The sequence below is a fragment of the Lelliottia nimipressuralis genome (assembly GCF_041464075.1).
In the GTDB taxonomy this organism is placed as follows: domain Bacteria; phylum Pseudomonadota; class Gammaproteobacteria; order Enterobacterales; family Enterobacteriaceae; genus Enterobacter; species Enterobacter nimipressuralis.
Map to the genome: position 1 here is coordinate 4,237,050 of NZ_CP167172.1, position 57,106 is coordinate 4,294,155.

At 56.6% G+C, this 57,106-nt stretch carries 54 protein-coding genes (2 of these 54 only partly in view); 22 read left to right on the forward strand and 32 right to left on the reverse strand.

The annotated features are described in order from the left end of the window. Together kefB and kefG are read right to left on the reverse strand one after the other, a co-directional pair. Nucleotides 1-1,734: the 5' portion of a glutathione-regulated potassium-efflux system protein KefB gene (kefB, locus tag ACB496_RS20410; RefSeq protein WP_107702728.1), read on the reverse strand. 72 nt of this gene lie to the left of the window's left edge; only the first 1,734 of its 1,806 coding nucleotides appear in the window; it begins with the start codon at nt 1,732-1,734; its stop codon lies off the left edge, out of view. After that, a complete protein-coding gene (gene kefG, locus ACB496_RS20415; protein ID WP_100778638.1) occupies nt 1,734-2,288 on the reverse strand; it encodes a glutathione-regulated potassium-efflux system ancillary protein KefG in 555 nt (184 codons plus the stop codon). The genes kefB and kefG overlap by 1 nt, the downstream gene beginning before the upstream one ends. Nucleotides 2,289-2,409: 121 nt before the next feature. On the opposite strand from kefG, the gene ACB496_RS20420 reads away from it, so the two are divergent. Next, a complete protein-coding gene (locus ACB496_RS20420; RefSeq protein WP_100778637.1) occupies nt 2,410-4,314 on the forward strand; it encodes an ABC transporter ATP-binding protein in 1,905 nt (634 codons plus the stop codon). Nucleotides 4,315-4,329: 15 nt separating this feature from the next. Next, entirely contained in the window at nt 4,330-5,262 is a 933-nt protein-coding gene (locus ACB496_RS20425; RefSeq protein ID WP_371973509.1) for a LysR family transcriptional regulator, read from the forward strand. Nucleotides 5,263-5,341: 79 nt separating this feature from the next. On the opposite strand, the gene mdcH is transcribed toward ACB496_RS20425, so the two are convergent. The 8 genes from mdcH to mdcA all read right to left on the reverse strand — a co-directional run bounded on the left by mdcH (nt 5,342) and on the right by mdcA (nt 12,392). Further along, nucleotides 5,342-6,238, reverse strand: a complete 897-nt coding sequence (gene mdcH, locus ACB496_RS20430) for a malonate decarboxylase subunit epsilon (RefSeq protein WP_371973511.1) — start codon at nt 6,236-6,238, stop codon at nt 5,342-5,344. Continuing rightward, complete coding sequence (locus ACB496_RS20435) at nt 6,235-6,855, reverse strand: malonate decarboxylase holo-ACP synthase (RefSeq protein ID WP_371973513.1); 621 nt, start codon at nt 6,853-6,855, stop codon at nt 6,235-6,237. The genes mdcH and ACB496_RS20435 overlap by 4 nt, the downstream gene beginning before the upstream one ends. A gap of 2 nt (nt 6,856-6,857) precedes the next feature. Further along, complete coding sequence (locus ACB496_RS20440; RefSeq protein ID WP_100778633.1) at nt 6,858-7,817, reverse strand: AEC family transporter; 960 nt, start codon at nt 7,815-7,817, stop codon at nt 6,858-6,860. Between the two features lie 127 nt (nt 7,818-7,944). Beyond that, entirely contained in the window at nt 7,945-8,745 is an 801-nt protein-coding gene (mdcE, locus tag ACB496_RS20445) for a biotin-independent malonate decarboxylase subunit gamma (protein ID WP_371975265.1), read from the reverse strand. Then, nucleotides 8,745-9,578, reverse strand: a complete 834-nt coding sequence (locus tag ACB496_RS20450; RefSeq protein WP_371973515.1) for a biotin-independent malonate decarboxylase subunit beta — start codon at nt 9,576-9,578, stop codon at nt 8,745-8,747. Before ACB496_RS20450 ends, mdcE begins: the two co-directional genes overlap by 1 nt. Further along, on the reverse strand, nt 9,571-9,870 hold the full coding sequence (gene mdcC, locus ACB496_RS20455) for a malonate decarboxylase acyl carrier protein (protein WP_100778631.1): 300 nt from the start codon (nt 9,868-9,870) through the stop codon (nt 9,571-9,573). Before mdcC ends, ACB496_RS20450 begins: the two co-directional genes overlap by 8 nt. A 9-nt stretch (nt 9,871-9,879) precedes the next feature. Then, a complete protein-coding gene (locus tag ACB496_RS20460; RefSeq protein ID WP_371973517.1) occupies nt 9,880-10,737 on the reverse strand; it encodes a triphosphoribosyl-dephospho-CoA synthase in 858 nt (285 codons plus the stop codon). Beyond that, nucleotides 10,737-12,392 carry a malonate decarboxylase subunit alpha gene (gene mdcA / locus ACB496_RS20465; protein WP_100778629.1) on the reverse strand — a complete coding sequence of 552 codons (1,656 nt, stop codon included), beginning with the start codon at nt 12,390-12,392 and terminating at the stop codon, nt 10,737-10,739. Before mdcA ends, ACB496_RS20460 begins: the two co-directional genes overlap by 1 nt. Before the next feature lie 279 nt (nt 12,393-12,671). Between mdcA and ACB496_RS20470 the strand changes: the two genes are divergently transcribed. From ACB496_RS20470 to ACB496_RS20480, 3 genes are read left to right on the forward strand one after another with little or no spacing between them, the layout of a single operon-like run. After that, the gene (locus ACB496_RS20470; RefSeq protein ID WP_100778628.1) at nt 12,672-13,694 is read left to right on the forward strand and encodes a hydrolase; all 1,023 of its coding nucleotides are present in this window, start codon (nt 12,672-12,674) and stop codon (nt 13,692-13,694) included. Beyond that, nucleotides 13,691-13,909, forward strand: coding sequence for a YheU family protein (locus ACB496_RS20475; RefSeq protein ID WP_095283693.1), 219 nt, complete (start codon nt 13,691-13,693; stop codon nt 13,907-13,909). The genes ACB496_RS20470 and ACB496_RS20475 overlap by 4 nt, the downstream gene beginning before the upstream one ends. 30 nt (nt 13,910-13,939) lie before the next feature. After that, on the forward strand, nt 13,940-14,809 hold the full coding sequence (locus ACB496_RS20480; RefSeq protein ID WP_100778627.1) for a phosphoribulokinase: 870 nt from the start codon (nt 13,940-13,942) through the stop codon (nt 14,807-14,809). A gap of 83 nt (nt 14,810-14,892) precedes the next feature. Here ACB496_RS20480 and ACB496_RS20485 read toward each other — a convergent pair whose 3' ends face one another. Next, complete coding sequence (locus ACB496_RS20485; protein WP_100780801.1) at nt 14,893-15,297, reverse strand: OsmC family protein; 405 nt, start codon at nt 15,295-15,297, stop codon at nt 14,893-14,895. A 306-nt stretch (nt 15,298-15,603) separates the two neighbouring features. On the opposite strand from ACB496_RS20485, the gene crp reads away from it, so the two are divergent. Both crp and ACB496_RS20495 read left to right on the forward strand, forming a co-directional pair. Continuing rightward, nucleotides 15,604-16,236: a cAMP-activated global transcriptional regulator CRP gene (crp, locus tag ACB496_RS20490; RefSeq protein WP_000242758.1), complete on the forward strand. Its 633-nt coding sequence runs from the start codon at nt 15,604-15,606 to the stop codon at nt 16,234-16,236. A gap of 58 nt (nt 16,237-16,294) precedes the next feature. Continuing rightward, the gene (locus tag ACB496_RS20495; RefSeq protein ID WP_100778626.1) at nt 16,295-18,382 is read left to right on the forward strand and encodes a YccS/YhfK family putative transporter; all 2,088 of its coding nucleotides are present in this window, start codon (nt 16,295-16,297) and stop codon (nt 18,380-18,382) included. 45 nt (nt 18,383-18,427) lie between these two features. Here ACB496_RS20495 and ACB496_RS20500 read toward each other — a convergent pair whose 3' ends face one another. From ACB496_RS20500 to ppiA, 5 genes are all read right to left on the reverse strand, one after another. Next, nucleotides 18,428-19,648 (reverse strand): aspartate aminotransferase family protein, encoded by a 1,221-nt coding sequence (locus ACB496_RS20500; RefSeq protein WP_371973540.1) that lies wholly within the window; start codon nt 19,646-19,648, stop codon nt 18,428-18,430. A gap of 86 nt (nt 19,649-19,734) precedes the next feature. Beyond that, the gene (gene pabA, locus ACB496_RS20505; RefSeq protein ID WP_371973542.1) at nt 19,735-20,298 is read right to left on the reverse strand and encodes an aminodeoxychorismate synthase component 2; all 564 of its coding nucleotides are present in this window, start codon (nt 20,296-20,298) and stop codon (nt 19,735-19,737) included. A 32-nt stretch (nt 20,299-20,330) separates the two neighbouring features. Then, nucleotides 20,331-20,933, reverse strand: a complete 603-nt coding sequence (locus ACB496_RS20510) for a putative adenosine monophosphate-protein transferase Fic (RefSeq protein ID WP_107702718.1) — start codon at nt 20,931-20,933, stop codon at nt 20,331-20,333. Next, entirely contained in the window at nt 20,923-21,090 is a 168-nt protein-coding gene (locus ACB496_RS20515) for a YhfG family protein (RefSeq protein ID WP_100778622.1), read from the reverse strand. The genes ACB496_RS20510 and ACB496_RS20515 overlap by 11 nt, the downstream gene beginning before the upstream one ends. Nucleotides 21,091-21,196: 106 nt before the next feature. After that, the gene (gene ppiA, locus ACB496_RS20520) at nt 21,197-21,769 is read right to left on the reverse strand and encodes a peptidylprolyl isomerase A (protein ID WP_095283699.1); all 573 of its coding nucleotides are present in this window, start codon (nt 21,767-21,769) and stop codon (nt 21,197-21,199) included. Nucleotides 21,770-22,045: 276 nt separating this feature from the next. On the opposite strand from ppiA, the gene tsgA reads away from it, so the two are divergent. Continuing rightward, nucleotides 22,046-23,230 carry an MFS transporter TsgA gene (tsgA, locus tag ACB496_RS20525; protein WP_102105346.1) on the forward strand — a complete coding sequence of 395 codons (1,185 nt, stop codon included), beginning with the start codon at nt 22,046-22,048 and terminating at the stop codon, nt 23,228-23,230. A gap of 3 nt (nt 23,231-23,233) precedes the next feature. Here the strand turns inward: tsgA and ACB496_RS20530 are convergent, their stop codons facing one another. Then, complete coding sequence (locus ACB496_RS20530; protein ID WP_129034795.1) at nt 23,234-24,550, reverse strand: cytosine deaminase; 1,317 nt, start codon at nt 24,548-24,550, stop codon at nt 23,234-23,236. A 240-nt stretch (nt 24,551-24,790) separates the two neighbouring features. Between ACB496_RS20530 and nirB the strand changes: the two genes are divergently transcribed. The 4 genes from nirB to ACB496_RS20550 all read left to right on the forward strand — a co-directional run bounded on the left by nirB (nt 24,791) and on the right by ACB496_RS20550 (nt 29,511). Next, entirely contained in the window at nt 24,791-27,334 is a 2,544-nt protein-coding gene (gene nirB, locus ACB496_RS20535) for a nitrite reductase large subunit NirB (protein ID WP_371973545.1), read from the forward strand. Beyond that, the gene (nirD, locus tag ACB496_RS20540) at nt 27,331-27,657 is read left to right on the forward strand and encodes a nitrite reductase small subunit NirD (RefSeq protein WP_371973547.1); all 327 of its coding nucleotides are present in this window, start codon (nt 27,331-27,333) and stop codon (nt 27,655-27,657) included. The genes nirB and nirD overlap by 4 nt, the downstream gene beginning before the upstream one ends. Nucleotides 27,658-27,809: 152 nt before the next feature. After that, on the forward strand, nt 27,810-29,183 hold the full coding sequence (gene cysG / locus ACB496_RS20545) for a siroheme synthase CysG (RefSeq protein WP_371973549.1): 1,374 nt from the start codon (nt 27,810-27,812) through the stop codon (nt 29,181-29,183). A gap of 154 nt (nt 29,184-29,337) precedes the next feature. Next, nucleotides 29,338-29,511: a YhfL family protein gene (locus ACB496_RS20550; RefSeq protein ID WP_371973551.1), complete on the forward strand. Its 174-nt coding sequence runs from the start codon at nt 29,338-29,340 to the stop codon at nt 29,509-29,511. Between the two features lie 118 nt (nt 29,512-29,629). On the opposite strand, the gene trpS is transcribed toward ACB496_RS20550, so the two are convergent. From trpS to ACB496_RS20610, 12 genes are all read right to left on the reverse strand, one after another. After that, nucleotides 29,630-30,634, reverse strand: coding sequence for a tryptophan--tRNA ligase (trpS, locus tag ACB496_RS20555; RefSeq protein WP_100778615.1), 1,005 nt, complete (start codon nt 30,632-30,634; stop codon nt 29,630-29,632). Beyond that, nucleotides 30,627-31,388 carry a phosphoglycolate phosphatase gene (gene gph / locus ACB496_RS20560; RefSeq protein ID WP_100778614.1) on the reverse strand — a complete coding sequence of 254 codons (762 nt, stop codon included), beginning with the start codon at nt 31,386-31,388 and terminating at the stop codon, nt 30,627-30,629. The genes trpS and gph overlap by 8 nt, the downstream gene beginning before the upstream one ends. After that, nucleotides 31,381-32,058, reverse strand: a complete 678-nt coding sequence (gene rpe, locus ACB496_RS20565) for a ribulose-phosphate 3-epimerase (protein WP_371973553.1) — start codon at nt 32,056-32,058, stop codon at nt 31,381-31,383. Before rpe ends, gph begins: the two co-directional genes overlap by 8 nt. Before the next feature lie 41 nt (nt 32,059-32,099). After that, nucleotides 32,100-32,915, reverse strand: a complete 816-nt coding sequence (gene dam / locus ACB496_RS20570) for an adenine-specific DNA-methyltransferase (RefSeq protein WP_371973555.1) — start codon at nt 32,913-32,915, stop codon at nt 32,100-32,102. 67 nt (nt 32,916-32,982) lie between these two features. Continuing rightward, nucleotides 32,983-34,263 carry a cell division protein DamX gene (gene damX, locus ACB496_RS20575; protein WP_371973557.1) on the reverse strand — a complete coding sequence of 427 codons (1,281 nt, stop codon included), beginning with the start codon at nt 34,261-34,263 and terminating at the stop codon, nt 32,983-32,985. A 92-nt stretch (nt 34,264-34,355) separates the two neighbouring features. Beyond that, a complete protein-coding gene (gene aroB, locus ACB496_RS20580; protein ID WP_100778610.1) occupies nt 34,356-35,444 on the reverse strand; it encodes a 3-dehydroquinate synthase in 1,089 nt (362 codons plus the stop codon). 57 nt (nt 35,445-35,501) lie between these two features. Next, a complete protein-coding gene (gene aroK, locus ACB496_RS20585) occupies nt 35,502-36,023 on the reverse strand; it encodes a shikimate kinase AroK (protein WP_010436374.1) in 522 nt (173 codons plus the stop codon). A 297-nt stretch (nt 36,024-36,320) separates the two neighbouring features. Further along, complete coding sequence (gene hofQ / locus ACB496_RS20590; RefSeq protein ID WP_371973559.1) at nt 36,321-37,562, reverse strand: DNA uptake porin HofQ; 1,242 nt, start codon at nt 37,560-37,562, stop codon at nt 36,321-36,323. Then, nucleotides 37,471-37,875 carry a HofP DNA utilization family protein gene (locus ACB496_RS20595; protein ID WP_371973561.1) on the reverse strand — a complete coding sequence of 135 codons (405 nt, stop codon included), beginning with the start codon at nt 37,873-37,875 and terminating at the stop codon, nt 37,471-37,473. Before ACB496_RS20595 ends, hofQ begins: the two co-directional genes overlap by 92 nt. After that, on the reverse strand, nt 37,865-38,326 hold the full coding sequence (locus ACB496_RS20600; protein ID WP_371973563.1) for a hypothetical protein: 462 nt from the start codon (nt 38,324-38,326) through the stop codon (nt 37,865-37,867). Before ACB496_RS20600 ends, ACB496_RS20595 begins: the two co-directional genes overlap by 11 nt. Before the next feature lie 3 nt (nt 38,327-38,329). After that, complete coding sequence (locus ACB496_RS20605) at nt 38,330-38,848, reverse strand: PilN domain-containing protein (protein WP_371973565.1); 519 nt, start codon at nt 38,846-38,848, stop codon at nt 38,330-38,332. Beyond that, a complete protein-coding gene (locus tag ACB496_RS20610) occupies nt 38,845-39,627 on the reverse strand; it encodes a DNA utilization protein HofM (protein ID WP_371973567.1) in 783 nt (260 codons plus the stop codon). Before ACB496_RS20610 ends, ACB496_RS20605 begins: the two co-directional genes overlap by 4 nt. A 119-nt stretch (nt 39,628-39,746) precedes the next feature. Between ACB496_RS20610 and mrcA the strand changes: the two genes are divergently transcribed. After that, a complete protein-coding gene (mrcA, locus tag ACB496_RS20615; protein WP_371973569.1) occupies nt 39,747-42,299 on the forward strand; it encodes a peptidoglycan glycosyltransferase/peptidoglycan DD-transpeptidase MrcA in 2,553 nt (850 codons plus the stop codon). 90 nt (nt 42,300-42,389) lie between these two features. Here the strand turns inward: mrcA and nudE are convergent, their stop codons facing one another. Then, on the reverse strand, nt 42,390-42,950 hold the full coding sequence (nudE, locus tag ACB496_RS20620) for an ADP compounds hydrolase NudE (RefSeq protein ID WP_100778602.1): 561 nt from the start codon (nt 42,948-42,950) through the stop codon (nt 42,390-42,392). A gap of 321 nt (nt 42,951-43,271) precedes the next feature. On the opposite strand from nudE, the gene ACB496_RS20625 reads away from it, so the two are divergent. From ACB496_RS20625 to pckA, 5 genes are all read left to right on the forward strand, one after another. Beyond that, nucleotides 43,272-45,410, forward strand: coding sequence for an intracellular growth attenuator family protein (locus ACB496_RS20625; protein ID WP_100778601.1), 2,139 nt, complete (start codon nt 43,272-43,274; stop codon nt 45,408-45,410). A 64-nt stretch (nt 45,411-45,474) separates the two neighbouring features. Beyond that, nucleotides 45,475-46,158 carry a GMP/IMP nucleotidase gene (gene yrfG, locus ACB496_RS20630; protein WP_100778600.1) on the forward strand — a complete coding sequence of 228 codons (684 nt, stop codon included), beginning with the start codon at nt 45,475-45,477 and terminating at the stop codon, nt 46,156-46,158. Beyond that, nucleotides 46,155-46,556 (forward strand): ribosome-associated heat shock protein Hsp15, encoded by a 402-nt coding sequence (gene hslR, locus ACB496_RS20635; protein ID WP_100778599.1) that lies wholly within the window; start codon nt 46,155-46,157, stop codon nt 46,554-46,556. Before yrfG ends, hslR begins: the two co-directional genes overlap by 4 nt. Before the next feature lie 23 nt (nt 46,557-46,579). Beyond that, nucleotides 46,580-47,458 (forward strand): Hsp33 family molecular chaperone HslO, encoded by an 879-nt coding sequence (gene hslO, locus ACB496_RS20640; protein ID WP_100778598.1) that lies wholly within the window; start codon nt 46,580-46,582, stop codon nt 47,456-47,458. A gap of 331 nt (nt 47,459-47,789) precedes the next feature. Beyond that, complete coding sequence (gene pckA / locus ACB496_RS20645) at nt 47,790-49,409, forward strand: phosphoenolpyruvate carboxykinase (ATP) (RefSeq protein ID WP_371973572.1); 1,620 nt, start codon at nt 47,790-47,792, stop codon at nt 49,407-49,409. Between the two features lie 89 nt (nt 49,410-49,498). Here pckA and envZ read toward each other — a convergent pair whose 3' ends face one another. Together envZ and ompR are read right to left on the reverse strand one after the other, a co-directional pair. After that, complete coding sequence (gene envZ, locus ACB496_RS20650) at nt 49,499-50,845, reverse strand: two-component system sensor histidine kinase EnvZ (RefSeq protein ID WP_100778596.1); 1,347 nt, start codon at nt 50,843-50,845, stop codon at nt 49,499-49,501. Beyond that, nucleotides 50,842-51,561 (reverse strand): two-component system response regulator OmpR, encoded by a 720-nt coding sequence (ompR, locus tag ACB496_RS20655; protein ID WP_001157751.1) that lies wholly within the window; start codon nt 51,559-51,561, stop codon nt 50,842-50,844. Before ompR ends, envZ begins: the two co-directional genes overlap by 4 nt. 232 nt (nt 51,562-51,793) lie before the next feature. On the opposite strand from ompR, the gene greB reads away from it, so the two are divergent. The 4 genes from greB to feoB form a co-directional block, all read left to right on the forward strand. Then, the gene (greB, locus tag ACB496_RS20660; RefSeq protein WP_100778595.1) at nt 51,794-52,267 is read left to right on the forward strand and encodes a transcription elongation factor GreB; all 474 of its coding nucleotides are present in this window, start codon (nt 51,794-51,796) and stop codon (nt 52,265-52,267) included. Nucleotides 52,268-52,353: 86 nt separating this feature from the next. After that, nucleotides 52,354-54,681 carry a Tex family protein gene (locus ACB496_RS20665; protein ID WP_100778594.1) on the forward strand — a complete coding sequence of 776 codons (2,328 nt, stop codon included), beginning with the start codon at nt 52,354-52,356 and terminating at the stop codon, nt 54,679-54,681. Between the two features lie 342 nt (nt 54,682-55,023). Next, nucleotides 55,024-55,251: a ferrous iron transporter A gene (gene feoA, locus ACB496_RS20670; RefSeq protein WP_100778593.1), complete on the forward strand. Its 228-nt coding sequence runs from the start codon at nt 55,024-55,026 to the stop codon at nt 55,249-55,251. A gap of 30 nt (nt 55,252-55,281) precedes the next feature. Continuing rightward, a protein-coding gene (feoB, locus tag ACB496_RS20675; RefSeq protein ID WP_129034781.1) for a Fe(2+) transporter permease subunit FeoB crosses the window boundary here: on the forward strand, nt 55,282-57,106 show its 5' portion. 494 nt of this gene lie beyond the right edge of the window; 1,825 of the gene's 2,319 nt are visible here — the first part of the coding sequence; its start codon is at nt 55,282-55,284; its stop codon lies off the right edge, out of view.

Here is a 57,106-nt window from a genome sequence, read left to right on the forward strand (position 1 = left end):
CTCACGGCGAGCTTCTCGCACGCGGGAGATTTGCGCCGTATCGCTATGGACGGGCATTAACTCGCGCAGCATACGCATATCAAGCCTGCGGAAATGCAGCTGGGCGCGCAGCGCCTGGTGCGGATGCATCCCCAGCGAAACCAGCGTCTTACGGCCTAGCTCAAGGGCGCTGGAAAACGTCTCACGCGAGAAGTTTTTCACCCCCGCCTGTAACAGCTCATGGGCTTCCACGCGCCCTCTGGCACGCGCCAGAATATGCAGATGCGGGAAATGCTGCTGACACAGCTCCACCAGCTTCATCGTATCTTCCGGTTCATTACAGGTGATGACGATCGACTCTGCGGCCTCGGCACCTGCTGAACGCAGCAACTCAAGCTGCGTCGCATCGCCGTAATAGACTTTATAACCGTATTTGCGCATCAGATTTACTGCGCTGATATCACGCTCCAGCACCGTAATACGCATCTCATTGGCCATCAGCAAACGGCCAATGACCTGCCCAAAACGGCCAAACCCCACCACAATTACCTGTGGTTTATCATCTTCCACCCATGGTGTTTCCGCTTCGTCTTCCGGCGGATTAAAGCGGCGCGACAGGGATTTATCAATCAGCTTCATCAGCAGCGGCGTGGTCATCATCGACAGGGTGACCGTCACCAGCAGCAGCGCCATCTGATCATCCTGAAATAAACGCTGGGACGATGCTGTGGAGAAGAGCACAAATGCGAACTCTCCCCCCTGACTTAGCACGCCCGCGAACTGCATGCGCTCAGAACTTCGGAGGCCGTAAATCCGCGCCAGGGCGTAAAGCACGCCGGTTTTCACCGCCACCAGCACCGCGACGCTGATCACCACCCACAGCAGATGGGTGTAGAGCACGCCAAGGTTGAGCGCCATGCCTACAGAGATAAAGAACAGCCCTAACAGCAGCCCCTTAAAGGGATCGATGGCAATCTCCAGCTCGTGACGATATTCACTCTCTGCCAGCAGGACGCCCGCTATAAATGTCCCCAGCGCCATCGACAGCCCCAGCGCATCCATAAACAGCGCGGAACCCAACACCAGCAGCAGCGTCGCCGCGGTAAATACTTCCCGCACGCCAGACGCCGCAATAAAGCGAAACACCGGACGCAGCAGGTAACGCCCGCCAATCAGCATGCCTGCAAACGCCAGCACCTTCATGCCAACTTTCATCCAGTCGAAATGATCGTCGCCAGATCCGGCGAGCAGCGGCACCAGCGCTAACGCAGGGATCACCGCTAAATCCTGAAACAGCAAAACGGAAAAACCGAGCTGTCCCGACTCGTTGCGATTCATCCCCTTATCGCGCATCAGCTGCAGCGCCATCGCCGTCGAAGACATCGCCAGACCAATCCCGCCGATCACCGCCGCCTGCCACTTGAACTCGGTCAACATCAGTAATCCAGCGAGGATCACCGCGCTGAACAGCACCTGTGCGGCACCCACGCCAAAAATCGAGCGCCGCAGGTGCCAGAGCTTCGCCGGATTCAGCTCCAGCCCAATGATAAACATCAGGAAGACCACACCCAGCTCAGAGAAGTGGAGGATTTCATCCACGTCGCTTATAAATCCAAGCCCCCACGGGCCTATTGCGATACCTGCCAGCAGATAGCCCAGTACCGCGCCGATACCCAGCCGGGAGGCCAGCGGCACGGCCACAACCGCCGCGAAGAGGAACAACACACCAGCCAGTAACAGATCAGAACCTTCCATCAGCGGCCTCCTGTCAGAATCGGTGAGGCCAGCCAGTCGCCATAGGCTTTGGCATGATTCGCCAGCTCTTTTGAGGGCTGGCGGCGCGCCCAATAGACCACAATCGGGCTCATCCACTGCATACGGCACATGGCCGCTGTCAATTCAAAAGGGCGCAGAATATCGCTCATGGGATAGCGGTTTAGCCCGTCGTGACGGTAGGCGCTCTCGGGTTCACCGGTCGTGATGACACTCCGCCAGTACTTTCCCGCCAGCTGGTTTCCCCCTGGTCCACTGGAAAAGCCGCGGGTCAATACCCGGTCCAGCCACTCTTTCAGCAACGCCGGACAGCTGTAGGTATAGAGCGGATGCTGGAACACAATCACATCATGCTGACGCAACAGTTCCTGTTCGTGTGGAATATCAATAAAAAAATCAGGATAGTGCGCGTACAGGTCGTGCACCGTCACATTGCTGAGTTGTCGAGCCGGTTTGAGCAAAACCCGGTTAGCGACCGAGTCCTGTGATTCCGGATGGGCATACAGCAGCAGCACTTTTGCTGTCTGGGACATCATTCCCCTCCCGGGTCGTCATCATTGCCATTTTGGGCTAACATGGCACTCCCGCGTCAGGCGCGGTACAACATTTAACTCCATTATAATGACAACTTAACATAGTCGGAACACACGGCGCTCTATGATTGTTTTCTCCTCGTTACAAATTCGTCGCGGCGTACGCGTCCTGCTGGACAACGCTACAGCCACCATTAACCCTGGGCAAAAAGTCGGTCTGGTGGGCAAAAACGGCTGCGGCAAATCCACTCTGCTGTCGCTTCTGAAAAACGAGATGAGCGCCGATGCAGGGAGCTTCACCTATCCGGGAAACTGGCAGCTGGCCTGGGTTAACCAGGAAACCCCTGCCCTGAGCGTTCCGGCGCTCGACTATGTCATTGACGGCGACCGCGAATACCGCAAGCTGGAAGCCGAGCTGAACGCCGCCAACGAGCGTAACGACGGCCACGCCATCGCCACCGTTCACGGCAAGCTCGACGCCATCGACGCCTGGACCATTCGCTCGCGCGCCTCCAGCCTGCTGCACGGTCTGGGCTTCAGCAACGAGCAGTTAGAGCGCCCGGTGAGCGATTTCTCCGGCGGCTGGCGTATGCGCCTGAACCTCGCGCAAGCGCTGGTCTGCCGCTCGGATCTGCTGCTCCTCGATGAACCGACCAACCACCTCGATCTCGACGCGGTGATCTGGCTGGAAAAATGGCTGAAAAGCTATCAGGGCACGTTGATCCTGATCTCCCACGACCGCGACTTCCTCGATCCGGTCGTCGATAAAATCATTCATATCGAACAGGAATCGATGTTCGAATATACGGGCAACTACAGCTCGTTCGAGCGCCAGCGCGCCACACGCCTGTCACAGCAGCAGGCGATGTACGAAAGCCAGCAGCAGCGCGTTGCCCATCTGCAAAGCTTTGTTGATCGCTTTAAGGCCAAAGCCTCCAAAGCCAAACAGGCCCAGAGCCGCATCAAGATGCTCGAGCGCATGGAGATGATTGCCCCTGCGCACGTGGATAACCCGTTCCACTTTAGCTTCCGCGCCCCGGAAAGCCTGCCTAACCCATTGCTGAAGATGGAGAAGGTCAGCGCCGGCTACGGCGAGCGCATTATTCTCGACTCCATCAAGCTCAACCTGGTGCCGGGTTCTCGCATCGGTCTGCTCGGGCGTAATGGCGCGGGTAAGTCCACACTGATTAAACTGCTGGCGGGCGAACTGAACCCGGTCAGCGGCGATATCGGGCTGGCGAAGGGCATCAAACTGGGCTACTTCGCCCAGCACCAGCTGGAATTTTTACGCGCAGATGAATCGCCGATTCAGCACATGGCGCGTCTGGCACCTCAGGAAATGGAGCAAAAGCTGCGCGACTACCTCGGCGGTTTCGGCTTCCAGGGCGATAAAGTCAGCGAGAACACCGAGCGCTTCTCCGGCGGGGAAAAAGCCCGTCTGGTGCTGGCGCTGATCGTCTGGCAGCGTCCGAACCTGCTGCTGCTCGATGAACCGACTAACCACCTGGATCTCGATATGCGTCAGGCGTTGACCGAAGCGTTGATCGAATTCGAAGGCGCCCTTGTTGTGGTTTCGCACGACAGGCACCTGATCCGCTCCACCACCGATGACCTCTATCTGGTGCACGATGGCAAAGTCGAACCGTTCGACGGCGATCTGGAAGATTATCAGCAGTGGCTAACGGACGTGCAGAAGCAGGAAAACCAGCCTGCCGATGACGCGAAAGATAACGCCAACAGCGCTCAGGCGCGTAAAGACCAGAAACGTCGCGAGGCAGAACTGCGCACGCAAACCCAGCCGCTGCGTAAAGAGATCGCGCGTCTGGAAAAAGAGATGGAAAAACTGCACGCGCAGCTGGCCACGGTGGAAGAGAAGCTCGGCGACAGCGGCCTGTACGATCAGGCGCGCAAAGCCGAGCTGACCGAGTGCCTGCAGGTACAGGCCAAAACCAAATCTGGCCTGGAAGAGTGCGAAATGGCGTGGCTCGACGCGCAGGAACAGCTGGAAGAGATGCTGCAAACCGATTAAGGGATCAGGAAGGTTATGACTATCGACATCACGAGCGACATCACATTTCGCAAACTGAGTATTTTCATGACCTTCATGGAAAAGGGCAATATCGCCCGCACCGCCGAGGCTCTGGGCCTGAGCGGTGTCAGCGTGCACCGCGCCTTGCATACCCTTGAAGAGAACGTTCGCTGTCCGCTGTTCACCCACAAAGGACGCAATCTGATTGCGTTACCTTCCGCCTGGACACTGCTGGAGTACTGCCAGGAAGTGATGCAGGTGATGGAGCGCGGGCTGGAAGAGTCGCGCAAAATCGCCGGGATAGGACAGGGGCGCCTGCGCGTCGGCACGCTCTACTCCCTGACGATGGAAACCGTCCCACGGCTGATTATGGGGATGAAGCTGCGCCGTCCGGACCTGGAGATGGACCTGACGATGGGCTCTAACGACACCCTGCTCCATCTGCTCGATGAAGGCGCGCTGGACGCAATCCTGATCTCCATCTCCGAAAGCGATATCGACCGAAATACCCTCGAAGTGCTGCCCCTGTTCCAAGACGACATTTTCCTCGCCGCGCCCGCGTCGGCCAAACTCAACAGTAACGGCCTGGCCGATCTGCGCGATTACAAAGACCAGAAGTTCGTCTCGCTGGCGGAAGGGTTTGCCACCTACGCCGGTTTTCAGGACGCGTTTCAGATCGCCGGTTTTGAGCCGGAAATCGTCACCCGTGTGAATGATATCTTTTCGATGTTGAGTCTGGTGCAGGCGGGTGTGGGCTTTACGCTGATGCCCGGCAGGATGAAAAAGGTCTACGAGAACTCCGTGCAGCTGCTGAAGCTGGCGCAGCCGTACCAGATGCAACAGCTGATCGCGATTGTCTTTGCCCGCAACCGCGAGCAGGATCCGAGCCTGCGGGCACTGGCTGCAGAGGGGCGAATGTACGCCCGCAGTTTGCAGGACGGTAGCTGATGCTTTGCCGGATGTAACTCCGCGTTACCCGACGCAGGATTTTGCAGGAACAAAAAGCCCGACGCCAACAGGCAAAAATCTACCCGCGAAGACGTTTTGCCAGATGCACCGCCACATCCACGCCGCTACGCTCGAGCGAAACCGCTTCACCTTCCCACGCCGCCTGTCGCGTCAGGCACGTCAGCACACCGCCGGGAGGCATCTCTATCGCCAGTCGCGCCTCACGCTCGTTGGCGGAAATCACCGCCTCCTGCCAGCGCACCGTACGCGCCATGTTCATGGCTAAATCGTCGGCAATTTTCTCCGGCGCCCATAATACGCGTCCGGTACTGCCACTGAGCCAGGCACAGCGCGGGCGAGAAAGGGTCACACGGCTGAACGCCTCCGCCAGTTTCTGCGCCGGTGCCGCCAGCAGTTCACAATGCGAAGGCACACTCACCGCCAGCCGATGGGCTTTATTTGCGCCCTTCTCCAGCGCGCGTTTTGCCACTTCGGCCATTCCCTCATCGGTGCCGGCAATCACAATCTGCGTTTCCGCGTTAAGGTTAGCGATGTACGTGCCAGTGCCCGCGAGGAGCGCCTCCACCTGTGGCAGCGTCAGCCCCATGATGGCCGTCAAACCGTAGCCGTGGGGATACGCCTGCTCCATCAAATCACCGCGCAGGGCCACCAGCCGAAGCGCGTCGGTAAACGTCAGTGCACCGGCGATCACGGCAGCAGGATAAGCACCAATCGACAGGCCGCTGACAATATCTGGCGTCACGCCGCGTCGTTCCAGTTCTCGCGCCCAGGAAACGCCAGCGATCAGAAGAGACAGTTGCACCGCGCGGGTGTGTTTCAGCGCGTCGGGGGAATCCAGCCGATCCGCTTCTTCCCCCAGAACCTCTCGCGCTACCGCTCTCTCTGTACCCGGCAGGTCCTGCAGCATGCCTGCACGCTGCGTCCCCTGTCCCGGGAAGGTAAACAGAATTTTCATGACTCCTCCCTGCCCCACGGGTCGGCCACCAGGCGCGGCCCACGATGCGTTTTTAGCAGCGCTCTCCCCTCGCGCAGCCACTCGTTCAGTGCGAAACCGCCCGCAGGGGTTTCCACCTGCGTATCCACGCGGCACAACGCACTGCCGAGCTGCGCCGCCCAGCGCTGGAACGCTTCCTGAGGAAGCGGCACGGGCACCCGGATCAGCAGATCCAGATCGCTCTCGGCATGGATCACCGGAACGCCGGTTGCCAGCGCGTAGCCGGTACTGCCGGTTATCCCCCACGTCCAGGGCCACGCCTGCTGCGCAACCTGAAACGCCACCTGCACGGGCGGCTGGGTGATAAACGGCGAGCGCAGCAAATCGGTCGCGACGCTTAAATCTTCCGGAGATACCACGCGAGTGACGCGCTCGGGGTTAACCCAACCGGCGGCGCGTTGCTCGCGTTTCAAACCGCGCACGCCGACGGGGATCCGTCCGGTACCATCAACATCACGCCGCACCACCACAGGCAGACCGGTATGCCACACGCCATCCACCCAGGATTCGGTGATACCTTCCAGCGCGTCGCGCGCGTTAAGCCAGATAAGATCGTGCGGGCGTAATGTTGTGATCATAATTACATTCCTGAAGTCAGCGAGATAAACAGCGGCAGAGACAGGATACACAGGACCGAGCTTAACAGCAGCACCGCTTCTGCATCAGGAGACTGCACGCCAAAACGGTTGCCGAAGACCACGCCAAAGAAACCTGCGGAGAGCGCAATCATCAGAATTGCCGTGATCGCCACAGATCCATGCAGACCGAAAATCAGCACCAGACCCCAGGCAATGGCAGGCTGAATCAGCAGTTTGGCGATAGTGGAGGTGATCACCATGGTGTTGATTTGCAGTTTACGCGCAGAAAGGATCACCCCGGTCAGGAACAGGGCTGCCGCCGTAGCCGCCAGACCCAGCGGTTTAATCGCCGCCAGAACCAGTTCCGGCATTTTGATACCAATAGCCGACAGAATCACCCCGAGCAGCGGGCCCATCACGATCGGTTTTTTGATAGAGCGCCACATCAGCACCGGCAGCATCGCCAGAGTCGAACCGCTGTTGCCGCCTTCGGCACGCGCTTTTTCGCGCTCCAGAATCAGCAGACAGAACGGCGTCATCAGGACAGAACCACAGGCGATGGAGACCGCCACGGAGAGCGAGGTGGACGAACCTTCCCCGAGCACACTGCCGAGAATGGGCAGACCGAGCGCCGCATAGTTAGGCAGGGCCACCGTCAGGGTTAGTACGGCCGCATCCTGCGGGGATTTTTTAAAGACCTTGGTGGCCAGGAAATAGATCGCCGCATAGGTGATCCACATCGCCAGCGTCAGCACCAGAATCAGCGGCGACTGGGCGAGGATACCCGTCCACGGGGTTTGTACTGTGGCACTAAACAGCGCCGCAGGCAGCGCAAAATCCATCACAAAGATATTCAGCAGGGAGACATTTTTGTTATCGACCATTTTGGCCTTACCGGCCCAGAATCCCAGCAGCATGATGACAAAAATCGGAGCAAGAGCATGAACAATTACGTAAGTCATAAATCACCTGTAATTTAAAAAAAGAGATAGCACTGGCGCGATGATTATTATTTTCAGGATGCAGGTTCCCGCGCAGGCGCAGCGAGTGCGCCCACGTGGCCCTGCATCTGGCAGGACTTTTTTTTAATTACCAGCTTGCTCGCATACGTTCGCGTACCAGAGCAGAGCTGCGGCGGTTGTCAGCACCCAGACGGCTTTTCAGCGTGGTGTCCTGACGTGCGTCGTTGATGGCCTGTTGCAGAGTGGTTTTCACCTGCGCCAGATCGCTGTCGGAAGGGGCGTCCGGATTGCTGATGTCCAGCAGATCGGCGAGCAGCCCCAGCGTGGCGTAGTTACTGATGTCGTACGCCATTGGCGGGATGGTGGCCGCCAGTTTTTCCAGCGCGTCGACGGTGCGCAGGGTGATACGTGCGGCAGACTCTTTGCCCATCGCATGAATCAGTACGCCCTTGTCGTTGAAAGCAATCAGGCGGTTTGCCTGGTAGCCGTGTGCCAGGAAAGCACCCGACATCGCTTTGCCGACGATGAGGCCGATGACCGGATGACCGGCCAGGCGCGCATTGGCATACGCCGCAGCTGCACCGGCCAGCGCCTGATGGATGCCGAACGCCTCTTCGCGACGGCCATACGCCTGGCTCGGTACGTCAATCACCGCCACGATAGGGCGTTTAACGGCTTTATCGGCATCAGCGGCAATGGTTTCGCTCACTACTTTAGCCAGCGTCCAGCCCTCCAGCAGCCCCACTTCACCCTGCGCGGCGCGCGGGAAATGGTTGTTCTCATCCGGGACCACGGCAACGAAACGTACGGTTTCACCGTTCAGTTCACCGTCAGCGGCCTGCACGGACGGGCATAGCCCTGACAGACGTTGGGCATGTGGCGCGAGCGTTTGCAGCCAGAGTTCGCCGCGGCTGATTGTAGTAGTCATCATTTCACCTCCCGGGCAAAAAGCGCATGAATCTGTTCGGTATCCGCCTGTTTGCGGGTGTCGAAATGGCTCAGTCGATTCAAGTAATCATCATAGTTATCGGTGCGATGCGCAGCCGGAACCCCTTTGGCAATGGCCTGGTTCATCGCCTGTTTCACCGCGTTCACGCCGTCGCCCACCAGGGCATCCACCAGACCACTTTCATAGCGGATTTCGCCGCCGGTCATGCTCCAGATAAACGGACGGTCGCGGGAGTCGTACTCATCAATCCCGGCTTCCTGCTCGATAACCTGCGGGCCGTTAAGACCGAGACGTGCTTCGCGGGTGACAATCAGATAGCTGCACAGGGCCGCCGCAATCGACATCCCACCGAAGCAACCAACGGTCCCGGCGACAATCCCGATGACCGGCGTATAGCGACGTAAATCGACAATCGCCGCGTGAATATCAGCAATCGCCGCCAGGCCGAGATTCGCTTCCTGCAGACGAACGCCGCCGGTTTCGAGGCAAAGCACCGCCTGGGTCGGGATACCGTTGCGGTTATCTTCTGCCGCCAGTTCCAGTGCGGCGGCCATTTTGGCCCCTGAGACTTCGCCCATACTGCCGCCCTGGAACGCGCCTTCGATCGCCACGACGACAGCGGGCTGACCGTTAATGGTCCCTTTCGCGACCACCATCCCGTCGTCTGCCTGCGGCACGATACCCTGTGCGCCGAGCCACGGAGAGGTAATGCCTTCAAACGGGTCCAGCAGTTCACGATAGCTGCCATCGTCCAGCAGCGCGTGCGCACGCTGGCGCGCTTTTAATTCGATAAAACTCAGATCGTCACGCATGGCTCACCTCTTCAAAGACCTGTTCAATACGAATGCGCGCCACGCCAGGGGTGGCACCAAAGTCATGAATGGTAAGGCGACCGGCAGGCAGGCTGCTCACGGTGTGCAGGCGGTTGAATAGCGCCTCCCAGCGACCACGGCTGTTGTCGACGGAAGTGGTGATATCGATGGTTAAGGTCTGGCTCTGGTCGGCGGTGAATAACACCTCCATATCACCAGAACCGACAACCCCTGCCAGCGCCCTGCCGCTTACTTCGCGGCTGGCTGGCACGGTCAATGTGATTTTTTCCATAACATCCTCTTAATGCTTTGAATAAGGCGTCTCGACGCGGTCGAGGAACAGCGTGGCGGCAAGCAGATCGGCGGCACCACCCGGAGAGGCGTTGAGCGCCAGCATCCGGCGGTCAAGTTCCGCCAAAGCGCGCTGGCCTTCCGGCTGCGCGGTTCCGCCCGCATTCAGCACGGCGCGAGCGCCGTCCTGCATCGTCTCCAGTCCTTCCATCCCGGCGCGGGAGAGCACGCAGGTGTCGGTCAGCGAGGTCATGATGGCCATCAGCGCATCAAGCCTGGCGTGCGATTCGCTGCTGCCGTTCAGGCGGCTGAGACGAAGCTGCGGCAGTGCCCGCTGTAAAACGTGTGGGAACGCCTGCTGCGCCTCTTCGCGTGCACCCGGCACCCGGTAGCGGTGCGTGGCGCGAAGCCCTTTGCTGAATACTTTCGGGGCGGCGTCATCGGGCAGCGTGGCCAGTTCGGCTGCAGTCCGTGCGATAGTCTGCGAAAGCGCGTCGCCGCCCAGCATCGCTACCGCGCTTACCAGCAGCCCGAGCGCCCAGATTGCGCCACGGTGGGTGTTCACTCCCTGGGTGGCCGCCATCATGTTCTGCTCGCCCTCACGGCCGAGCCTGCCGATGGTTTGTCTGAGCGCAATGTCGGCCGGACGCTGCCAGCTTTGCTGCGCCAGTGCCTGAAACGTGGGGGTCAGGCTGTGCGCGGAACGCTCCATTAACGCGAGCGAGAGATCCTGGTGCGCACCATTCCCCCGACTGTCCACCAGACCGGGTTTCGGGCTTAATCGTGCTTCGTCAATCAGACACTGCGTGGCGGTTCGCGCCAGCCATTCGGCACCGCCTTCAACCTGAATCTGTGGCAGAAGTTTCATTACCAGCTCCGGAATTTCGCAGGTGGGTTGTAAAGACCGCCGGACCATTCCACCAGGTCAGAGACACTCCCGGCTGCCAGCAGAGATCGGGTCGCATCGGTACGACGAATACCCATATCTTCCGGATAGACCACTTTGCCACTCTGGCGAAGCGCGGCGACGCGTTTGGCGTCCACGCCCAGGCCGATGTCGGTGATCCCGGCCACTGCCGCAACCATTGCGCGGCGCTCTTCGAGATTTTCAGCGCGATAGAGGTACGCTATCCCCTCTTCGGTGAGCACGTGCGTCACGTCATCGCCGTAAATCATGACTGGCGCCAGCGGCATCCCGGAGGTTTTCGCCACTTCAACGGCATCGAGTTTTTCCACGAAGGTCGGTTTAACGCCCGCCTGGAAAGTTTCCACCATCTGCACCACCAGCTTTTTACCGCGCTGCATCGGATCTGGTTCGGTGATCATGTTGAGCCATGCTGGCGTGGCATGACGACGACCGTGGGGATCGTGGCCCATGTTTGGCGCACCGCCGAAGCCCGACAGGCGACCGCGGGTCACAGTCGAGGAGTTGGCATAGCCGTCAACCTGGAGGGTTGAACCGATAAACATATCCACCGCGTACTGGCCTGCCAGCTGGCAGAATGCGCGGTTGGAACGCATAGAGCCGTCGGCACCGGTAAAGAACACGTCAGGACGGGCACGGATGTACTCTTCCATCCCCAGCTCACCGCCGAAGCAGTGGACGCTCTCCACCCAGCCGCTTTCAATCGCCGGAATCAGCGTTGGGTGCGGGTTCAGGGTCCAGTGCTTACAGATTTTGCCCTTCAGACCGAGCTGTTCGCCGTAGGTCGGCAGCAACAGCTCAATCGCTGCGGTGTTAAAGCCAATACCGTGGTTCAGAGACTGCACCTGGTGTTCCGCGTAGATGCCCTTAATCGCCATCATCGCCATCAGGATGTGTTCTTGTTTGATGAGACGCGGGTCGCGGGTAAACAGCGGTTCGATGAAGAACGGCTTGTCGGCAACGACCACGTAATCAATCCACGAGCCAGGAATATCGACGCGCGGCAGATCGCACTCGTCGTCCACCAACTCGTTCACCTGAGCGATGACGATCCCGTCGTGGAACGCGGCGGCTTCCACCAGTGCAGGCGTGTCTTCGGTGCTTGCGCCGGTATACAGGTTGCCTTTGCGGTCCGCTTTAAAACCGGCAATCAGCGCCACGTTCGGTGAAAGATCGACGTACAGGCGGGAGTAGAGTTCGATGTAGGTATGAATGGCGCCGATTTCGAGCTGGCCGTCCTCCAGTAGCTGCGAAATACGCAGGCTTTGGGTTCCGGAGAAGGAGAAATCGAGTTTGCGGGCGATGCCCTTTTCGAAGATATCGAGATGCTCGCTGCGACCGACGCTTGGCATGATCATATGCAGATCATGCACGATTTGCGGATTGACCTCGGCCAGTGAACGGGACAGAAAATCAGCCTGCTTTTGGTTGTTGCCTTCCAGGACGACTTTATCGCCCGGAGCAATCAGTTTTTCCAGCATGGCGACAAGATCGTCGGTTGGCAGAACCTTGCCTTGCACCGGGACAGAAGCCAGGCGGCGCGCTTTTTCAGTGCGACGCGTGTTCCAGACCCGGGCGGGTGTTTGCCCAGATAACATTATTAACCTCCTGATTCAGCACATCATTCTGATTTGCTTAACGCTGAACAAAGTGTGCGCTCTGGTGAGAAAGGCATCAATTAAGCGTAGTGTGGAATCATTAGCCTGAGAGTAATAATCGAGGTAAAGATTTGTGATCGAGATCAGTTCGCATCGCGCGAAAAAATGCCAGAGGTGGCAGAAATGGCTGAATCGGAGGTAAACGCTCTTCGTTTTTATAAACAGGGTACAATTCGGAAGGTATAGTAAATGACTGACAAGAATTAACATTGCATCGTTATGACTCAAATTATTCCATCAGATTTCGACATCGCAAGCGATGAGAGCGCAGCATTCGTCCCCATGCGGGGTGTGGCGAACCCACATCTGCAGACCATGCTGCCGCGGATTTTGCGCCGAAAACTGCAGTTTACGCCGCACTGGCAGCGCCTCGACCTGCCGGACGGAGATTTCGTGGATTTAGCCTGGAGCGAAGATCCCGAACAGGCCAGGCACAAACCGCGTCTGGTGGTGTTTCATGGGCTGGAAGGGAGCCTGCACAGCCCCTACGCCCACGGGCTGATCCACGCGGCAAAATCACGCGGCTGGCTCGGCGTCGTGATGCACTTTCGCGGCTGCAGCGGCGAGCCGAATCGCCGCGAGCGAATTTATCACTCCGGCGAAACCGAAGACGGTACCTGGTTTTTACACTGGTTAAGCACTACCTTCGGCACCGTGCCGACGGCTGCCGTAGGCTACTCCCTGGGCGGTAATATGCTCGCCTGCCTGCTGGCAAAAGAGAGCAATAACGTTCCGCTGGATGCGGCGGTGATTGTCTCCGCGCCGTTCATGCTTGAGCAGTGCAGCTACCATATGGAAAAGGGTTTTTCGCGGGTCTATCAGCGCTATCTGCTCAACCTGCTGAAAGCTAACGCCGCGCGTAAGCTAAAGGCCTATCCGGACACTCTGCCCATCAGCCTGCAACAGCTGAAGCGGATGCGCCGTCTTCGCGAGTTTGATGATCTGATCACGTCGAAGATCCACGGCTTTGCCGACGCGATCGACTACTATCGTCAGTGTAGCGCGATGCCGTTGCTGAACCAGATCACCAAACCGACGCTGATCATCCATGCGAAAGATGATCCCTTTATGGATCATCACTCGATTCCGGCCCCGGAACATCTGCCTGCAAACGTGCAGTATCAGCTGACCGAACACGGCGGCCACGTCGGCTTTATCACCGGGACGTTACTTCGCCCGAAAATGTGGCTGGAATCGCGCATCCCTGACTGGTTAACCCCATTTCTGGAGAGAGTAAAATGATGATTCCCTGGCAGGATCTGGCTCCCGAAACGCTGGATAGCCTGATTGAAAGCTTTGTATTACGCGAAGGCACCGATTATGGTGAACATGAGCGTTCGCTTGAACAAAAGGTCGCCGATGTAAAACGGCAGCTACAGAGTGGCGAGGTGTTGCTGGTGTGGTCTGAACTGCACGAAACCGTCAACATCATGCCGCGCAATCAGTTTCGCGGTTGATTGTTCCATCTTTCCAGTCAGGGAGTTGCTATGTCCGCCAGACATCCGGTTATTGCCGTTACGGGTTCGAGTGGTGCGGGAACCACCACCACCAGCCTCGCTTTTCGCAAGATTTTCGCACAGCTCAATCTGCGCGCTGCCGAGGTTGAGGGCGACAGTTTTCATCGCTTCACCCGTCCTGAAATGGACATGGCTATTCGTAAGGCCCGGGATTTAGGTAAACACATCAGCTATTTCGGGCCAGACGCCAACGACTTTGGCCTGCTGGAACAAACTTTTCAGGACTACGGCCACACGGGCAAAGGTCAGTCGCGTAAATATCTGCACACCTACGATGAAGCGGTGCCATGGAATCAGGTTCCTGGCACATTCACCCCGTGGCAGCCCCTGCCGGAGCCAACGGACGTGTTGTTTTATGAAGGCTTGCACGGCGGCGTGGTGACTCCACAGCACGATGTGGCACGCCACGTGGATCTGCTGGTCGGCGTGGTGCCGATTGTCAATCTGGAGTGGATTCAGAAGCTGACCCGTGACATGAGCGAGCGCGGCCATTCGCGTGAAGCGGTGATGGATTCGGTCGTGCGCTCGATGGAAGATTACATCAACTTCCTGACGCCGCAGTTCTCGCGGACCCACATCAACTTCCAGCGCGTCCCGACGGTGGACACCTCTAACCCGTTTGCGGCGAAAACAATTCCGTCGCTGGACGAGAGTTTTGTGGTGATTCACTTCCGCAATCTGGAAGACATTGATTACCCCTGGCTGCTGGCGATGCTGCAGGGCTCATTCATTTCCCATATCAATACATTAGTGGTCCCGGGCGGGAAGATGGGGCTGGCGATGGAGCTGATCATGATGCCGCTGGTGCAACGGCTGATGGAAGGCAAGAAGATCGCCTGAGTTCAGTCGCCGGGGAGCGCTTCGCTATCCGGCTGAATCATGCGGTGACAGGCCCGGCAAGCGTAGCGCTACCGGGCGTAGTGTTAAGCGTCGATCACTTCGTAGGAATGCGTAATGTTCACCGCTTTTTCCAGCATCAGCGCCACGGAGCAGTACTTCTCCGCAGACAGATCCACCGCACGGGAAACCGCCGCATCCTTCAGCTCTTTACCGGTGACGATAAAATGCAAGTTGATGTGCGTAAACAGACGTGGCGCCTCTTCGCGACGCTCTGAGGTCAGCTTCACTTCGCAGTCCGTCACGTCATGACGACCTTTCTGCAGAATCGAAACCACGTCAATCGCGCTGCATCCGCCCGCCGCCATCAGTACCACTTCCATCGGGCTTGGCGCTTTATCTCCGGAGTTGCCGTCCATCAAAATCTGGTGTCCTGAAGCGGATTCGCCAAGGAACGTTAAACCTTCAACCCATTTCACACGCGCTTGCATTTTCATTAACTCCAAAGTTGCATTTTTCCGAACAGATTACGCGTGCGTTACAATTCTCGCAACGGAAGGCGACCTGCATCATGCTGAAGCGAGACACCAGGAGACACGCGGCTAAAGCTATGCTAAAACAGTCTCGATGCTACAGTAATACATTGACGTTACACATGTATGCAGAGGACATCAAACTTTACTGGCTGCGAACAGTGCGACAGCCACTTCCCAGGTACGGGTAAGAATTCGATTGCAACCCCAGAGTCAGGATGCGATTTTGACTCTGAGACAGCTTATAACAGAGGATAACAGCGCATGGTGCTTGGCAAACCGCAAACAGACCCGACTCTCGAATGGTTCTTGTCTCATTGCCACATTCATAAGTACCCATCGAAGAGCACGCTGATTCACCAGGGTGAAAAAGCGGAAACGTTGTATTACATCGTCAAAGGCTCGGTGGCAGTGCTGATCAAAGATGAAGAAGGGAAAGAGATGATCCTTTCTTATCTGAACCAGGGCGATTTCATCGGTGAACTGGGCCTGTTTGAAGAAGGCCAGGAACGTAGCGCCTGGGTGCGTGCGAAAACCGCGTGTGAAGTTGCAGAGATCTCCTATAAGAAATTCCGCCAGCTGATCCAGGTGAACCCGGACATCCTGATGCGTCTTTCTTCGCAGATGGCTCGCCGCCTGCAGGTCACTTCCGAGAAAGTGGGTAACCTCGCCTTCCTGGACGTAACAGGCCGCATCGCGCAGACCCTGCTGAACCTGGCGAAACAACCTGACGCCATGACCCACCCGGACGGTATGCAAATTAAAATTACCCGTCAGGAGATTGGTCAGATCGTCGGCTGTTCTCGTGAAACCGTTGGCCGTATCCTGAAAATGCTGGAAGATCAAAACCTGATCTCCGCTCACGGTAAAACTATCGTGGTCTACGGAACGCGTTAATTCCGGAACGAACGGCGTGCCATCGCGAGGTGTCACGCCGTTTTTGTCTCTGACGATCATGTGGCGCAGGCTGATTTATCACCCCGAAGTTAACTACGCACTACGTCAAACTCTGGTGTTATGTCTTCCCGTGGCTGTCGGTTTAATCCTGGGCCATCTGCAACATGGGCTGTTGTTCTCTCTCGTTCCTGCCTGCTGCAACATTGCCGGTCTCGATACACCGCATAAACGCTTTTTCAAACGCCTGATTATCGGCGGCTGCCTGTTCGCCGGATGTAGCCTGGCCGTGCAGCTGCTGCTGGCCCGTGATATCCCGCTGCCGTTAATCCTGACCGTGCTGGCTATGACGCTGGGCGTCACGGCGGAGATCAGTTCGCTGCACGCTCGCCTACTGCCCGCCTCACTGATAGCCGCTATTTTCACACTGAGCCTCGCCGGAAATATGCCCGTCTGGGAGCCGCTGCTGATCTATACGTTCGGTACCCTGTGGTACGGGCTGTTTAACTGGTTCTGGTTCTGGATGTGGCGGGAGCAGCCCCTGCGCGAATCCCTGAGCCTGCTCTACGTCCAGCTCGCGGACTATTGCGAAGCCAAATACACCCTGCTGACGCAACACACAGACCCGGAAAAATCATTGCCCCCGCTGCTTACGCGCCAGCAAAAAGTGGTCGACTTAATCAGCCAGTGCTATCAGCAGCTGCATATGCTGGCGGCCAATAAAAACCATGAATACAAGCGACTGCTGCGCGTCTTCCAGGTGGGGCTTGATCTACAGGAGCATATTTCGGTCAGTCTGCATCACCCGCAGGAGGTGCAAAAACTGGTGGAGCGCAGCCACGCCGAAGCGGTGATCCGCTGGAATGCCCAGACGGTCGCGGCCCGCCTGCGGGTGCTGGCTGACGATATTCTTTACCACCGTTATCCCACGCGTTTTACAATGGATAAACAGCTGGGCGCGCTGGAGAAAATTGCCCGTCAGCATCCGGATAATCCGGTTGGGCAGTTTTGCGCGTGGCACTTTAGCCGCATCGCACGCGTGTTGCGCACTCAGCGCCCGCTCTACCCGCGCGACCTGATGGCCGATAAACAAAAGCGTCTGCCGCTGCTACCGGCACTGAAAAGCTATTTATCACTGAAATCTTCCGCCCTGCGCAATGCCGCACGCATCAGCGTGATGCTGAGCATCGCCAGCCTGATGGGCGTCGCGCTGCACTTACCCAAGCCCTACTGGATTTTAATGACCGTGCTGTTTGTCACGCAGAATGGCTATGGCGCGACGCGCGTGCGAATACTGCACCGTGCGCTCGGGACGTTTGCCGGGCTGGTGATTGCCGGTATCACACTGCACTTCCATGTTCCTGACGGCTATACCCTGCTGGGAATGCTGGTCATTACCCTGGTCGGCTATCTGATCATCCGCAAAAACTACGGCTGGGCAATGGTTGGGTTTACAGTGACGGCGGTATATACCCTGCAACTGCTGACCCTGAACGGCGAACAGTTTATCGTGGCGCGACTGGTGGATACATTGATTGGCTGTCTGATCGCCTTTGGCGGCATGGTCTGGCTGTGGCCACAGTGGCAGAGCGGGCTGCTGCGCCAGAACGCCCACGACGCCCTTGAAGCGGACCAGCAGGCCATTCGTCTGATCCTGAGCGACGATCCCAAACCTTCGCCGCTGGCGTACGAGCGCATGAAGGTCAACCAGGCGCACAACGCGCTGTATAACTCCCTCAACCAGGCGATGCAGGAGCCGGGCTTTAATTCAGACTATCTGGCAGATATGAAACTGTGGGTGACGCACAGCCAGTTCATCGTCGAACACATTAACGCGATGACGACCCTGGCGCGCGAGCACACGATGCTGACGCCGGATCTGGCGCAGCGCTATTTGCAGTCGTGTGAAATTGCATTGCAGCGTTGTCAGCAGCGTCTGGAGTACGACGCGCCGGGAGAGTCGGGAGACTCGAACATTCTGGAAGCGCCAGAGACGCTCACCCACGGGCCGATGAGCACTCTGGAGCAGCATTTACAGCGCGTAATAGGACATCTGAACACCATGCACACCATTTCGTCGGTGGCATGGCGTCAGCGTCCGCATCACGGGATTTGGCTGACGCGGATTATGCGCCGTAAGACGTCGTGAGGTTTGCGGCTCCGTAGGTCGGAACAAAACGAAGCCGCGACTCCATTAGCCCTGAACGATCTTCTTCACTGCACTGGCAAAGCGGTTCATACCGTCATCGATATCCTGCCCTTCAATCACCAGCGACGGCGCAAAGCGCATCACATCCGGCCCGGCATTCAACACCATCACCCCTTCGTGGGCAGCGGCGTGGAGGAAATCGCGCGCGCGACCTTTGTACTGCGGCTTCAGTTCCGCACCGACTAACAGTCCCATGCCGCGAATATCGCTGAACACGTCGTACTGCGCGTCGATCTGCTGGAGATGCTGCACAAACTGCTCACGCTTCGCGTTTACGCCGTTCAGCACTTCCGGGGTGTTGATAATATCGAACGCCGCCCCGGCGATCGCGCACGCCAGCGGGTTGCCGCCATAAGTGGAGCCGTGAGAGCCGACGTGGAAGGCCGAGGCGATCTCTTGCGTCGTCAGTACGGCGCTCACCGGGAAACCGCCGCCGAGCGCTTTGGCACTGGTCAGGATATCTGGCGTTACGCCGTAGTGCATATAGGCAAACAGATCGCCGGTACGTCCCATACCGCTCTGCACTTCATCAAAGACCAGCAGCGCCTGATGCTCATTGCACAGCTCGCGCAGTCCTTTCAGGAATTCTGGCGTCGCGGCCATCACGCCGCCCTCGCCCTGGATCGGCTCAACCACCACCGCGCAGGTGTGATCGTCCATCACCGCTTTTACCGCATGCAGATCGTTAAACGGCACGTGGATAATATCAGCGGGTTTTGGACCAAAACCGTCGGAATATTTCGGCTGCCCGCCCACGGAAACGGTGAACAGCGAACGGCCATGGAAGGCGTTATGGAAAGCGATAATCTTGCTTTTGTATGGGCTGTGACGCGTGGAAGCGTAATAGCGCGCCAGCTTAAAGGCGGTTTCATTGGCTTCGGTGCCGGAGTTCATGAACAGCACACGCTCGGCAAAAGTGGTATCAATGATCTTACGGCCCAGGCGCAGCGCCGGTTCGTTGGTGAACACGTTGCTGGTGTGCCACAGGGTTTCCCCCTGGGTTTTCAGCGCCTCAACCAGCGCCGGATGGCAGTGCCCCAGCGCCGTCACCGCAATGCCGCCCGCGAAATCAACGTACTCTTTGCCCTGTTGATCCCATACCCGACTGCCTTTCCCTTTCACCGGGATAAACTCCGCCGGTGCATAAACCGGCAGAATCACTTCATCGAATGTTGCGCGCGTAATTGCAGGTTGTTCAGTTGCCATGTCATGCCCGTCCGTTTTATGTCACATTAATTGTGAAAATATAATCACAAAATATGCATAAAAAATCACAACAAGGCAATAAAAATTCAGCGATTGAGGAAATTGGCGAGAAGCTGGTGGCCCTGTTCGCTCAGAATGCTCTCCGGATGGAACTGCACCCCTTCGAGGTCCCACTCGCGATGGCGAATGCCCATGATCTGACGGGTGTCGCTCCAGGCGGTGACGTCAAAGCACGCGGGAAGCGTGGTCGGGTCGATCACCAGCGAGTGGTAGCGCGTAACCGTCAGCGGGTTATTCAGCCCCTGAAAAACTCCCATACCGGTGTGGGTGACCGGTGAGGTTTTGCCGTGCATCACGCGTTCGGCACGAACAATGGTCGCACCAAACACCTGCGCGATAGCCTGATGACCGAGACAAACCCCCAGAATCGGCAGTTTGCCGGAATAGTGGCGGATGACCTCCAGCGAAATACCCGATTCGTCAGGCGTACACGGCCCCGGTGAAATCACGATTTTCTGCGGGGCCAGTGCGTCGATATCAACCAGCGTGATGTCATCGTTGCGCCGGACAATGACCTCTGCACCCAGTTCACAAAAGTACTGGTAAAGGTTCCAGGTAAAGGAATCGTAGTTATCAATCAGCAGGATCATGGCGGCTCCGGGACAAAAATAGCCGCCCTATTCTACTCAGTTTCCCGCGCTTCGCTCACTACTTTGGCAAAGATGGCGTTGAGCGCGGTTAGATCGCCCATCGCCCCGCTCTGGTTGGCCGCCGACCACGCATCCGGATCGATGCCCTGCCAGCTCAGCTGATAGCCCGCGTGGATTGCCAGCTGCTCGAAGAAGACGCGCTGCGCGATGCCGTTGCCAATGCGAAACGGGTGCAGCACGTTAATCTCGCAGTAGTAGTGGCTGAGTCTGGCAATAAACGCCTCGCGCTCAAGGCCGGTGAGATAGTGCTCCTCCTCCAGGTCCTGCATCAGGGCGTTGCCCTCTTTTTCGATGTAGGCAAAATGGCAAAAACGGGTATCGCCCTGATAGATATCGACCTCACGAATCGCCCCCGCCCAGCTAAAAATATCCTGATAAAGGTGGCGATGGATGGCGCACAGATGCGGCAGCCCGCGGGCCGGCGGGCCGAGAGGCAGCGTGGCCGCGCGCAGGGCGGTGAGTTCGTAGGAGGCCTGTGCCAGGCGCTCCGCCTGACGAATACTGAGCGCATTACGCATCACATTCAGGCCGGGATAGAGGTACGGATCGCGGTCGTCACCAATTTTATCGCTCATAGTGCCTCCTGAGTTCCTGAATACGAACCTCCGCGTCCTGCGCACTGAGCGTGACTAACGGGCTATCGACGCCTTCGAGACGGCGGCTGGCCTGGAAATTGGTATTTCGCTGTTGCTCCCAGAGACGGGATTTTTGCTTATCGGTGAGTTTTTTCACTTAACGCCTCCCTGAATGTGTCCGTTTGCCACAAGTATAAGCAGCAAACTGCGCTTTCGCAGGGAGGGAAAAGCAATGCGGGCGAGAATGCCCGCAGAGGAGAATCTTACGGCAGCACTTTTGCCGAGAGGATAACTACCGGTTTTGTCGGCACATTCTGGTATGGACCGACGTCGTGGGTCTGCACCTGAGAGATCTTGTCCGCCACGTCCATGCCTTTCACAACTTTACCGAAGACCGCATAACCAAAATCACGCTGACCGTGATCGAGGAAGGCGTTATCAGCTACGTTCAGGAAGAACTGGCTGGTCGCGCTGTCTTTATCGGCAGTACGTGCCATGGAGATGGTGCCACGGGTATTACGCAGGCCGTTATCGGCTTCGTTTTTGATCGGCGCGTTAGGCTGTTTCTGCTGCATCTGCTCGTTAAAACCGCCGCCCTGGAGCATGAAGCCCGGGATCACGCGGTGGAATGTGGTGTTGTTATAGAAACCGCTATTGACGTAATCAAGGAAGTTTTTCACAGAAACAGGAGCTTTCTGGCTATTCAGTTCCAGCTCAATATTCCCGGCGGACGTTGTCAGCAAAACATGGGGGTCGCCTTTCGCTGCGAGAACAGCAGGAGAGACAGCAGAAAGAGCAAACACAGCTGCGACAGCCGCCAGAGTTGATTTGAGCATGAGAATTCCTTAAAAAAGCGCGGTAAATAAGGCAAGTTGCTTGATTCTAAAGAGCAGTATGGATGGAGGCCAGCCTTTTACCTAATTTTACGAATTTGAAACAGTTGTAACGGTGCAAACAGTTGAATCCAGCGGGTAAAAAGGTGATTTCCGTCATGATAAATACTGTAACGATGATCATAATTTTCAGAAAAGATTTAAATAGATCACTTAAATGACTAAAATCTGCCCGCACTTCGCGCGTCAACGCGCTTTACGTACATATACAAGGCAGACATGACTAACAGCAACCGCATCAAGCTCACATGGATCAGCTTCTTCTCGTACGCCCTCACCGGCGCACTGGTGATCGTCACCGGGATGGTAATGGGCAATATTGCCGATTATTTCCAGCTACCTGTTTCCAGCATGAGTAACACCTTCACCTTCCTGAACGCCGGGATCCTGATTTCGATCTTTTTAAACGCCTGGCTGATGGAAATCGTGCCGCTGAAAACGCAGCTGCGCTTCGGCTTTGTGCTGATGGTCGCCGCCGTGGCGGGCCTGATGGTCAGCCACAGTATCGCCCTGTTCTCGGCGTCTATGTTCGTTCTCGGGCTGGTCAGCGGGATCACCATGTCCATCGGGACCTTCCTGATCACCCACATGTATGAAGGCCGCCAGCGCGGCGCGCGTCTGCTGTTCACCGACTCGTTCTTCAGCATGGCGGGGATGATCTTCCCAATGGTGGCCGCCGTTCTGCTGGCGCGTAGCATCGAGTGGTACTGGGTTTATGCCTGCATCGGGCTGGTGTACGTCGCTATCTTTATTCTGACCTTCGGCTGCGATTTCCCGGTACTGGGCAAAAAAGCGGTGCAAACCTCTGAGCCGGTGGTGAAAGAGAAATGGGGAATCGGCGTGCTGTTCCTCTCCATTGCCGCGCTGTGCTACATCCTCGGCCAGCTGGGCTTTATCTCCTGGGTGCCGGAATATGCCAAAGGGCTGGGCATGAGCCTGAACGACGCCGGTAAACTGGTGAGTGATTTCTGGATGTCGTACATGTTTGGCATGTGGGCGTTTAGCTTCATCCTGCGCTTCTTCGATCTGCAGCGTATCCTGACCGTACTGGCGGGCCTGGCAACCGTGCTGATGTATCTGTTCATCAACGGTTCGCCGGAGCATATGCCGTGGTTCATTCTGACCCTCGGTTTCTTCTCCAGCGCGATTTACACCTCGATCATTACGCTCGGCTCCCTGCAAACTAAAGTGGCGTCGCCGAAGCTGGTTAACTTTGTGCTGACCTGCGGCACCATCGGCACCATGCTGACCTTCGTGGTGACCGGTCCAATCGTGGCACACAGTGGCCCGCTGGCGGCCCTGCACACGGCTAACGGCTTGTACGCCGTGGTGTTCGTGATGTGTCTGATTCTGGGCTTTGTCACCCGCCACCGTCAGCACAACACGGCAGCGGCTTCTCACTAATGCCTACGCCCCTTTGCCATCGGCGAAGGGGCTGTTTCGTGTAAAACTCACTTCCTCTCCCCCGCTATCGGTTTGTATCCACGTTTGCGCCAGCTGTGTGGTGGCGATCACCCGTCCCTGACGAATCGACCAGCGCACCGGCACCTGGCAACGCACCGCTTCGAAACCGCTCTCAGCAGGCAAAATAATCAGGTTCGCCGGATGACCCGTTTCGATGCCGTAATCCGTCAGGCCAAACGTTCTGGCGCTGTTGTGCGTGATCAGGTTTAACCCGCTGTCGATTTGCGGATAGCCCATCATCTGGCAAACATGCAGCCCCATGTGCAGCACCTGCAACATATTGCCCGTCCCCAGCGGATACCAGGGATCAAAGACGTCATCATGACCGAAGCAGACATTAATCCCTGCCTCGAGCAGCTCTTTCACGCGGGTGATGCCGCGGCGTTTCGGATAGTCGTCAAAACGCCCTTGCAGATGGATATTCACCAGCGGATTGGCGACAAAATTGATGTCTGACATTTTCAGCAGGCGGAACAGGCGCGACGTGTAAGCGCCGTTGTAGGAGTGCATCGCCGTGGTATGGCTGGCAGTCACGCGATGGCCAATGCCCGCCTCGTACGCCAGCATGGCGACGGTTTCGACGAAGCGCGACTGTTCATCGTCGATCTCATCGCAGTGGATATCCAGCGGGCGGTCATATTTTTTCGCCAGCGCGAAGGCGATGTGCAAGGACTCCACGCCGTACTCGCGGGTAAATTCAAAGTGCGGGATCGCCCCGACTACATCGGCCCCCAGTTTCAAGGCCTCCTCCAGCAGCGCCGCGCCGTTGGGATAAGAGAGAATGCCTTCCTGCGGGAATGCGACGATTTGCAGCGTGACCCACGGCGCCACTTCCTGCTTCACTTCCAGCATCGCTTTAAGGGCGGTAAGGGTCGGATCGGAGACATCCACATGGGTGCGCACAAACTGGATGCCGTTGGCGATTTGCCACTTCAGCGTTTTCCACGCGCGGGCTTTGACATCGTCATGGCTGAGCAGCGCCTTGCGTTCGGCCCAGCGTTCGATGCCTTCAAACAACGTTCCCGACTGGTTCCAGCTCGGTTCCCCGGCGGTTTGCGTCGTATCCAGATGAATATGAGGCTCGATAAACGGCGGAATCGCCAGTCCACCGCGAGCGTTAAGCACTTCATAACTTTCGTCATGAGCGTCGCGCATCGGGGTGATCTCTGCAAAACGGCCATTCTCAATGCCGATTTGCCATAACCCTTCCCGGCCAGGTAACCGAACATTCTGAACCAGCCAAAGCGGTGTTGTCGTCATACCTTTCTCCCGAAAAATGCGGCTGAAATTAAGGGGTACGTCATCGTAATCATTAGCCCCCTAATTTGTATATAAATTAGACGCTCGCGAAAAGCGTGCTATTTCCATGACTTATAAAAATCCTGACAAATCAGTCATATACCCACTAAGTGGTAGGTTAAGGCGTATTTGATTTGCATCAATAAGTGCCCCTGCTGAATCGTTAAGGTAGGCAGTAATAGAAAAGAAATCGAGGCAAAAATGAGCAAAGTCAGACTCGCTATTATCGGTAACGGCATGGTCGGCCACCGCTTTATTGAGGATCTCCTTGATAAAGCTGACGCTGCCCAGTTCGATATTACCGTCTTCTGTGAAGAACCCCGCAAAGCATACGATCGTGTACACCTCTCTTCCTACTTCTCTCATCACACCGCAGAAGAACTTTCGCTGGTGCGCGAAGGTTTCTACGAGAAGCATGGCGTCAAGGTGCTGGTGGGCGAACGCGCTATCACCATCAACCGCCAGGAAAAAGTGATCCACTCCAGTGCCGGACGCACGGTTTTTTACGATAAGTTGATCATGGCGACTGGCTCTTACCCGTGGATCCCGCCAATCAAAGGCTCGGAAACGCAGGATTGCTTCGTTTATCGTACCATTGAAGACCTCAAAGCGATCGAATCCTGTGCACGCCGCAGTAAACGCGGTGCGGTAGTCGGCGGCGGTCTGCTGGGCCTCGAAGCGGCAGGCGCGCTGAAAAACCTGGGGGTCGAAACCCACGTCATCGAATTTGCCCCGATGCTGATGGCTGAACAACTCGACCACATGGGTGGCGATCAGCTGCGCCGTAAAATCGAAAGCATGGGTGTGAAAGTTCACACCAGCAAAAATACCAAAGAGATCGTTCAGGAAGGCACCGAAGCGCGTAAAACCATGCGCTTTGCCGACGGCAGCGAGCTGGAAGTCGACTTCATCGTCTTCTCCACCGGTATCCGTCCGCGCGACAAAATGGCGACCCAGTGCGGTCTGGCCGTGGCTCAGCGCGGCGGGATCATGATTAACGACGCCTGTCAGACCTCCGACCCGGACATTTACGCCATCGGCGAATGCGCCAGCTGGAACAACCGCGTGTATGGTCTGGTGGCACCCGGCTACAAAATGGCGCAGGTCGCCGTTGACCATATTCTCGGTAACGAAAATGCCTTCACCGGCGCGGACATGAGCGCCAAGCTGAAACTGCTCGGCGTGGACGTCGGCGGGATCGGCGATGCGCACGGTCGCACACCAGGCTGTCGCAGCTACGTTTACCTCGACGAAAGCAAAGAGGTCTACAAACGCCTGATCGTCAGTCAGGACAACAAAAACCTGCTGGGTGCGGTACTGGTGGGTGATACCAGCGATTTCGGTAATCTGCTGCAGCTGGTCCTGAACGCCATCGAACTGCCGGAAAACCCGGACGCGCTGATCCTGCCGGCTCATGCCTCCAACGGCAAACCTTCTATCGGCGTGGATAAACTGCCCGACAGCGCGCAGATTTGCTCCTGCTTCGACGTGACCAAAGGCATGCTGATCTCAGCGATCAACAAAGGCTACCATACCGTCGCCGCCCTGAAAGCCGAAACCAAAGCCGGTACCGGCTGCGGCGGCTGTATCCCGCTGGTCACCCAGGTGCTGAACGCCGAACTGGCGAAACAGGGCATCGAAGTGAACAACAACCTGTGTGAGCACTTCTCGTACTCACGCCAGGAGATTTACCACCTGATCCGCGTGGAAGGCATCAAAACTTTCGACGAACTGCTGCAAAAACACGGTCAGGGCTACGGCTGCGAAGTCTGTAAACCGACCGTCGGTTCACTGCTGGCCTCCTGCTGGAATGAATACATCCTGAAGCCAGAGCACACGCCGCTGCAGGATACCAACGACAACTTCCTGGCGAACATCCAGAAAGACGGGACTTACTCTGTGATCCCACGTTCCGCCGGTGGCGAAATCACCCCGGAAGGGCTGGTGGCCGTGGGCCGCGTGGCGCGCGAATTTAACCTGTACACCAAAATCACCGGTTCCCAGCGTATCGGCCTGTTTGGCGCGCAGAAAGATGACCTGCCGGAAATCTGGCGTCAGCTGATCGAAGCGGGCTTCGAAACCGGTCACGCGTATGCCAAAGCGCTGCGTATGGCGAAAACCTGCGTCGGCAGCACCTGGTGCCGTTACGGCGTGGGCGATAGCGTGGGCTTCGGCGTTGAGCTGGAAAACCGCTACAAGGGCATTCGTACCCCACACAAAATGAAGTTTGGCGTCTCCGGCTGTACCCGCGAATGTGCGGAAGCGCAGGGTAAAGACGTGGGGATTATCGCCACCGAAAAAGGCTGGAACCTGTACGTATGCGGTAACGGCGGGATGAAGCCGCGTCACGCCGACCTGCTGGCGGCTGATCTCGATCGCGAAACCCTGCTCAAGTATCTCGACCGCTTCATGATGTTCTACATTCGTACCGCCGACAAACTGACCCGTACCGCCTCCTGGCTCGATAACCTGGAAGGCGGCATCGAATATCTGAAATCGGTGATCATCGACGATAAACTCGGCCTGAACGAACATCTGGAAGAAGAGATTGCCCGCCTGCGCGAGGCCGTCATTTGCGAGTGGACAGAAACCGTTAACACGCCAGCCGCACAGTTTCGCTTCAAACACTTTATCAACAGCACCCAGCGCGATCCGAACGTACAGGTTGTTGCTGAGCGCGAGCAGCACCGTCCGGCAACGCCATACGAGCGCATTCCGGTGACTCTGGTGGAGGAAAACGTATGAGCCAGTGGGTAAACATCTGCAAAATCGACGACATCATTCCAGCGACGGGCGTCTGTGCGCTGCTGGGCAACGAGCATGTGGCGATCTTCCGCCCGCGCCACGATGAACAGCTCTTTGCGATCAGCAATATCGATCCGTTCTTTGAGGCCAGCGTGTTGTCTCGCGGCCTGATTGCTGAACACCAGGACGAGCTGTGGGTCGCCAGCCCGCTGAAAAAACAGCGTTTCCGCTTAACGGACGGGCACTGTATGGAAGATGAAAGTCGCTCTGTGAAGCACTACGACGTTCGCGTGAAAGACGGCAACGTGCAGCTGAAAGGCTAAACCAGAACGGGAGGCGCAATGCCTCCCGTACGTTTCACATGTTTTCTGTATGACGCTTGTCGTTACGGGTATGCTACTCACAAAGCGGAGCATCCGACTCCGTAAACCATCGCAACTGTTAAGGCGAAAGCTCACTCTTAAGAGGTAATGTCGTGGATCACCTGCCGATTTTCTGTCAATTACGCCATCGCGACTGCCTGCTGGTGGGCGGTGGCGATGTCGCTGAACGCAAAGCGCGTCTCCTGTTAGAAGCGGGTGCCCGACTGACGGTGAATGCCCTCGCCTTTGACCCGCAGTTTATCGTATGGGCGCAGGAAGGCATGCTGACACTGGTCGAAGGCGAATTCGACGAAGCGTTGCTCGACACCTGCTGGCTGACCATCGCCGCAACAGATAACGACGAAGTGAACCAGCGCGTCAGCGACGCCTGTGAAACCCGCCGTATTTTCTGCAATGTGGTCGACGCGCCAAAAGAAGCCAGTTTTATTATGCCGTCGATTATCGACCGCTCGCCGCTGATGGTGGCGGTGTCGTCCGGCGGCACCTCTCCGGTGCTGGCGCGTTTGCTGCGTGAGAAACTGGAAGCGATACTGCCTCAGCATCTTGGTCAGGTGGCGCACTACGCGGGGCAACTCCGCTCGCGGGTGAAGAAAACCTTCGCCACCGTTGGCGAGCGCCGTCGCTTCTGGGAAAAATTCTTTGTAAACGATCGCCTGGCGCAGTCGCTGGCGAATCAGGATCAGAAAGCCATTACCGAGACCACCGAACGCCTGCTGACCGAGCCGCTGGACCATCGCGGCGAAGTGGTGCTTGTGGGCGCAGGGCCGGGTGACGCGGGGCTGTTGACCCTGAAAGGGCTGCAGCAGATCCAGCAGGCGGATATCGTGGTTTACGATCGTCTGGTTTCCGATGACATCATGAATCTGGTACGCCGCGACGCTGACCGGGTCTTTGTCGGTAAACGCGCCGGGTATCACTGCGTGCCGCAGGAAGAGATCAACCAGATTCTGCTGCGTGAGGCGCAAAAAGGAAAACGCGTGGTGCGCCTCAAGGGCGGCGATCCGTTTATCTTTGGGCGCGGCGGCGAAGAGCTGGAAACGCTCTGCAATGCGGGTATTCCGTTCTCGGTTGTACCGGGAATTACGGCAGCGTCTGGCTGCTCGGCCTACTCCGGTATTCCGCTGACTCATCGCGATTACGCCCAGAGCGTGCGCCTGGTGACGGGCCACCTGAAAACCGGCAGCGAGCTGGACTGGCATAACCTGGCCGCAGAGAAACAGACGCTGGTGTTCTACATGGGGTTAAACCAGGCGGCCACTATTCAGGAAAAACTGCTGGAACACGGTATGCCGGAGGATATGCCGGTGGCGCTGGTGGAAAACGGCACTGCCATTACGCAACGCGTGGTGAGCGGCGTTCTGACTCAACTGGGTGAACTGGCGCAGCAGGTGGAAAGCCCGGCGCTGATCGTTGTTGGCCGCGTGGTCGAACTGCGCGAAAAGCTAAACTGGTTCTCAAACCATTAATCTCCCCCCGCATATTCACACTTCAGGGAGTAGTCTTTAACCGGACTACTCCCGCCTGACACCTGCCGATAACATACCGCCTGCGAAATGGAATCTTTTCCATTAATTCCCTCATTTTACATCCAAAAGTACGGCTCCATTACAAGGAAAGTGTATGTTTAAACTGGCAAAAGCCGCTGTGTTAGTTGGCTTGTTATCTACCCTGACGGCGTGTACGGGTCACGTGCAAAACACCAAAAACAACTGCGGCTATGATTACTTCCTGCACCCTGCGATCTCGATTTCGAAAATGATCGGCGGCTGTGGCCCGGCGGCAGTACAGCCGTAAGCCTTTTTCAGGCACAAAAAAACCGGGAATATCCCGGTTTTTTTTATGGGTGCAGAGCGGTTGTTTCGCCGGTTACGCTCGCGCTTTCCCGCTCTACGTCAAACCACCCGGCAACGGCTTACGGCTTACCTACAAACCCAATCGCGTCATACACCGCTTTCAGGGTTTCAGACGCACGAGCGCTGGCTTTGTCGGCACCGTCGCGCATCACGTTGTTCAGGAACGCTTCGTCGTTACGGAAACGGTGATAACGCTCCTGCAGGTCAGTCAGCATGCCAGAAACCGCCTCAGCCACTTCCCCTTTCAGGTGACCATACATTTTGCCTTCGAAGTGCTGCTCAAGCTCAGGGATGCTCTGACCGGTCACACCGGAGAGAATATCCAGCAGGTTTGAAACACCCGCTTTGTTCTGCACATCGTAGCGAACAACAGGCGGCTCGTCGGAGTCGGTCACTGCACGCTTAAGCTTCTTAACCACCGCTTTCGGATCTTCCAGCAGGCCGATCACGTTATTGCGGTTATCGTCGGACTTGGACATCTTCTTGGTCGGCTCAAGCAGAGACATCACGCGCGCGCCGGATTTCGGAATGAACGGCTCTGGTACTTTAAAGACATCACCATAAATGGCATTGAAGCGCTGGGCGATATCACGGCTAAGCTCCAGATGCTGTTTCTGGTCTTCACCAACCGGTACCTGATTAGTCTGGTACAGCAGAATATCTGCCGCCATCAGCACCGGGTAGTCAAACAGACCGGCGTTGATGTTTTCGGAGTAGCGCGCAGATTTGTCTTTGAACTGGGTCATGCGGCTCAGTTCACCGAAATAGGTGTAGCAGTTCAGCGCCCAGCCGAGCTGTGCGTGTTCTGGCACGTGAGACTGCACGAAGATGGTGCTTTTCTCAGGATCGATGCCACAGGCCAAGTACAGCGCCAGCGTATCCAGCGTCGCTTTGCGCAGTTTCTCTGGATCCTGACGCGCAGTAATCGCGTGTAAATCCACGATGCAGTAGATGCAGTGATAATCATCCTGCATGTTGACCCACTGACGTAACGCACCCATGTAGTTACCAATGGTCAATTCACCTGAAGGCTGTGCGCCACTAAATACGATGGGCTTAGTCATTTTTCGATTCCTGATGTTCACTGTGCGAAAGCCCGAGTGCGGGCAGTAAATCTTTGAAGTGATCGAACACCACGTCCGGCTCACTCAGCGTAATGGCTTCACCGTAGTTGTAGCCATAGGTTAGGCCGACGGAGGGGGATCCTGCCGATTTGGCCGCCAGAATATCATTGCGCGAATCGCCGACAAAGAGCAGCTGTTCAGGCGATAACGACAGTTTTCCTGCCACCAGTAAGATCGGCTCAGGATGTGGCTTTTTGTTTTGTACGTCATCACCGCCGACGATCACGGAGAAGTACTTCGCGATGCCCAGCGCTTCAAGCAGCGGAGCGACAAACGGCGTCGGCTTGTTGGTTACCAGCGCCAGCGGCAGGCCGTTAGAATGCAGCGCGCTAAGGGTTTCCACCACGTCCGGGAACAGGAAGCTGCCCTCTTCCACCGTCTCTTCATAGTAACGATTGAAGAGTTTACGCAGGACGCGTAACTGCTCGTCCTGGGGGATATCCGAGTGATCAACGCCGGGTTTACCCTGCGCGGCGCGCTGAATCGCACGCTCCTGGCGCGCCCATGTCAGGGCACGTTCCATCAGCACGTCTGCGCCGTTACCGATCCAGGTTACTACGCGATCTTCGCCTGCCATCGGCAGCTCGAGCGCATAGAGCGCCTGATCCACGGCGCTGGTTAAACCTGGCGCGCTGTCGACCAGCGTGCCATCGAGGTCGAACGCGACGCCCCGAATTGCCTTCAACTTATCCATGACTTACCTTTGCCAGTTCAGCGCGCATTTCTTCAATGACTCTTTTGTAATCCGGTTGGTCGAAAATCGCCGAGCCGGCAACGAACATATCTGCACCCGCCGCCGCGATTTCGCCGATGTTGTTGACCTTCACGCCGCCGTCCACTTCCAGGCGGATGTCATAGCCAGACTCATCAATACGACGGCGCACTTCGCGCAGTTTATCCAGCGTTTGCGGGATAAAGGACTGGCCGCCAAAGCCTGGGTTAACGGACATCAGCAGGATCACATCCAGCTTATCCATGACGTAATCAAGGTAGCTGAGCGGGGTTGCCGGGTTAAACACCAGGCCCGCTTTGCAGCCGTTTTCTTTAATCAGCTGCAGTGTGCGATCGACATGCTCGGAGGCTTCGGGATGGAAGGTAATGATGCTGGCCCCTGCGGCGGCAAAATCCGGCACAATGCGATCGACCGGTTTCACCATCAGGTGAACGTCAATCGGGGCGGTGATGCCGTAGTTACGCAGCGCTTTCAGAACCATCGGGCCGATGGTCAGGTTCGGCACGTAGTGATTGTCCATGACGTCGAAATGGACCACATCCGCACCGGCGGCTAAGGCGTTGGCCGTATCTTCACCCAGGCGGGCGAAATCGGCTGACAGAATTGAGGGAGCAATCAAAAACTGTTTCATCCGCATCTCCTTGAAATGTAGTTACCGGCGGGCGAAACGGCTCAGGGTCGATAAAGAGCCAGCAGTTCGTCCACCTTTTTACGTGTGCCGCCGTTGCTGCTGATACTGCGCCGCACTTTAAGCTGAATACGATCGTTCGCCGCTTTGTACCACTCGCGAGTATCAGGCGTATCATGGTTCGAAATTAACACCGTGATTTGCTTACTGACCAGCTTTTCCGCCATTTCAGCCAGATGAGCCTGCTCTTTCGGGCTGAAGCTGTTGGTGTGATAGGCGGTAAAATTCGCAGTAGCCGAGAGCGGGGCGTAAGGCGGATCGCAATAAACCACGGAGTCCGCGTTCGCCATTTCCATACACTCTTCATACGAGATGCAATGGAACTCAGCTTTCTGTGCCTTTTCGGCAAAATGCTGCAGCTCGGCCAGCGGGAAGTAGGGACGCTTGTAGCGGCCAAACGGCACGTTAAATTCACCCTTCAGGTTGTACCGGCACAGGCCATTGTAGCCATGACGGTTCAGATACAAGAACAACTGCGCGCGACGGAACGCATCCGTGCTCTGGTTGAACTCGGCGCGGTACTGATAGTAGGCGTCCGGGTTGTTGTTCTCTGGGGTAAAGAGTTCACGCGCCGCATCGATATACTCATCTGTCTGAGTTTTAACGATGTTATAGAGGGTAATGAGATCGCTGTTGATATCCGCAAGGATATAGCGAGAAAAGTCGGTGTTCAGGAACACCGACCCGGCGCCCACGAAGGGCTCGATAAGACACTCGCCTTTCGGCAGATGTTTATTAATATCGTCGAGCAGGGGGTATTTCCCCCCTGCCCATTTTAGAAAAGCGCGATTTTTTTTCATGCTGACTAACTAATTACACCTTCTCCGGCTGTGGAAAAAGCTCCGACAGCATCCTGCGCTTTAACCATTACTTCAAATCAGCCTGAACCTGATGAATCGGTTTCGCCCACGGGTTTTTCGCCTGAACATCCGCAGGTAACGCGGCAACTGCGCGTTTCGCTTCGTCTTTAGACGCGTACACACCGCTCACCAGCACATACCAGGGTTGTCCGTTGCGGGTCGTCTGATAAACCACATAGTTTTTCAGATTCGATTTCTTCGCCCAGCCGTTCAGATTGTCGTAGCTGGAAGAGCTGCTCAACTGAAGCGTGTAGTTGCTGGAAGGCGCTGATTTCAGCGAACCCACGTTGCCCGTAGATTTACCCGTGGCTGCAGCGCTGGCCGTTGCCGTCGCGGCTGGCGCAGGCGTGGCTGCTGGCGTTGAGGTCGTGGCCTTCGGTGCAGTCGTTGTCGCAGCAGGCGCTTTCACGGCTGCGGTTTCGGTCTGCTTAGGCTGTGCAACAGGTTTCGCTTCTGGCGCTTTCGCAACCGTCTGCGGTTTGGTTTCACGCTTCGGCTCAATGACAGCCTGTTTGCGCTCTGGTCGAGGCGCAGTCTGGGTCTGAGTCTGACGCGGTTTGGTTTCCGTTGCTGTGGTTTGCGGTTGAGCCGCGCCACCACGAATCGGTGCTACCGTCGCAGGCTCGGTTGGCAGCGTAGAGTTAGCCACTACGTTGTTCACCTGATCCTGACTCTGCGGTTGGGTCAGTGCGTTGTTCAGATCGCCCTGAACTTCTACACGCTGCTGGCCTTCTGGCGTAGCAGGCGTTTGACCCTGAGTTGGCGTTGAGGAGACAGGCGGCAGAGAAACATCCTGCGTCGCACTTGCAGTCTGCTCAGCAGATGTTGTGCCAGGCGCAGGCTGCGCACCATTGGCCTGATCGGCAGTGTCATTCCCCGAAAGATTAATGCTCTTTTCGGCAGAAGGCGTCTGCTCAGTGGAATCCGTTGACGGTGCTTTCAGCGCGGAGCCGATGCCGATAATCAGCAGCAGCAGGACAAATACGCCAAGGCCCATCATGATGTACTGGCGTGAAGCCGGTTTTTTGGCTGCCGCTTTACGTTTGCGTGGGCGACGCTCTACAGGCTCTTCGTCCATTGAATCTTCTTCGGACTCATAACCCTCTTCTTCTTCTCGCTCATCACGCGCATTGCGGCTGCGTGACGGACGACGATCGTCTGCATCCAAATCAACATCGTCAAAGTTGATTTGCGGCTCGTTATCACGTTCTGAAGATTGACGAGAACGACCAGTACGACGATCGCTGGGATCGGGTTTCAGCTCGTCTTCTGGTTTGAATTCATCCATTTAACACCCCACTCAAAGGCTCATGCTTACGACGTTGCATTGCACCTGAATCTAAATAGCCACCTTTGACAGTAGCCAGACCTTTCTAGTTGTTACGCCTGCTGGCAATCAGCAATCGCGCCAAGAACCACTTCGTGCGACACTCCGCCGCGCACTTCACTCTTCCCTATTGCCAGCGGGAGGACTAAACGCATCTCGCCAGCCAATACTTTTTTATCACGCATCATGTGGGGTAAATACGCTTGCGAAGACATCTCGCGTGGTCCCGTCACCGGTAAACCCGCGCGCTCCAGCAGCGTGATGATGCGTTGAGTCTCTTCTTTCGTGAACTGACCCAGACGTTCGGAGGTGCGAGCAGCCATGACCATGCCTGCAGCGACCGCTTCACCATGAAGCCAGTTGCCGTAGCCCATTTCGGCTTCAATCGCGTGACCGTACGTATGCCCCAGATTCAGTAAAGCACGTAAGCCGGTTTCCCGCTCGTCCGCTGCAACGACTTCTGCTTTCAGCTCACAACAACGGCGGATGCAATACGCCAGTGCCTGACCGTCAAGGTTAAGCAGCGCATCCATGTTCTCTTCCAGCCAGGTGAAGAACTCACCGTCAAGAATAATGCCGTATTTGATCACTTCAGCAAGGCCTGACGCCAGTTCGCGTTTAGGCAGGGTTTTCAGACAGTCGAGATCCACCACCACCGAAGCGGGCTGGTAGAAAGCGCCAATCATGTTTTTGCCAAGCGGATGATTGACGGCCGTTTTGCCGCCAACTGAGGAGTCGACTTGCGAGAGTAACGTGGTAGGAATTTGAATAAAACGAACACCACGTTGATAACTTGCCGCAGCAAACCCCGTCAGATCGCCAACAACACCACCGCCCAGGGCAAGTAGTGTCGTATCGCGACCATGCGGTTTTTGCAGTAATGCGGTGAAGACGGTATCGAGTACCGCCAGGCTTTTATACTGCTCGCCATCAGGCAGAATCACACTGTCGACCTTCACGCCTGCCTGTTCCAGCAGATGACGAATCTTGTCGAGATAAAGCGGAGCCAGAGTCTCGTTGGTGACCAGCATTGCCTGATCACCCGCTTTCAGTGGTAAGAAGGAAGCTGGATCGTTAAACAAGCCAGCCGCGATGGTGATAGGGTAACTACGTTCCCCGAGAGTAACTGTAATCCTCTCCATGACGCGACATCCACCTTAAATGCTTATACCCGTGGGCGAGTGTATATAAAGCCAGAATCAGTTGCTTTCCAGCATATGAATAATCTGGTTTGCAACCACTTTAGCGCTCTGATCGTCGGTACGAATGGTTACATCAGCAATCTCTTCGTACAGTGGATTGCGCTCACCGGCCAATGCTTCCAGAACTTCACGTGGAGGCGTTTCAACTTGCAGTAACGGGCGCTTTTTATCGCGCTGCGTCCGTGCCAGCTGTTTTTCGATGGTCGTCTCAAGATAGACCACAACGCCGCGGGCGGAGAGACGGTTACGAGTTTCGCGAGATTTTACAGAACCACCGCCCGTTGCCAGCACGATGCCCTGTTTTTCCGTAAGTTCATTGATAACTTTTTCTTCACGGTCACGGAAACCTTCTTCGCCTTCTACATCGAAGACCCAGCCCACATCAGCTCCGGTTCGTTTCTCAATCTCTTGATCAGAATCGTAAAATTCCATATTGAGTTGTTGAGCCAACTGGCGCCCAATAGTGCTTTTGCCGGCACCCATAGGCCCAACCAGAAAGATATTGCGTTTCTCTGCCATTTTTTCGGTACTACTAAGACTATTCGTTAATGGTAATCCCCGCTTCGCAGACACTCAGCGTAGCAGGACATGAACTGAAACCTCATATGCGATAGTGCGAGAGTCAGACTAAAAATTATCTCAGTAGTCCTGCTTGTTTGGCAACTGATTAAATCACCACGCCAGATGCTTAAAGCAACAAGAGGTAAGATTAGGAGAAGCTGAAACTCAAATCGGTACTCCTTGTATGCTAATTCATGCCCCACGTCAAACATCTGCAACAAACTGGCTGCAAAATCCTCGCGGGGATCGTTTCCATTATTGAATACTAATCAGACGCGGTGTGATGAAGACCACCAGCTCGCGCCGCTCGTTATCCTTGCCGTCGTGGCGAAAGAGTTGCCCCACCCAGGGAAGTCCACCGAGACCCGGAATACTGTCACTGCCCGTTTTATTCTTTTGCGAGAAAATTCCCCCCAGCGCGAGTGTTTCACCGCTTTTTACTTCCACCTGCGTTTCGATCTCCTGTTTATCAATCGCCAGGGTTTCGCCATCGGCCTGCTGTAAAACCTGGCCAGGCATATTTTCGCTAATGTGTAACTTTAATCGCACGCGGCCATTTTGAAGCACCACGGGCGTCACTTCCATCCCCAGCACCGCCTCTTTGAACTCTACCGATGTCGCCCCGCTCTCACCACTGGACACCTGATACGGAATTTCACTCCCCTGTTTGATACTGGCAGGCTGCATATGCGACGCCAATAGCCGTGGACTGGCGATGATCTCCAGCTGCTGCTTTTGCTCCAGTGCCGACAGCTCCAGATCCAACAGCCTGCCATCGATCCGTCCAATATTAAATCCGACGTGCGTTGTGGCGCTCGCCACTGACAAATCGGCACCCAGCGTGGTGACTTGCCCCGGTGAACCGGCACTCTGCGCCTCCGCCAGATTCCACTTCACCCCCAGTTCACGCAGGCTTTTTTCATTGATGGTGACGATATGGGCGGCGAGTTCCACCTGCGCCACGGGCAGGTCCATCTGTTCGACCCAGTGCTCCAGAGAATCGAGTACCACGGGGATATCCCGCACCAGCAGGCGGTTGGTACGTTTATCCACGGAGAGACTGCCCTTGGGGCTGAGCTGTTTTTCCGCCGCTTTTTGCAGTTCGGTGACATCCGCGTAGGCTAAAGAGAGCGCGCGCGAGGAGAGCGGCACATTCAGTTTCTGCTGTGCCAGCTCCTCCTCTTTTCGCGTCTGCTGCTCACGTTGCCCAGCGGCAGTGTTGACATAGAAAATGCCGCCCTCTTCGCGCAGCACCAGTCCGGCGCTGGTCACGACGATGTGCAGCGCCTGCCGCCACGGCACATGGGTGAGATGCAGCGAAAGCGCGCCTTTTACGTCCGGTGCAACAATCAGATTGCGGCCCTCAAGCTCCACCAGTGACTGTAAAATCTGCACCACAGGCACATCATCCACCGCCAGAGTGACGGGTTTTGGCACTGCGGCCCATGTCGGCATGCTGAGCATCATCAGCAGGATGATTCTCCTGAGTCGTTTCATTCTTCGTTCCCTCTCGTTGCCATCGCCACGTTTTCGGCTCGCATCCCTCGCCAAGCCCGACGACCATTTCCGTTTCATTGAATGTCTGCACCTGCCAGCCCGCAGGCAGTCGTTCGCCCTGCCGTATGCGATGCCAGCGCTCCTGTTCATCCTTGACGATACCCACAGCACTTCCGCTCTGGATCATCCCCTGATAGCGCCAGCGCGCTAATGTCCCTGTGGCACAGCGATCGTCCGGCGGGCGAAAGGGGTCACGCATGCCGGTGAGCAGTGCCAGTGAACACAAAATCAGACAGCGCAGCTCAGTTCGCATCGGTGTTCTCCACCTGCAAAACCAGCTGTAACCGCGTCTCCTCCGGCCAAACGGAAAACCCGCTCACGGCCATCCCACGCTGCGCGAGCCGCTCAAACACGGCCGGAATCTGCGCCCAGTCCACTTTCAGCGTTAATTCACCTCCGTTCGCGCCAGGCAGCCAGCGCACCAGCCGCACGCCGTCGCTTTGAAAATCCAGTGGAGAAAACGGCAGCGACGCGAGGATCACCGGCGCAGCCAAAACCGGATGTGGCTGCGCTTCACTCGCCCATAATTCAGCGCGCTCTGCGCCAGCCTGACTTCGCTTTGCCTCAAGCTGCGAGAGCTGCCGAATGACCGGACGCGCCAACAGCAGCCAGGCACCAAGCATTACGGCGACGGTAAAAAGGCTCCAGCAGAACAGGCGCGTGCGCGGTAGAAACCCATACCAGCGTTCATAAAAGAGGCGCACGGTTCACCCCTGACTCGTGAGGGTAAAACTGAACGTCCAGCGTCCCTCAGCGTCCTGCTGCATTTCACCCGCAGGCCCGAGAGTAAAACCCGGCAGTTGCCTGAGCGACGCCGCCAGTGCAGAAAGGGCGACGGGTGTCGCGGTAAATCCCGTCAACATTAGCCGAGGCTTCTGGTACTGAAGCTGTGTCAGCCACGCCTGCGCCGGCATCGCTGACGCCAGTGAAATCAACGATGATTGCCAGGCCTGTGTTTTCGCGCGCTGTACTCCGGCTTGCGGTGTTTGCGGGTGTGCTTTCTGCAGCGCCTGCCACTGTGCGCGATGGGCGTGCAGTTTTTGTTGAATCACGCGCTCACCCGCCAGATGCGCCTCCAGCGCCCGCACCTTAAGCCCATCGCCGGTTCGCAGGCTTATCATCACGGCAAGGGAAAGTAGACCGGAGCCTGCAAACAGCCATACCCAAAAACGCCAGCAGGCGTGCTGTTGTTGATGGCGCCACGGCAAAAAGTTAGTCGTTGTCACTCGAAGAGTTCTCCCATCGCGAGGGCCAGAGCAACGGTATAATCCGCGCCACATTCAGGCAGTGGCGGCTGAGAACGCGCCAGCAGACTAAAGGGATCACGCGCTGCGGCGTCGAAGAGCGCGATAGCCTCAGGGCTGAGCGCTAACAGGGCCGCCAGCTCGGCCACATCTTTCGCCTCATCCGCGCGTTTTCGCCCCCACTGGTGACGCATCGACCATAGCCAGTGCTGGCCGTCGCACCACGCCACGCACTGCGCGGGAGGGTCAAGAAGCGGCAGGAGATTCGCCAGCGCCGCAGCGTCGGGCGTGATCGCCGCCACATGCAGACGCAACGACTCCCCGAGCGTTAACAGCGCCGCCACCTCCTGGTTTTGTGCGGCTGTCACGTGAAAGGTACGGCTAAAGGTGTCTTGCGTATAGTCAAAGCACAGCGCCTCTGGCGGCATTTCCAGTTCACGGGACATCGCAGAGGCGATCCACGACGCCTGCTCACTGTCGCGTAACGTCAGCGCCGGAGCAGGCAGCGTCTTTTGCAGCGTGCGGGCGGCCGGAAATGCGATAAACAGGCGGTGGTAATGGGGCAGTGCCTGACTCCAGTCCCTCAGCGCCGCAACCAGTTGTTCCGGCTGGATAATTTTCCCGTCGCGGATAATTCCCGCCGGTAGCGGGATATGCCACCAGCGGCGCAGACACCACCCGGTGCGCTCCTGGGTGACTGAGACAGCCAGAACGCTATCTTGTTGAAGATGAAAACCTGTTCGCCACGTTTTGAAAGCCATACTTCACGATCTCCTTATCGCCCGTCAGGTGACGGCTCTATCAATGCTTCAGGCTTGCCTTTATACTACCGCGCGATTGTTTAGAAACTGCCCAAGTGAAACTAAATGGGAAATCTCCAGTGAAGTTCGTAAAGTATTTATTGATCCTTGCAGTCTGTTGCATTCTGCTGGGAGCAGGCTCGATTTATGGTTTGTACAAATATATTGAGCCGCAACTACCCGATGTCGCCACACTGCGTGATGTGCGACTCCAGATCCCAATGCAGGTCTATAGCGCCGATGGCGAGTTGATCGCCCAGTACGGCGAAAAACGACGTATCCCGCTGACCCTTAACCAGATTCCGCCGGTGATGGTGAAAGCCTTTATCGCCACGGAAGACAGCCGTTTTTACGAACACCATGGCGTCGATCCGGTGGGGATTTTCCGTGCCGCCAGCGTCGCGCTGTTCTCTGGTCGTGCCTCTCAGGGGGCGAGTACCATCACGCAGCAGCTGGCGCGTAACTTCTTCCTCAGCCCAGAAAAAACCCTGACGCGTAAGATTAAAGAGGTGTTCCTTGCCATTCGCATCGAGCAACTGCTGAGCAAAGACGAGATCCTCGAGCTTTACCTCAACAAGATCTATCTGGGCTATCGCGCCTATGGAGTAGGTGCAGCAGCGCAGGTCTATTTCGGTAAACCTGTCGATCAGTTGACCTTAAGCGAGATGGCGACCATTGCCGGTCTGCCGAAAGCGCCGTCAACGTTCAACCCGCTCTACTCCCTCAACCGCGCCACTGCGCGTCGTAACGTGGTGTTGTCGCGCATGCTGAGCGAAGGCTACATCAGCCAGACTGAGTACGATCAGGCGCGGAACGACGCCATCGACGCCAACTATCACGCGCCGGAAATCGCTTTCTCTGCCCCCTATCTGACCGAAATGGTTCGACAGGAGATGGTCAGCCGTTACGGCGAGCAGGCGTATGAAGATGGCTACCGGATCACCACCACCATCACCCGCAAAGTGCAGCAGGCGGCACAGCAGGCGGTGCGTAACAACGTGATGGATTACGACATGCGCCACGGCTACCGTGGCCCGTCGAACGTGCTGTGGAAAGTGGGCGAAAGCGCATGGGACAGCAAAAAAATCATCGACTCCCTGAAAACGCTGCCGACCTATGGGCCGCTGTTACCGGCAGTCGTCACCAGTGCCGACCCACAGGAAGCCACCGCAATGATGGCCGACGGCACCTCCGTGTCGCTGCGCATGGACGGTATCCGCTGGGCGCGTCCGTATCGCTCTGATACTGCGCAAGGCCCGACGCCGCGTAAAGTGACCGATGCGGTGCAAACCGGACAGCAAATCTGGGTGCGTCAGGTGAACGATGCCTGGTGGCTGGCGCAGGTTCCCGACGTGAACTCCGCGCTGGTGTCGATCAATCCGCAAAACGGTGCCGTGATCGCGCTGGTCGGCGGCTTTGATTTCAACCAGAGCAAATTCAACCGTGCGACGCAGGCGCTGCGCCAGGTCGGCTCGAACATCAAACCGTTCCTGTATACCGCGGCGATGGATAAAGGTCTGACGCTGGCGAGTATCCTCAACGACGTACCGATTTCACGCTGGGATGCGGGTGCCGGTTCCGACTGGCAGCCGAAAAACTCCCCGCCGGAATATTCAGGCCCTATCCGTTTACGCCAGGGTCTGGGGCAGTCCAAAAACGTGGTGATGGTTCGCGCGATGCGCGCAATGGGCGTCGATTACGCGGCAGAGTACCTGCAGCGCTTCGGCTTCCCGGCGCAAAATATCGTGCATACGGAATCGCTGGCTCTCGGCTCCGCCTCCTTTACGCCATTGCAGGTGGCGCGCGGTTACTCGGTGATGGCTAACGGCGGCTTCCTGGTCGACCCGTATTTCATCAGCAAGATTGAAAACGATCAGGGCGGCGTGCTGTTTGAGGCGAAACCGAAAATCGCCTGTCCGGAGTGCGATATTCCGGTGATTTATGGCGATACGCCAAAATCAAACGTGCTGGATAACAAAGATATGGAAGACGTTGCTCAGTCGCAGGAGCAGCAAAACGCCGTCGTTCCGCAGCCGCAGCTTGAGCAGGCAAACCAGGCGCTGGTCGCCCAAAGCGGCGCGCAGGAGTATGCACCGCACGTGATCAACACGCCGCTGTCGTTCCTGATTAAAAGCGCGCTGAACACCAACATCTTTGGGGAACCGGGCTGGCAGGGTACGGGCTGGCGTGCGGGGCGTGATTTACAGCGCCACGATATCGGCGGTAAAACCGGGACCACCAACAGCTCGAAAGACGCCTGGTTCTCGGGTTACGGCCCGGGCGTGGTGACCTCCGTGTGGATCGGTTTTGACGATCACCGCCGCGATTTGGGCCGTACAACGGCATCCGGCGCGATTAAAGATCAGATTTCGGGTTACGAAGGTGGAGCGAAGAGTGCGCAGCCAGCCTGGGACGCTTACATGAAAGCGGTTCTTGAGGGCGTACCAGAGCAGCCGCTTACCCCTCCGCCAGGTATCGTGACGGTGAATATCGATCGCAGCACCGGTCAGTTAGCGAACGGTGGCAACAGCCGTGCAGAGTATTTCATCGAAGGCACGCAGCCGACCACACAGGCAGTGCATGAGGTGGGAACCGAGCTTATCGATAACGGCGAGACGCACGAGTTGTTCTAAGAAGTAAAATGCAAAACGGCTGCCCTAGGGCAGCCGTTTTTAACAATCCAGGCCGGGTAAGCTTAATACATCACCCGATTTGTTTACGCGCTACAGCCGACCCTGCCCTTTCAGCCATTCCCTCACCAGGAACAGCGCACTCACGTTACGCGCTTCGTTAAAATCGGGTTCTTCCAGTAGATCCATCAGATGCGCCAGTGGCCAGCGCACCTGCGGCAACGGCTCAGGCTCATCCCCTTCCAGCTTCTCCGGATAGAGATCTTCTGCCAGCACGATATTCATTTTGCTGGAGAAATAGGACGGCGCCATGCTCAGCTTTTTCAAAAACGTCAGATCTTTCGCGCCAAAACCCACTTCTTCTTTCAGCTCGCGATTCGCCGCTTCAAAAACGGTTTCACCGGGATCGATAAGCCCTTTCGAGAAACCCAGCTCATAGGATTCTGTGCCCACCGCATATTCGTGGATCAGGATCAGGTGATCGTCCACAATGGGGATGATCATCACCGCCTCGCGCGTGGAGGGCCGCATACGTTCATATACGCGACGCACGCCGTTGCTGAACTCCAGGTCGACACTTTCCACCGTAAACAGGCGTGATTTGGCGACGGTTTCAACATTCAGAATGGTGGGCTTTTGTAAGGGTTTGCTCATCTTGATGGGTCTTTGCTGTGTGAACTGAGTGCATTGTGCGATACGCCGCACGGTTTCGGCAATGTCAATCGCTCTTTATTTACATTTTTGCAACGTATCGTGAGTTAATCCTCATTTCACAACAAAAGTCAAGAGGTTGAAATAACTCCAGGAATTTGCTGATATCCCGCCTTCGCTGCCTTTGCTATTATCTCCGGTCACTGGGATGCGCTTCAAAACGCTCAAGTTCGACTCCATACTTGCCGATAGCCAACCACAGAGACTCATTCACGGTAAAGGGTGCAACTGACAACACCTGAAGATAAGTAAGATGGGGAAAGCATGAGCACCATTCTAATAATTTTCGTTGCTATGCTGGCCTGCGCATTGCTCGCAGGGTGGTTATTCAGGCGTCGGGCACAACGGCAATACCGTCTGCCTTTTTTAAACGCCTTTGCCGGAGCCACCACGCGCAAACTCGCACCTGAAGAGCGCAGCGCGATTGAAAATTACCTTGATACGTTGAACCGTGTCCTGCAGACGCCAGGCCCGACCGGCGCCAGCACCGCGCCCATCTCCCTGACGCTGAACGCGCAAAGCGATACTGTGCTCTGCGTGACGCGCTCGATCACCCGCTACGGCATTAACACCGACGATCCCAATAAATGGCGCTACTACCTCGACTCCGTCGAGGTGCATCTGCCGCCGTTCTGGGAACAATATATTAATGACGAAAATAGCGTTGAGCTGATCCATACAGATTCCATCCCGCTGGTGATTGCCCTGAATGGCCATACGCTGAGCGAATATGTTCAGGAAGCGCCGCGCTTTGCGCTGGAACGCACCAGCGGCACGCAGGCGTCCATTCGCGGCGAAGAGACCGAGCAGATCGAACTGCTGAATATTCGCCAGGAAACCCACGAAGAGTACGCCCTCAGCCGCCCGGACGGCATTCGTGAAGCGGTCCTTATTGTCGCTGCCTTCCTGCTCTTTTTCTTCTGCCTGATGACGCCCGACGTCTTCGCACCGTGGCTCGCAGGCGGCGCCGTTCTGCTGCTGGCCGCAGGCCTGTGGGGACTGTTCGCGAAACCGGCCAAAACCGCGCTGCGGGAAATCCACTGCCTGCGCGGTACGCCAAAGCGCTGGGGGCTGTTCGGCGAGAACGATCAGGAGCATATCAACAACATTTCGCTCGGGATTATCGACCTGATCTATCCCCGCCACTGGCAGCCGTGGATCGCCCAGGATTTAGGGCAGAAAACCGATATCGATATTTACCTCGACCGCCACGTCGTGCGTCAGGGCCGTTTCTTATCGCTTCATGATGAAGTGAAAAACTTCCCGCTGCAGCACTGGCTGCGCAGTACCGTCATCGCCGGTGGCGCTGCGCTGGTGCTGGCGATGCTGATTTTGTTGGTGCCGCTCGATATGCCGATCAAATTCACTCTTTCCTGGATCAAAGGCGCACAAACCATTGAAGCCACCAGCGTTAATCAGCTGGAAGAGGCCGGTGTGCGCGTGGGTGATACCCTTAAGCTGAAAGGAACGGGCATGTGTAATATCCATGCGCCTGGCACCTGGAACACGCGGCAGAATTCACCGTTTACGCCGTTTGATTGCTCACAAATCATCTGGAACGACGCCCCACCGCTGCCGCTGCCGGAATCAGACACGGTCAGCAAAGCGACAGCCCTGACGCAGGCGCTGAGCCGCCAGCTTCATCCAAAGCCGGAAGACAACTCCCGTGTAAGCCAGTCCCTGCGCGCCGCGATTCAGAAATCCGGAATGGTGCTGCTGGATGATTTTGGCGACATCGTGATGAAAACCCAGGATTTATGCTCTGCGGAAGATGAGTGTGTACGTCTCAAAAACGCGCTGGTGAATCTCGGGAACAGCAAAGACTGGGAAGCGCTGGTGAAACGCGCTGACGCAGGGCGTCTCGATGGCGTGAACGTTCTGCTGCGCCCGGTGAGTGCCGAATCGCTTGAGAATCTGGTGACCACCTCCACCGCACCGTTTGTGATGCGGGAAACCACCCGCGCGGCCCAGGCGTTAAACAGCCCGGCGCCGGGTGGGTTTGTGATTGTCAGCGACGAGGGCAGCGATTTGGTCGACCAGCCTTATCCGCCGGTGGCCCTGTATGATTATCCGGCTCAGGATCAGTGGGGCGAATTCCAGCGCCTGGCGCAGATGCTGATGCAAACGCCGTTCAGTGCCGAAGGGATTGTGACGGGCATTTTCACGGACGCCAATGGCACGCGCCACGTTGACCTGCACCGTATGCCGGACAGCGCCGGATTGTGGCGTTATATCGGCACTACCCTGCTGATGCTAGCAATGCTGGTGTGCATTATCTGGAACGGGATTGCCGCCCTGCGCCGCTACCAGCGCTCGCGCACGCGTCTTGCCGAGATCCAGCAGTACTACGAGAACTGCCTCAACCCGCAGCTCATCCCCGCGCCTGACAGCCTGATCGGATAATACCGCTGCGCGACAGTTATGCTACCCTGTCGCGCACGTTTCTTCTGGCTGGAGAGTTCCCCTCATGCATCTTGATATTGCCTGGCAGGACGTTGATACCGTCCTGCTGGATATGGACGGCACGCTGCTCGATCTCGCATTTGATACCCACTTCTGGCAAAAGCTGGTGCCTGAAACTTATGGCGCGCAGCAGGGCATCACTCCGGCAGAAGCGCAGGATTATATTCGCCAGCAGTATCACGCCGTGCAGCATACGCTAAACTGGTACTGCCTGGATTACTGGAGCGAAAAGCTCGGGCTGGATATCTGCGCCATGACCACCGCCCAGGGGCCGAACGCGGTGCTGCGCGACGATACGGTGCCATTTCTGGATGCACTAAAAGCGAGCGGCAAGCGACGCATTTTGCTGACCAACGCGCATCCGCACAATCTGGCGGTAAAGCTCGAACATACCGGGTTAGCGTCGCACCTTGATTTATTACTTTCCACCCACACATTTGGTTATCCGAAAGAGGATCAGCGATTGTGGCAGGCCGTGGCGGAAGAGACCGGTTTGCAGCCCGAAAGAACCTTGTTCATTGATGACAGTGAACCGATTCTGGATTCGGCGGCAAAATTTGGTATTCGCTATTGTCTGGGCGTGACGAATCCTGATTCCGGCCTGGCGGATAAAAGCTATCTGCGGCATCCGGCGCTGAACGACTATCGCCGAATGATCCCCTCACTCACCGTGAAGGAGGCGCCATGAAAGAAAAACCCTCCGAAGGGGTAAGACTGGATAAGTGGCTGTGGGCCGCCCGTTTTTATAAAACGCGCGCGCTGGCCCGTGAAATGGTCGACGGGGGAAAGGTGCACTACAACGGGCAGCGCAGCAAGCCAAGTAAACTTGTCGAACTGAATGCCACCCTGACCCTGCGCCAGGGAAACGATGAACGCACGGTGATCGTCAAAGCCGTTACCGAGCATCGTCGCCCGGCTGCCGAAGCAGTTCTGATGTATGAAGAGACGGCGGAAAGCGTTGAAAAGCGCGAGAAAGTGGCGCTGGCTCGCAAGATGAATGCCCTCACCATGCCGCATCCGGACAGGCGACCGGATAAAAAAGAACGTCGCGATCTGATGAAATTTAAACACGGCGAACACGAGTAATCGCCGTTTAAAGAGAGAAAATTATGTCCCAACACGACCAATTACATCGCTATCTGTTTGAGCAATTTGCCGTTCGCGGCGAGCTGGTGACTGTATCCGAAACCTGGAAACAGATCCTCGAAAACCACAGCTATCCTCAGCCGGTGAAAAACATCCTTGGCGAACTGCTGGTGGCGACCAGCCTGCTGACAGCGACGCTGAAGTTTGCAGGGGATATCACCGTGCAGCTGCAGGGCGACGGCCCGATGACCCTGGCGGTGATCAACGGCAATAATCAGCAGCAGATGCGCGGTGTGGCGCGCGTGCAGGGTGAGGTGCCGGAAGGTGCTGATTTGAAAACGCTGGTCGGCAACGGTTTTCTGGTGATTACCATTACGCCAGAAGAAGGCGAGCGCTATCAGGGCGTGGTGGGTCTGGAAGGCGATACGCTGGCCGCGTGCCTGGAAGATTACTTCCTGCGTTCCGAACAGCTGCCAACGCGCCTGTTTATCCGCACCGGTGAAGTGGACGGTCAACTGGCGGCGGGCGGTATGCTCCTGCAGGTTCTGCCTGCTCAAAATGCGCAGGGCAACGATTTCGAGCATCTGGCGACACTGACCGAAACCATCAAAGCAGAAGAGCTGTTTACGCTGCCTGCGAATGAAGTGCTGTGGCGTCTGTACCACGAAGAAGAGGTGACGCTTTACGATCCGCAGGACGTGGAGTTCAAATGCACCTGTTCCCGTGAACGTTGCGCAGGCGCGCTGCGTACTCTGCCGGACGAAGAGATCGACAGCATCATGGCTGAGGATGGCGAAATCGATATGAACTGTGATTACTGTGGTTCTCACTACGTGTTCAACTCGATGGATATCGCCGAGATCCGCAACAACGCCTCCCCGGCGGATCCGCAGGTTCATTGATGCCCTCCCCCTCACGCCCGGTGAGGGGGAAAACTCCCTTTTAAGCTGAATCGTTTTTCGTAATGTAATCCTTACGTAACTTTCTTACATGTATGCGATTACATTCACATTCTTCCGGTTAAATACTCCATGTTTTAACCTTTTGAGAACATTTCCCCCCACAAAAAAGCGAATCCTGCGATAATCCGCCCTGCTTCGTGACAGGAGTCACAGCGTTTTCCGTCAGGAAGGGTTTTGTCCAGATACGTAAATCTATGAGCCCCGTCGCGGTTAACATCCTAAGAAAAACCCTACAATTTCAGGCAGTACATATTGGCTAAGGAGCAGTGACATGCGCGTTAAAGACTTAACCCCGCAAGATCTCAAGGCTTATGGTATCAACGACGTCCAGGAAATCGTCTACAACCCCGATTACGATACGCTGTATCAGGAAGAGCTCAATCCAGCACTGGAAGGATACGAGCGAGGTGTGTTGACGAACACTGGTGCTATCGCCGTGGACACCGGGATTTTTACCGGCCGTTCGCCGAAAGATAAGTATATCGTCCGTGACGACACTACCCGCGATACGCTGTGGTGGGCAGATAAGGGCAAAGGGAAGAACGACAACAAGCCGCTCTCCCAGGAAACCTGGCTGCATCTGAAAGGACTCGTCACGAATCAACTCTCCGGCAAGCGATTGTTTATTGTTGATGCCTTCTGTGGCGCCAATGCCGACACTCGCCTCTCCGTTCGCTTTATCACCGAAGTCGCCTGGCAGGCTCATTTCGTGAAGAACATGTTTATTCGCCCGACCGATGAAGAGTTACAGGATTTCGAGCCTGATTTCATCGTCATGAACGGCGCGAAATGCACCAACCCGCAGTGGAAAGAGCAGGGCCTGAACTCGGAAAACTTCATTGCCTTCAACCTGACCGAGCGCGTCCAGCTGATTGGCGGCACCTGGTACGGTGGCGAAATGAAGAAAGGGATGTTCTCGGTGATGAACTACCTGCTGCCGCTGCAGGGCATTGCCTCCATGCACTGCTCCGCTAACGTGGGCGAAGACGGTGACGTGGCCGTGTTCTTTGGTCTCTCCGGGACCGGGAAAACCACCCTCTCCACCGATCCTAAGCGCCGGTTAATTGGCGACGATGAACACGGTTGGGACGACGACGGCGTGTTCAACTTCGAAGGCGGCTGCTACGCCAAAACGATCCGTCTGTCGGCCGAAGCCGAGCCGGACATTTACGGTGCCATCCGCCGCGATGCGCTGCTGGAAAACGTCACCGTGCTTGCCGATGGCACCGTTGATTTTGACGATGCCTCGAAGACCGAAAACACCCGCGTGTCGTATCCAATCTATCACATCGATAACATCGTCAAGCCGGTCTCCAAAGCGGGCCACGCCTCGAAGGTAATATTCCTGACCGCCGATGCCTTTGGCGTGCTGCCACCGGTCTCTCGCCTGACGGCCAGCCAGACGCAGTATCACTTCCTGTCGGGCTTTACCGCGAAACTGGCGGGCACTGAGCGCGGTGTGACGGAGCCAACCCCAACCTTCTCCGCCTGTTTCGGCGCGGCGTTCCTGTCGCTGCACCCGACTCAGTACGCAGAAGTGCTGGTGAAACGCATGCAGGCTGCAGGCGCGCAGGCCTATCTGGTGAACACCGGCTGGAACGGAACGGGGAAACGTATTTCCATCAAAGATACCCGCGCCATTATCGACGCGATTATCGATGGCTCGCTGGACGATGCGGAAACCTTCACCCTGCCGATGTTCGATCTGGCAATCCCAACGGCGTTGCCGGGCGTGGATACCCATATCCTCGACCCGCGTAATACCTACGGCTCACCGGAACAGTGGCAGGAGAAGGCAGAAGCCCTTGCGAAGCTGTTTATTGAGAACTTTGAGAAGTACACCGATACGCCAGCAGGTGCGGCGTTGGTGAGTGCGGGACCGAAGCTGTAAGAAGCTGTATATAGTGTCGGGTGGCGCTGCGCTCACCCGAACTATAAAGCATGAGAAGGCCGGGTAAGCGTAACGCCACCCGGCTTTTTTTAACTCTCTTTCACCTGCCCCCGCGTCACCGGAACCGGCAGCCACGCGCGGATGCTCAAACCACCCCGTTCGCTGGTACCAATCTCCAGCAGACCGTTATGGTTATCCACAATACGCTGCACAATCGCCAGCCCTAATCCGGTGCCGCTGGTACTGCGCGCGCTGTCGCCGCGTACAAACGGCTGGAACAGATGTTTACGCTGTTCAGGCTTGATCCCCGGACCGTCATCTTCCACCTGGAACCAGGCGCGATTCAGTTCGGAGCCGCTGCTGACTTTGATCCAGCCGTTGCCGTAGCGCGCCGCGTTGACCACCATATTGGCGACCGCGCGCTTGATTGAGAGCGGGTGCATACGCACCTGAATTTCGCCCGGCTGCAGAGCCGTATCGATTTCACGCTCGTAACCACTCTCTGCGGCCACCACTTCGCCCAGCACTCCGTTGAGATCTGCCATCTCCATCGGCATCTCCTGACCGGTACGCAGGTAATCGATGAACTGCTCGATGATGGCGTTACACTCTTCGATGTCCTTGTTGATGGACTCCGCGAGATAACCGTCCTCTTCGCCCATCATCTCTGTCGCCAGGCGAATGCGCGTCAGCGGTGTGCGCAGATCGTGACTCACGCCCGCCATCAGCAGCGTACGATCGTCTGCCAGCTGCTTCACCCCTGCCGCCATATGGTTGAACGCGCGCGTCACCGAACGCACCTCAGAAGCACCGTATTCGCGCAGCGGCGGCGGAATAATACCTTTCCCCACCTGCAGGGCCGCATGCTCAAGATCGACCAAGGGTCGGTTTTGTATTCGGATAAACAGCCACGCGCCACCTATCGCCATCAGCATGATCGCCAGGGTGTAGCGGAACAGCGGCGAGAAATCGCCCTGATGGATTTCGGTCAGCGGGACACGCACCCAGATATTGGGTGACAGCCAGGTTTTCAGCCAGACGACCGGCGAGCTTTTGTTGACCTCAACGCGCACTTCCGTTGGGCCGCCCAGCTGCTGCGCCATCTGCTGGCTTAAGAATTCGTAGTGTTGCGCCCAGCGCAGACCTGCGTCTTCCGCCGCCTCGTTTGAGTACAGCGAAATGCCCAGCTCACGATAAATCTCACGGCGGAATGCCGGAGGCACCACCAACTGCGTGCCGTCCTCCAGCTGCAGTTTATCGGTCATCAGCATACGGACTTCGTAGGCTAACACCTTATTAAACTGCTGCAGGCTTGGCAGAATCGCGAAGTTCAGCACCACCAGATACGTCGTCACCAGGCTGACGAACAGCAGGGTGACGATCAGTAACAGGGTACGGGCAAACGAGCTGCGCGGTGAAAAGCGCATTCGCTTCATGCCTTAGAACCGTCCGGCACGAAGACGTAGCCCAGACCCCAGACGGTCTGAATATAACGAGGATGCGCAGGATCTTCTTCGACCATGCGGCGCAGACGGGAGATCTGTACGTCGATGGAACGCTCCATGGCGGAGTATTCGCGACCGCGTGCCAGGTTCATCAGTTTGTCGCGAGACAGTGGCTCACGTGGATGGCTGACCAGCGCTTTCAGCACCGCAAATTCACCGCTGGTGAGTGGCATCGGCTCATCTTCACGGAACATTTCGCGGGTACCGAGGTTCAGCTTGAACTTACCGAAGGCAATCACCGCTTCTTCCTGAGACGGTGCGCCCGGCAGTTCGTTCGCCTGACGACGAAGTACAGCACGGATACGCGCCAGCAGCTCACGCGGGTTAAACGGTTTAGGAATGTAGTCGTCGGCGCCAATTTCCAGGCCCACGATACGGTCAACTTCTTCCCCTTTCGCCGTGACCATAATGATCGGCATCGGGTTGCTCTGGCTGCGCAGACGACGGCAGATGGAGAGCCCGTCTTCGCCAGGAAGCATTAAATCGAGCACCATCAGGTGGAACGATTCACGGGTAAGCAGGCGATCCATTTGCTCGGCGTTCGCCACGCTTCGAACCTGGAAGCCCTGCTCGGTCAGATAACGCTCCAGCAGCGCACGCAGGCGCATGTCGTCATCCACGACCAGAATTTTATAGTTCTCTTGCATTGTATGTACTCCCAAAGGCCCGGATAGTGTTTCAGTACGTATTCTAAAAAAGTGCACGTCTACGACCAGCTAAATCTGGTATAAATTCTAGTCGAAATTGTTACAAAGCATATTTAACAGGAGCTTATCTGCACATTTCATCACATAAATCATTATTAATCCTGTCTGGTAAGCTATGTGGTACGTAATGTGCGTAATGTCTGTCATTGAGTAGAGTCTTAAAGGTCATCCCATGAAAACGCCGCTGATCACCCGCGAAGGGTACGAAAAACTCAAAAAAGAGATGGATTACCTCTGGCGGGAAGAGCGCCCGGAAGTGACCAAAAAAGTGACCTGGGCAGCCAGTCTTGGCGACCGCAGCGAGAACGCTGACTATCAGTATAATAAAAAACGCCTGCGCGAGATTGATCGCCGGGTCCGTTATCTGACTAAATGCCTCGAGAACCTGCGAATCGTGGATTATTCGCCGCAGCAGGAAGGCAAAGTCTTCTTCGGCGCATGGGTAGAGATCGAGAACGATGACGGCGCGACCCGGCGTTTTCGCATTGTCGGCTACGATGAAATTTTTGGTCGTAAGGATTACATCTCGATCGACTCGCCGATGGCCCGCGCGCTGCTGAAAAAGGAGGTCGGTGATTTAGCCGTCGTCCAGACACCTGCCGGGGAAGCCAGCTGGTACGTCAACGAAATTGAGTACGTTAAATAGTCCGAGAGCGCCCTCCACGACTGGCATTTTGCCGTGCCAGTCCGTATAACTATCCCCTGTTTTTCGACAAACCAGATGACAAAGCCATGATGAAAGATTCGCTCTGCCGCATTATTGCGGGTGAACTTCAGGCCAGAGCCGAACAGGTAGAAGCTGCCGTTCGCCTGCTTGATGAAGGGAACACCGTGCCGTTTATTGCACGTTATCGTAAGGAAGTCACCGGCGGTCTGGATGACACGCAGCTGCGCAACCTGGAGACCCGTCTGGGCTACCTGCGTGAGCTGGAAGACCGTCGCCAGGCTATTCTCAAATCCATTGGCGAGCAGGGCAAACTGACCGATGCGCTGGCAGGTGCCATCAACGGCACGATGAGTAAAACCGAGCTGGAAGACCTCTATCTGCCGTACAAACCTAAGCGCCGCACCCGCGGGCAGATTGCGATTGAAGCAGGCCTCGAGCCGCTAGCCGATCTGCTGTGGACGACGCCGTCGCACGATCCTGAAACGGAAGCCGCGAAATTTATCGACGCAGAAAAAGGCGTGGCCGACACCAAAGCCGCCCTTGACGGCGCGCGCTACATTCTGATGGAGCGTTTTGCCGAAGACGCCGCGCTGCTCTCCAAAGTGCGTGATTACCTGTGGAAAAATGCCCACATCGTCTCTACCGTCGTGAGCGGTAAAGAAGAGGAAGGCGCGAAATTCCGCGACTACTTCGATCACCATGAACCGATTTCAACCGCCCCATCGCACCGCGCGCTGGCCATGTTCCGTGGCCGCAACGAAGGCGTGCTGCAACTCTCTCTCAATGCCGATCCGCAGTTCGACGAGCCGCCGAAAGAGAGCTACTGCGAGCAAATTATTACTGACCATCTCGGCCTGCGCCTGAATAACGCCCCGGCAGACAGCTGGCGCAAAGGCGTGGTGAGCTGGACCTGGCGCATCAAAGTGCTGATGCACCTCGAAACCGAACTGATGGGCACCGTGCGCGAGCGCGCAGAAGACGAAGCGATCAATGTTTTTGCCCGTAACCTGCATGATCTGCTGATGGCCGCCCCGGCGGGCCTGCGCGCAACGATGGGTCTCGATCCGGGCCTGCGTACCGGCGTGAAAGTGGCCGTCGTCGATGGCACCGGCAAACTGGTCGCGACCGACACCATCTATCCACACACCGGCCAGGCCGCGAAAGCCGCCGTTGTGGTTGCCGCCCTGTGTGAAAAATACAACGTTGAGCTGGTGGCAATTGGTAACGGCACTGCCTCCCGTGAAACCGAACGTTTCTTCCTCGATGTGCAGCAGCAGTTCCCGAAAGTGACCGCGCAGAAGGTGATCGTCAGCGAAGCCGGTGCGTCGGTCTATTCCGCGTCCGAACTGGCGGCGCTCGAGTTCCCGGATCTGGACGTTTCCCTGCGCGGCGCGGTCTCTATCGCCCGTCGACTGCAGGACCCGCTGGCCGAGCTGGTGAAAATCGATCCGAAATCCATCGGCGTGGGCCAGTATCAGCACGACGTCAGCCAGACTCAGCTGGCGCGTCGTCTGGATGCGGTGGTGGAAGACTGCGTGAACGCCGTCGGCGTGGACCTGAATACCGCCTCCGTCGCCCTGCTCACCCGCGTGGCGGGCTTGACCCGCATGATGGCGCAGAACATTGTTGCCTGGCGCGATGAGAACGGCCAGTTCCAGAATCGTCAGCAACTGCTGAAAGTGAGCCGCCTGGGACCGAAAGCCTTCGAACAGTGCGCGGGCTTCCTGCGTATCAACCACGGCGATAACCCGCTGGACGCCTCTACGGTTCACCCGGAAGCCTATCCGGTTGTGGAGCGTATTCTGGCCGCCACGCAGCAGGCCCTGAAAGATCTGATGGGCAACAGCACCAACCTGCGCGATCTGAAAGCTGTCGATTTCACCGACGACAAATTCGGTGTGCCGACCGTAACCGACATCATCAAAGAGCTGGAAAAACCAGGCCGCGACCCGCGCCCTGAGTTCAAAACGGCGAAATTCGCCGAAGGCGTGGAGACGATGAAGGATCTGCAGCCGGGCATGGTGCTGGAAGGCGCGGTCACCAACGTCACCAACTTTGGTGCCTTTGTCGACATCGGCGTCCATCAGGATGGCCTGGTGCATATCTCGTCGCTGGCGGATAAGTTCGTGGAAGACCCGCACACCGTGGTCAAAGCGGGCGATATCGTGAAGGTGAAAGTGCTGGAAGTGGATATGCAGCGTAAGCGTATCGCGCTCACGATGCGTCTCGACGAGCAGCCAGGCGAAACCAACGCCCGCCGCAGCAACGGAGGTGGTGCGCGTGAGCAATCGCGCCCGAACGCGAAAGCCGCGAAACCACGCCCTCAGGCGCAGCCTGCCGGTAACAGCGCGATGATGGATGCGCTGGCCGCCGCGATGGGTAAGAAACGCTAACGTTAAACGCATTTGCCCGGCCTGTGTATCCCCTGGCCGGGCAAACACGTTCCCGCCCGGCATTCAGACCCACAAAATAAAAATAAATAAGAATGTACTCACTCATTATTTATTAAATATGGAACCGATTGCATATCCATATTTAAACCATCGATTATCACTTAGTTAACAAATTAATTATTCATCCCTGACGCTCCATTTCAATAAATATTGAGCAAGGTCAAACAGTCCTCGATTTACCCCTCATATGAACATCCCGTCACATTTTAAATATTGCTGATAGAAACCATTCTCATTATCATGAACCTGTTGATTATTTAACCTTCGGTAAAAGTGGTCTCTATGCAATTCACACCAGACAGTGCCTGGAAAATTACCGGTTTTGCCCGCGAAATTAGCCCGGCGTATCGTCAAAAACTGCTGTCGTTAGGCATGCTGCCAGGATCATCGTTCCAGGTGGTTCGCATTGCACCCTTGGGCGATCCCATTCATATCGAAACCCGTCGCGTCAATCTGGTATTGCGTAAGAAAGACCTCGCCTTATTAGAAGTCGAAGCTTTAGCCCGATAAACCGCCAGCAGTTATACCGAGTCTAAAACAATGAAAAAATTAACCATTGGCTTAATTGGTAATCCTAATTCCGGCAAGACAACCTTATTTAATCAGTTAACGGGTGCGCGTCAGCGTGTCGGTAACTGGGCGGGCGTCACGGTAGAACGTAAAGAAGGCCAGTTTTCAACAATCGATCATCAGGTCACCCTTGTTGACCTGCCAGGCACCTATTCACTCACCACCATTTCGTCCCAGACCTCTCTCGATGAGCAGATTGCCTGTCACTATATTCTGAGCGGCGATGCGGATTTACTGATAAACGTCGTCGATGCCTCCAATCTTGAGCGTAACCTCTACCTGACGCTACAGCTGCTGGAGCTGGGCATTCCGTGCATCGTGGCGCTGAATATGCTCGATATCGCCGAGAAGCAAAAAATTCGTATTGATATCGATGCGCTTTCCGCCCGTCTCGGCTGCCCGGTCATTCCGCTGGTCTCGACCCGCGCGCGCGGGATTGACGCCCTGAAGCTGGCGGTCGATCGCCATACGGGCAATACCGATCTGGAGCTGGTTCACTATCCGCAGCCGCTAGTGCGCGAGGCCAGCATTCTGGCCGGAGAGATGAACAACGCGATGCCACAAAAACAGCGCAACTGGCTTGGGCTACAAATGCTGGAAGGCGATATCTATAGCCGGGGCTACGCTGGCGACGCCGCAGAGAGTCTGGAGATGTCGCTGGCACGCCTGAGCGACGAGCTGGACGATCCGGCGCTGCATATCGCCGATGCGCGCTATCAAAGCATCGCGGCCATTTGCGAAGTGGTCAGCAATACCCTGACCGCCGAGCCGAGCCGTTTCACCGCGGCGGTGGATAAAATCATTCTGAACCGTTTCCTCGGTTTGCCGATCTTCCTGCTGGTGATGTATGTGATGTTCCTGCTCGCCATCAACATCGGCGGCGCGCTGCAGCCACTGTTCGATGTCGGCTCGGTTGCGATCTTCATTCACGGCCTGCAATGGCTGGGCTACACCCTGCATTTCCCGGAGTGGCTGACGATTTTCCTCGCCCAGGGGCTGGGCGGCGGGATTAACACTGTTCTGCCGCTGGTGCCGCAGATCGGCATGATGTACCTGTTCCTCTCCTTCCTTGAGGATTCCGGCTATATGGCCCGCGCGGCGTTCGTGATGGACCGCCTGATGCAGGCGCTCGGTTTGCCGGGCAAATCCTTCGTCCCGCTGATTGTCGGCTTTGGCTGTAACGTGCCGTCGGTGATGGGCGCACGTACTCTGGATGCTCCGCGTGAGCGTCTGATGACCATCATGATGGCGCCGTTTATGTCCTGCGGGGCGCGTCTGGCGATCTTCGCGGTCTTTGCGGCGGCGTTCTTTGGTCAGGAAGGCGCACTGGCGGTCTTCTCCCTCTACCTGCTGGGCATTGTGATGGCGATTCTCACCGGCCTGATGCTTAAGCACACCATCATGCGCGGCGAAGCGTCGCCGTTTGTGATGGAGCTGCCGGTTTACCACGTGCCGCATATCAAAAGCCTGCTGATCCAGACCTGGCAGCGCCTGAAAGGCTTCGTTCTCCGTGCCGGTAAAGTGATCGTGATCGTCAGTATTTTCCTGAGCGCGCTGAACAGCTTTACCCTCAGCGGCCAGGCGGCAGATAACATCAACGACTCGGCACTGGCTTCTGTGAGTCGCGTCATCACCCCGCTGTTCAAGCCGATTGGCGTTCACGAAGATAACTGGCAGGCCACCGTCGGGCTGTTTACCGGTGCGATGGCGAAAGAGGTGGTGGTCGGCACGCTCAACACGCTCTATACGGCGGAAAATATTCAGGAAGAGGAGTTTAACCCGGCTGAGTTCCATC

What these genes read in the sequence shown, in the direction of transcription:
- ACB496_RS20450 (WP_371973515.1), bottom strand. Translation starts at nt 9,578, where the DNA reads ATGCGTGACGATCTGAGTTTTATCGAATTAAAAGCGCGCCAGCGTGCG.
- nirD (WP_371973547.1), top strand. Translation starts at nt 27,331, where the DNA reads ATGAGCCAGTGGGTAAACATCTGCAAAATCGACGACATCATTCCAGCG.
- ACB496_RS20420 (WP_100778637.1), top strand. Translation starts at nt 2,410, where the DNA reads ATGATTGTTTTCTCCTCGTTACAAATTCGTCGCGGCGTACGCGTCCTG.
- ACB496_RS20425 (WP_371973509.1), top strand. Translation starts at nt 4,330, where the DNA reads ATGACTATCGACATCACGAGCGACATCACATTTCGCAAACTGAGTATT.
- ACB496_RS20665 (WP_100778594.1), top strand. Translation starts at nt 52,354, where the DNA reads ATGATGAAAGATTCGCTCTGCCGCATTATTGCGGGTGAACTTCAGGCC.
- ACB496_RS20485 (WP_100780801.1), bottom strand. Translation starts at nt 15,297, where the DNA reads ATGCAAGCGCGTGTGAAATGGGTTGAAGGTTTAACGTTCCTTGGCGAA.
- greB (WP_100778595.1), top strand. Translation starts at nt 51,794, where the DNA reads ATGAAAACGCCGCTGATCACCCGCGAAGGGTACGAAAAACTCAAAAAA.
- ACB496_RS20500 (WP_371973540.1), bottom strand. Translation starts at nt 19,648, where the DNA reads ATGGCAACTGAACAACCTGCAATTACGCGCGCAACATTCGATGAAGTG.
- ACB496_RS20550 (WP_371973551.1), top strand. Translation starts at nt 29,338, where the DNA reads ATGTTTAAACTGGCAAAAGCCGCTGTGTTAGTTGGCTTGTTATCTACC.
- ACB496_RS20495 (WP_100778626.1), top strand. Translation starts at nt 16,295, where the DNA reads ATGTGGCGCAGGCTGATTTATCACCCCGAAGTTAACTACGCACTACGT.
- ACB496_RS20470 (WP_100778628.1), top strand. Translation starts at nt 12,672, where the DNA reads ATGACTCAAATTATTCCATCAGATTTCGACATCGCAAGCGATGAGAGC.
- pabA (WP_371973542.1), bottom strand. Translation starts at nt 20,298, where the DNA reads ATGATCCTGCTGATTGATAACTACGATTCCTTTACCTGGAACCTTTAC.
- aroK (WP_010436374.1), bottom strand. Translation starts at nt 36,023, where the DNA reads ATGGCAGAGAAACGCAATATCTTTCTGGTTGGGCCTATGGGTGCCGGC.
- dam (WP_371973555.1), bottom strand. Translation starts at nt 32,915, where the DNA reads ATGAAAAAAAATCGCGCTTTTCTAAAATGGGCAGGGGGGAAATACCCC.
- mdcE (WP_371975265.1), bottom strand. Translation starts at nt 8,745, where the DNA reads ATGACTACTACAATCAGCCGCGGCGAACTCTGGCTGCAAACGCTCGCG.
- gph (WP_100778614.1), bottom strand. Translation starts at nt 31,388, where the DNA reads ATGGATAAGTTGAAGGCAATTCGGGGCGTCGCGTTCGACCTCGATGGC.
- ACB496_RS20595 (WP_371973561.1), bottom strand. Translation starts at nt 37,875, where the DNA reads ATGCGAACTGAGCTGCGCTGTCTGATTTTGTGTTCACTGGCACTGCTC.
- ACB496_RS20440 (WP_100778633.1), bottom strand. Translation starts at nt 7,817, where the DNA reads ATGACTTACGTAATTGTTCATGCTCTTGCTCCGATTTTTGTCATCATG.
- mdcH (WP_371973511.1), bottom strand. Translation starts at nt 6,238, where the DNA reads ATGAAAATTCTGTTTACCTTCCCGGGACAGGGGACGCAGCGTGCAGGC.
- hslR (WP_100778599.1), top strand. Translation starts at nt 46,155, where the DNA reads ATGAAAGAAAAACCCTCCGAAGGGGTAAGACTGGATAAGTGGCTGTGG.
- kefG (WP_100778638.1), bottom strand. Translation starts at nt 2,288, where the DNA reads ATGATGTCCCAGACAGCAAAAGTGCTGCTGCTGTATGCCCATCCGGAA.
- yrfG (WP_100778600.1), top strand. Translation starts at nt 45,475, where the DNA reads ATGCATCTTGATATTGCCTGGCAGGACGTTGATACCGTCCTGCTGGAT.
- ACB496_RS20475 (WP_095283693.1), top strand. Translation starts at nt 13,691, where the DNA reads ATGATGATTCCCTGGCAGGATCTGGCTCCCGAAACGCTGGATAGCCTG.
- feoA (WP_100778593.1), top strand. Translation starts at nt 55,024, where the DNA reads ATGCAATTCACACCAGACAGTGCCTGGAAAATTACCGGTTTTGCCCGC.
- ACB496_RS20610 (WP_371973567.1), bottom strand. Translation starts at nt 39,627, where the DNA reads ATGGCTTTCAAAACGTGGCGAACAGGTTTTCATCTTCAACAAGATAGC.
- damX (WP_371973557.1), bottom strand. Translation starts at nt 34,263, where the DNA reads ATGGATGAATTCAAACCAGAAGACGAGCTGAAACCCGATCCCAGCGAT.
- tsgA (WP_102105346.1), top strand. Translation starts at nt 22,046, where the DNA reads ATGACTAACAGCAACCGCATCAAGCTCACATGGATCAGCTTCTTCTCG.
- hslO (WP_100778598.1), top strand. Translation starts at nt 46,580, where the DNA reads ATGTCCCAACACGACCAATTACATCGCTATCTGTTTGAGCAATTTGCC.
- mdcC (WP_100778631.1), bottom strand. Translation starts at nt 9,870, where the DNA reads ATGGAAAAAATCACATTGACCGTGCCAGCCAGCCGCGAAGTAAGCGGC.
- ACB496_RS20480 (WP_100778627.1), top strand. Translation starts at nt 13,940, where the DNA reads ATGTCCGCCAGACATCCGGTTATTGCCGTTACGGGTTCGAGTGGTGCG.
- nirB (WP_371973545.1), top strand. Translation starts at nt 24,791, where the DNA reads ATGAGCAAAGTCAGACTCGCTATTATCGGTAACGGCATGGTCGGCCAC.
- trpS (WP_100778615.1), bottom strand. Translation starts at nt 30,634, where the DNA reads ATGACTAAGCCCATCGTATTTAGTGGCGCACAGCCTTCAGGTGAATTG.
- pckA (WP_371973572.1), top strand. Translation starts at nt 47,790, where the DNA reads ATGCGCGTTAAAGACTTAACCCCGCAAGATCTCAAGGCTTATGGTATC.
- rpe (WP_371973553.1), bottom strand. Translation starts at nt 32,058, where the DNA reads ATGAAACAGTTTTTGATTGCTCCCTCAATTCTGTCAGCCGATTTCGCC.
- ompR (WP_001157751.1), bottom strand. Translation starts at nt 51,561, where the DNA reads ATGCAAGAGAACTATAAAATTCTGGTCGTGGATGACGACATGCGCCTG.
- mdcA (WP_100778629.1), bottom strand. Translation starts at nt 12,392, where the DNA reads ATGTTATCTGGGCAAACACCCGCCCGGGTCTGGAACACGCGTCGCACT.
- ppiA (WP_095283699.1), bottom strand. Translation starts at nt 21,769, where the DNA reads ATGCTCAAATCAACTCTGGCGGCTGTCGCAGCTGTGTTTGCTCTTTCT.
- nudE (WP_100778602.1), bottom strand. Translation starts at nt 42,950, where the DNA reads ATGAGCAAACCCTTACAAAAGCCCACCATTCTGAATGTTGAAACCGTC.
- hofQ (WP_371973559.1), bottom strand. Translation starts at nt 37,562, where the DNA reads ATGAAACGACTCAGGAGAATCATCCTGCTGATGATGCTCAGCATGCCG.
- ACB496_RS20530 (WP_129034795.1), bottom strand. Translation starts at nt 24,550, where the DNA reads ATGACGACAACACCGCTTTGGCTGGTTCAGAATGTTCGGTTACCTGGC.
- ACB496_RS20510 (WP_107702718.1), bottom strand. Translation starts at nt 20,933, where the DNA reads ATGAGCGATAAAATTGGTGACGACCGCGATCCGTACCTCTATCCCGGC.
- ACB496_RS20435 (WP_371973513.1), bottom strand. Translation starts at nt 6,855, where the DNA reads ATGATCACAACATTACGCCCGCACGATCTTATCTGGCTTAACGCGCGC.
- crp (WP_000242758.1), top strand. Translation starts at nt 15,604, where the DNA reads ATGGTGCTTGGCAAACCGCAAACAGACCCGACTCTCGAATGGTTCTTG.
- envZ (WP_100778596.1), bottom strand. Translation starts at nt 50,845, where the DNA reads ATGAAGCGAATGCGCTTTTCACCGCGCAGCTCGTTTGCCCGTACCCTG.
- ACB496_RS20460 (WP_371973517.1), bottom strand. Translation starts at nt 10,737, where the DNA reads ATGAAACTTCTGCCACAGATTCAGGTTGAAGGCGGTGCCGAATGGCTG.
- ACB496_RS20625 (WP_100778601.1), top strand. Translation starts at nt 43,272, where the DNA reads ATGAGCACCATTCTAATAATTTTCGTTGCTATGCTGGCCTGCGCATTG.
- aroB (WP_100778610.1), bottom strand. Translation starts at nt 35,444, where the DNA reads ATGGAGAGGATTACAGTTACTCTCGGGGAACGTAGTTACCCTATCACC.